Origin of the sequence: Pseudarthrobacter sp. NIBRBAC000502771, from assembly GCF_006517215.1 — a bacterium.
Classification (GTDB): domain Bacteria; phylum Actinomycetota; class Actinomycetes; order Actinomycetales; family Micrococcaceae; genus Arthrobacter; species Arthrobacter niigatensis.
The window spans coordinates 4,258,391-4,316,061 of the sequence record NZ_CP041187.1 but is presented as its reverse complement, the minus strand read 5'-3'; the positions used below and the strand labels follow the sequence as shown (position 1 = coordinate 4,316,061).

Here is a 57,671-nt window from a genome sequence, read left to right as displayed (position 1 = left end):
CCGGGCCCGCGGAAGTTCACACTCCGGAGCCCACAGGGGGTAACCGTTGCCTTCGCGATAAACTGGCCGTATCCCCACCAACCGCGGCCCTGTTCCGCGAGATAAGACGGAGAGATTTGTGAGCTTCACGCAGCATGAGCGCGTATCCATTGACCGTGTACCCATCCGCCGGGCCCTGATCTCGGTTTACGACAAAACCGGTCTGGAGGAGCTCGCCTCGGGCCTGCACGCAGCGGGCGTGAAGCTCGTCTCCACGGGCTCCACGGCCAAGAAGATCGCCGCCGCGGGCATTCCCGTGCAGGAGGTTGAGGAAGTCACCGGTTCGCCCGAGATGCTGGACGGCCGCGTCAAGACCCTGCACCCGCGCGTCCACGGTGGCATCCTGGCGGACCGCCGCGTCCCGGCGCACATGGAAACCCTCGCCAGCATGGACATCGAAGCCTTCGACCTGGTGGTTGTGAACCTCTACCCGTTCGTGGAAACCGTCAAGTCCGGTGCCGCGCAGGACGACGTCGTGGAGCAGATCGATATCGGCGGCCCCGCCATGGTGCGCTCGGCCGCGAAGAACCACGCCGCCGTCGCCATCGTGGTGGACCCGTCCTTCTACGGCCAGGTGGTGGAGGCCGCAGCGGAAGGCGGCTTCGACCTGAAAACCCGACGCCGCCTCGCCGCCAAGGCCTTCGCCCACACCGCCGCCTACGACAATGCAGTGGCCACCTGGACCGCCAGCCAGTTCCTGGACGAGGACGGCGACGGCGTCATCGACTGGCCTGCCTACGCCGGCCTGTCCCTGGAGCGCTCCGAGGTCCTCCGCTACGGCGAGAACCCGCACCAGCAGGCCGCCCTGTATGTGGACAAGGCCGCCCCGGTGGGCATCGCCCAGGCGGACCAGCTGCACGGCAAGGCCATGAGCTACAACAACTTCGTTGACGCCGACGCCGCCCTGCGCGCCGCCTACGACTTCAGTGAGCCCGCCGTCGCCGTCATCAAGCACGCCAACCCGTGCGGCGTCGCCGTCGGCTCCAAGGACGCCGCGGACCCCATCGCCGACGCCCACGCCAAGGCCCACGCCTGCGATCCCGTCTCTGCATTCGGCGGCGTCATCGCAGCGAACCGCACGGTGACCGCCGGCATGGCCAACACCGTCAAGGACATCTTCACCGAGGTGGTCATCGCACCCGGCTTCGAGCCTGAGGCGGTGGAAATCCTCTCCAAGAAGAAGAACATCCGCCTGCTGGCCCTGCCCGAGGGATACGGCCGGTACCCCACGGAGTTCCGCCAGGTCTCCGGCGGCATGCTGGTCCAGGTCAGCGACAAGGTGGACGCCGATGGCGACAACCCCGCCAACTGGACCCTCGCCGCCGGTGAGGCCGCGGATGAGAAGACCCTCGCGGACCTCGCCTTCGCCTGGACTGCGTGCCGGGCCGCGAAGTCGAACGCCATCCTCATTGCCGACAACGGCGCAGCCGTGGGGATCGGCATGGGCCAGGTTAACAGGCTCGATTCCTGCCGCCTCGCGGTGGAGCGGGCCAACACGCTGGGCGTCACGGTGGAGTCCGACGTCGACGGTGCCGGCGGCGCCTCCAACGCGGATGCGAGCGGCGCACCTGAGCGTGCCCGCGGTGCCGTGGCCGCCTCGGACGCGTTCTTCCCGTTCGCCGACGGCCTGCAGATCCTGATCGACGCCGGTGTCCGCGCCGTGGTGCAGCCGGGCGGTTCTGTCCGGGACGAGGAAGTCATCGCAGCAGCGAACGCTGCCGGCATCACCATGTACTTCACGGGAGCCCGCCACTTCTTCCACTAATCCCCACCGCCGGGTTTCAACAGACGACGGCGCCCGTCCCCTGCATAGGGGACGGGCGCCGTCGTTGTGTTTCGGCTTAGTCCTGGCCGGCAGGAGGTTCGGGCTCCGGAAGCTGAATCTCCCGGGGCTTCGCCGCCGCCATTCGCTCGTCTGTCCAGTACTCGAGGACTTCCTCGGGCGACTGGTTCAAGTCCACGTGGCTGACGGGGTCCTGGTCCGGTGCGGGTTCTTTAGGATTTCGCGGCATTGGTGTACGTCGTCTCGATGACGGAGCCCCAGTATGGGCCGTACATCACTGCGGAGCCGTTGTAGCCGTAGCTGTTGATGGAGTTCTGCAGGCCATCGGGACCGTTGCCGATGAACCACGGACCACCGGAGGAACCGCCGGTCATGTCGCAGGGAATGCCCTGGGTGTTGAACTGGGGGTTGTTGGAATCATTTGACGCCGTCCCGGTGCAGCTCTTGAGGGTCTCCCCGTTGAAGGGCGCCGCTGCCGGGTAGCCGTAGGACGTGTAGGTCAGGCCCCGTGCCTGGTTGAAGGCCGTGCCGGAGCCGCCGACGACGTCGGTCAGCTTCCGCCCCTTGGCATCAGGGTTCATCACGGCGAAGCCGGTGTCATACGTCATGTCGCCGTTGGAAGCCCACTGGGTGGGGGCATACAGGGCTTTGGCGGTCCATTTGCCGTAAGGGGCTGCCCCGTTGTCATACGCGGGGACGAAGACGAAGTTGGTGGCGTACGCGCCCGGGCCTTCATTCACGCAGTGGCCGGCCGTTGCCACAGTGCTGCGGTTGGTCGAGGTGACGGCGTTGCCGGAGCACACATAGTTCGTTCCGCCGAGCGTGAAGAAGACCTTGCCGATGTGGGAGACGGGGTTCGCGCTCTGGGCCAGCGTGGGTTTGCCCTTGGTGGCTTTGGTGGAGGACGGCTTGCCTTTCTCCACCAGTGCAGGGTTTGAACGGTTGCCGCGTTCCAGGGCCTTGCCGGCCAGCGTGTCACCAGGGACGGCGCCCTGCATCCGCTCGGGAGTCCAGTAATCGGCTGCAGCCCCCGCGTCGAGCGTGACGCTGGCCACCGACGGCGCTTCGTTACCGTCCGACGGCGCCGGGTCGGCAGAGGCGCCACCGGCAGCAGTGAGGGTGAGCACGGCAGCCGCCGAAAGAGTCAGGAGGCCGGAAGCCAGAGACCTGGTGCGTGTCATTGTTGTCCTGTCTGGAAGGGGGGTGGGCCCTGGGGCGGGAGTGACGTAGCGAACTTATCGTCACCCGGCAAGTTTGTACACAGTAGTGAGGTATCAATAGCTGCCAGTCACCCTTTTCCCCGCCCCACCCGCACCGTATGCAGAACGTTGGCCGCGGCACCCGGCACCCGGGCCCAGCGCCGTCGTCGGCCGTTCTCCATCGCTGTAATCCTGCTCACCGCCGGGGTAACGCTGGGACCCGGGTACGGTTCAAAGCCGGGTCCTCAGGTAAGTTGTACATGGTGAAATAGACCGAATTTTTCACAACCAAGCCGACCCACAGGGAGACGCCCGCGCATGTCCAAGATTATCTACACCCACACCGACGAAGCGCCGATGCTGGCTACCTATTCGTTCCTGCCCATCATCGAGGCGTTCGCTTCGACAGCAGGTGTGGAGGTGGAGACCCGCGACATTTCGCTCGCCGGCCGCATCATCGCCGTCTTCGGCGACTACCTGACCCCGAGCAGCAGATCGGTGACGCCCTTGCTGAACTCGGTGAGCTGGCGAAGACGCCGGAAGCCAACATCATCAAACTGCCCAACATCAGCGCGTCCATCCCGCAGCTGAAGGCCGCCATTGCAGAGCTGCAGGGCCAGGGCTACGCGCTGCCGGATTACCCGGACAATCCCTCCTCGGACGAGGAAACCGCCATCCGCTCGCGCTACGACAAGATCAAGGGCTCCGCCGTGAATCCGGTCCTGCGCGAAGGCAACTCGGACCGCCGCGCTCCGCTGTCCGTCAAGAACTACGCCCGCCAGAACCCGCACTCCATGGGCGCCTGGAGCGCGGACTCCAAGACCAACGTGGCCACCATGGGCCAGGACGACTTCCGCTCCAACGAGAAGTCCGTGGTCATCGAGGCCGACGGCAACATCGCCATCCAGCTGGTCCGCGAGGACGGCTCGGTCAAGGTCCTGAAGAAGGCGTTCCCCGTCCTGGCCGGTGAAGTAATCGACGGAACCGTGATGCGCGCCGCCGCACTGGACGAGTTCCTCAAGGCCCAGGTTGCCCGCGCCAAGGAAGAGGGCGTGCTGTTCTCCGCCCACCTGAAGGCCACCATGATGAAGGTCTCGGACCCCATCATCTTCGGCCACGTGGTGAAGGCATACTTCTCCGAGCTGTTTGAGACCTACGGCAAGCAGCTTTCCGCCGCCGGCATCAGCCCCAACAACGGTCTCGCAGCCATCCTGAGCAGCCTCGAGGACCTGCCGGCGGATGTCCGCGAGGGCGTGCAGAGCCTGATCAAGAAGGGCCTGGAAGACGGACCCGCGCTGGCCATGGTGGACTCCGACAAGGGCATCACCAGCCTGAACGTGCCCTCCGACATCATTGTGGACGCCTCCATGCCGGCCATGATCCGCACCTCCGGCCACATGTGGGGCCCGGACGGCAAGGAAGCCGACACCCTCGCCGTCCTGCCGGACAGCTCCTACGCCGGCATCTACCAGGTGGTCATCGACGACTGCCGCGCCAACGGCGCCTACGACCCCACCACCATGGGCACCGTCCCGAACGTGGGCCTCATGGCGCAGGCCGCTGAGGAATACGGCAGCCACGACAAGACGTTCGAAATCCAGGAAGCCGGCAAGGTGCAGATCGTTGACGGCAACGGCAACGTCCTGCTGGAACACGAAGTTTCCGTCAATGACATCTGGCGTGCCTGCCAGACCAAGGACGCACCCATCCGCGACTGGGTCAAGCTGGCCGTCACCCGCGCCCGCGCCTCGCAGACCCCCGCCGTGTTCTGGCTGGACGAGGAGCGTGCACACGACGCCAACCTCATCGCCAAGGTCAACGAGTACCTGAAGGACCACGACACCGAGGGCCTGGACCTGCAGATCATGTCGCCGGTCAAGGCCACCGCCTTCACCCTCGAGCGCATCCGCAAGGGCGAGGACACCATCTCCGTCACGGGCAACGTGCTCCGCGACTACCTCACGGACCTGTTCCCCATCCTGGAACTGGGCACCAGCGCCAAGATGCTCTCGGTTGTTCCGCTGATGAACGGAGGCGGACTGTTCGAGACCGGCGCCGGCGGATCCGCCCCCAAGCACGTCCAGCAGCTGCTGAAGGAAAATCACCTGCGCTGGGACAGCCTGGGTGAGTTCCTGGCCCTGGCCGTGAGCTTCGAGCACCTGGCCACCACCACCGGCAACGCACGCGCCCAGGTCCTGGCCGACACCCTGGACCGCGCCACCGGCACGTTCCTGCTGGAGAACAAGTCCCCGAGCCGCCGCGCCGGCGAACTGGACAACCGTGGCAGCCACTACTTCCTGGCCCGCTACTGGGCAGAGGAACTGGCCAAGCAGACGGACGACGCCGACCTGGCCGCCGCGTTCAGCACGGTCGCCAACGAGCTTTCCTCCAAGGAGGAAACCATCGTCGGTGAGCTGGCCGAGGTCCAGGGCTCACCCGTGGACATCGGAGGCTACTACCGCCCGGATGATGCCAAGGCTTCGTCCGTGATGCGTCCTTCCGCCACGCTGAACAAGGTCATCGCCAGCCTGGCCTAGCACCTGCCGTTCCGGCACAAAGAAGCGGTGCTCCGGTTTTTCACCGGAGCACCGCTTCTTTTTGCTTTGCTGCCTGCTGGAGGCGGACCTAGTTCTTGCCCTTGCCCTTGTCGCTGTTGTTCTGCCCTGCATCCTTGCCGTTGCCCGACGAGTTTCCTTGCGCCGGTGCCGGCGCGGGGGCTGGCTGCGAGGCGGGGCCAGGCGCGGGTGAAGAAGCCTGTGCTGCCTGGCTGGCGGCGATCCGGGCGTCTTCGGCAGCCTTTGCGGCCGCTGCCTGCGCGCTGATGGCTTCGTTGAGGTCTGCCCGGACAGCCGTCGCCACGGTGGTGATGCTGCGGCGCCTCTCCTCGGAAACCTGGCCCTTGGCCTGGGCCGCGGAAAGGTCCGCCTCCAGGCCCTCGAGTGCCTTCAGCGCGGCTGCGGGATCGTTTTGGGACGACGCCTGGGTTACTTCAAGTACCCGTGCCTGGAGCTGGGTTGCGGCCTCGCGCTGCAGCCCGGCCCCGGGCGCGGCGCAGGCACTGAGCAGGGCCGCCGCCAGCGCAGCCGCGGCGCAGGCCAGCAGCAGCCGGCCCGCCGGGGCCTGCCTCAGGATCACGGCGCCACGCTCTTCTGGAGTTCCTGCAGATGGTCACCCAGGACGCCGGTCACGGTGGGATAAGGGACGACGTCGGCCGGGCGGGCGGAGATGCTCATCAGCACCGCAGCGGCGGCTGCGGCAACCACCAGGACACCCACCACCACGGCCAGCCAGATACGCCGGCTCCGGGTGAGGCGCGGCTTTGCAGCGGACGTGCCAGCCTCTGTTCCGGGGGCAGGGTCTGTAGTCCTGGGTGCCGCCGCGGCCTCCCGCACGTCTTCCACCGATTCTTCTGCGGTAATGGAGGGAGGGTGGAAGGGCATGGCCGGCAGTACACGGGTCGTTTCCGGCGCCAGCTCTCCCGGCGTCGACGCGGGGGAGACCAGCGCCTGGCGCAGCACCGTTTCAATGTCAGCGGCGGCTGGCCGTTCCAGCGGCTCGATAGCCGTCATGGAACGGATCAGGCCGGCCCATTCGGAGGGGACGTCGTCGGGAATTTCCGGGGCCCGGTGGAGCCGGGCAACCGCCGACTCCACGGCACTGCCGGGGTATTCCACGGTGCCTTTGATGCATTCGAGCAGCACCAGTCCCAAAGAGTAAATGTCCGTGGCCGACGACAAGGGTTTGCCCAGGGCCTGCTCCGGGCTGAGGTAGGCGGCGGTGCCCACCATGGTTCCCGTAGCCGTAAGCCGGGTGGAATCCACAATCCTCGCGATGCCGAAATCCGTGAGCTTGGGCCGAATCGGCTCACCGGGCCGGATCTGGACCAGGAGGATGTTGCCCGGTTTGATGTCGCGGTGGATGATGCCCAGCCCGTGCACGTAGGCCAGGGCATCGGCGATGCCGGCGCCGATGACGGCCAGTTCCTCCAACGGAACCGTGCTGTGGCGGATGCGGCTGCGAAGGTCCTGGCCCTCCACCAGTTCCATGGTCAGGAACGGCCGGGGCTCATCCGGAATACGGTCATCGATGCCCGCATCGAAAAGTGTCACCAAGCCCGGGTGGTTGAGCGTTGCCAGGAGCTGGATTTCGGCTTCCTGCCGCTTGAGCTCGTCCGCGTCCGGGGCCTGCGGGGCGAAGAGCTTCAAAGCCACATCGCGGCCCAGGTTTTCGTCCCGCGCACAGTACACCGACGACATTCCGCCACGGCCTACGACCTCACCCAAACGGTAGCGACCGCCGACCACTTCATTCTTGATGGAGCTAGGCGATTCCGCCACCATGACCGTTCCTCCCGGTGCGCTGCGGCACTGTCGTACCTCAAATTATACGGGCGGTGGGGCGGAACCGGCGATTGACCTAGGCTTTCGCCGTCGGGCACGCCGACGGCCCGGCGGCGATTCTCGAACACATTCGCCGCCGGACCATCGGCTACAAGGACATGTGTGCTGATGACATGTTTTATGCAGGTAATGCGTTTCGGGCTTGCTGACCTCCTTCCGCCAGCCCGCTGCGTGCCGCCGCTTCAGGCGCACAGGTGCGGGCACGTATCTTTCTGTGGTTAACCGCTACGAAACCTTGCGCCTGCGGAGCACCAGGATCCCGGCGGCCAGGAGCAGCAGGGCCAGGGGAACCAGCGATCCGTCCCAGCCCGTGTTGGCGAGGGCCGCGTGGGCCCCTGTAGCGGTACCGGCCGCCGGGTTGCCATTGGTGGTGGCAGCCCGTGGCGCCGTCACAGGGGCGATTGCCCCGCTGACTGCGCTGGAACCGGCCGGTGCTGCCGTGAAGCCGTCGACGCCTGTGGTCCCGGATCCGTCGGTGGGGTCATCGCTCGGGGTGCCGTTGCCGGTGCTGTTGTCCGCGCCGGGGTCAGGGGTGCCAGTGTCACCGGTGGTGCCGTCACCCGGGGCGGTGGTACCCGGATCCGAGGTCCCCGGAGTGCCCGTGGTGTTGTCACCGCTGAGCCCGATCCCCAGGTCAATGCTGAGATCGGCGACAGCATCGGGGCCGCCGTTGCCTGCGGTTCCGGCGCCTACACCTGCACCAAGGTCCACGTTGGCGTCGGCGGCGAGGTCCGCCGTGGTTCCGGTGCCGGTGGCGGGGTTGTTGGTGCCGCCAAGCCCGAGACTGAGGTCCGCTGCGGCGGTCAGGTCGGTGGTGCCGTTGGTTGCGGGGTCGGTGGTTGTGACGTTGCCGAGTCCGAGATTGACGTCGGCTGCGGCGGTCAGGTCGGTGGTGCCGTTGGTTGCGGGGTCGGTGGTTGCGACGTTGCCGAGTCCGAGATTGACGTCGGCTGCGGCGGTTAGGTCGGTGGTGCCGTTGGTTGCGGGATCTGTGGCAGCCACAGCCCCCAGCCCCAGGTTGACGTCCGCTGCGGCTGCCAGGTCGGTGGCGCCGGTGGTAGCGGGATCAGTGGCGGCCACAGTCCCCAGCCCCAGGTTGACATCCACTGCGGCGGCGACACCTGTTGATCCGGCCGGCGTTGGGTCACCCAGCAGGCCCAACGACGTCGAGTCAGCGGGTGCCGCCGCCGAGATGAGGGCGGAGGCAGAGAGGTCCGTCCCGCTGGTGGCGTCCGCCGCATTGGCCGTGGCGCAGCCGAAGGCCAGGAGGCCGCCGGCAAAGAGGGTGCTCAGCAGCCCCCTGCGAAGTCTGCAGTTCATGGTGTTTACTCCTGGAATAGTTGAGTGTCCGGGGGCTGGACAGCCGCCCGTAGAGCCGCGTGCTGCCCGTGGGAGGGCAGGGGGCATCAACTAGTCAGGAGAAGAGCCGGGGTCGAATGACACCGGCGAGGGGACGTGCCCAGGGGACCGGTCGGCGCGGACAGCGCCAGCCCCTTCAAAGTCGAAGTAGATGGGGTTGAGCCATGCGGCGGCTGCTGACGTGCCGCCTGATGAACCGCTGCTGCCTGTGCCGGGCGCCGGGGCTGCGGGAGCCTGGGCAGGAACGGGCAACGGGTCGACGGCCAGCGGCTGCTCCGCTATGGAGCCGAGGGTCTCGAACACCCCAGCCTGCGGGAATGCCATGTTGGCCGGGATGCCTGCGTCCGAGGCCGTGGACGGCGCCTCAACCGCCTGGCCGGATTCTGTGGCCGTATCCGTGGCATCCGGAGCTTCTTCCACGGCTGAGGGCAGGTCCCCCGCGGGAGCAGGGGCCAGTACGCCAGGAACGTCCACCTTAACGTCATCCAAGGGCGGGGCGGGCAACGAAACAGCGCCGTTCAGAAGATCTGAAACCGGTTGGAGCACCGGCTCAAGGACCGGAAGAGCCTCGGCTGCAGGGGCTGTAAGTTCCCGGGCCACACCCGCTGCCAAGGTGTCGGCCACCTCAACAAGGGGAGCGGAAACCCCGGAAACAGTTCCGGCCGGAACCACCTGGTCTACCACGGGAACGGCGGCAATCAGGTTGTCCGTCAGGCCGGAAACAGGCGTTATGACAGGCTGCAGCAGCCCAGGGGACGCGGCCGGGCCGTCCGCTGAGCCGGCAGGAATCGGTGAAACCCTGGCCGCAAGATCTTGGCCCACGGAGGACACCGAACTGGTGGGTGCGCCGAGCGGGGAGGAGGAATCAGGACCTGTGTCGGCGGTTGCAGGTGTTGAGGAAAGGGTCAACCATGTGGCGGCTGCCGCACCGGAAAGAAGTACCGGTCGCAGGGCACGCCATGGCGAACTGCTACGAGCCATGCGTACCACCCCCCAGTGACCGGCGCAATCGATGCTGCCTAAATGCTAAGACTGCTTATCTCCCGAAGTCCAGCATTCATTCAGGGGAATTTACAAATGCCCGCAGCGGACGCAGGAACTGTCACTGGAAGAAGCGGGCAGTCACGGGACCTGATCATCGCGCAAAAGCTGCCCGCCGCCGTCGTATGAAGCTGATCCTGCTAACGGCTGTCGTTGGGATAGGTCACTCCGAGTTGCGCGCGAACACCGTCGAAGAGGCGCATGGTGTTCAAGGTGTCTTCGAGGGGCATGACCGGGCTTTCGCTCAGCCCCTGCTGGACGCACCTCATCACCTCGCGGAGCTCGTAGGCGTAGCCCTTTCCCACGACGTCGAAGCTTTCCGTGCGGCGGTCCTCCCACCCCTTGGCGATGACCAGTTCGCGGGGATTGTTGATGGAACCCACGCTCTGCAGGAAGCCGAGGCTGCCGGCCACCGTGGCAGTGCGGGGTCCGTGGGCCAGCAGGGAGGAGGTGAGCTGGACCTGGGCGGCGTGGCCGTAGCCAAGGCTCAGGGCGTTCTGTGCATCGACGCCGTCGTCGTTGACGAAGCCCGTGGCGCTGACGGTCTGCGGGAAGCCAAGCGTGCCCAGCGCCCAGAGCAGCGGGTAGACGGACAGATCCAGCAGTGCACCCCCGCCGTCCTTCCGCGCCCACAACCTGGCCGTGGGGGAGTAGGGTGCCGGGAATCCCAGATCTGCGGTGACCCAGTGGATATCGCCCAGCTCGCCGGACGCCGCAATCTCGAAAGCGCGCTGCATCGACGGCAGGAACCGGCTCCAGACCGCCTCCATCAGGAAAAGCTTCCGGCTGCGCGCAACCTCGATGAGCTCGGCCGCTTCCCGGGCGTTGATCGTGAAGGTCTTCTCGCACAGGACGTGCTTGCCCGCGTTCAGTGCGGCCAGGACCATCCCGTGGTGCTGCGCATGCGGCGTGGCGACGTAGACAACGTCCACCGCGTCATCGGCGAGCAGCCGCTGGTAGCCGGGCACCCCGCCGTCGTCCCCGTAGGCCTTTGCGAAGTCGTACGCCACAGCAAAAGCATCCGCGGTGTCCTGCGCCCTTGAACTGACCGCATAGAGCTCGGCATCTTCAAGCAGTGCCAGATCCTGGGAGACGGCGCGGGCGATGCTGCCCGTTGCGATGATTCCCCAGCGCAGGGGAGTCCCGGTGGCGGTCCGGGGATCCCGGTCAGGCTGCGTGGAAAGCCATGGTGTGGCGATGGGAGCGCTCATAGCAGCCATCCTGTCACAGCGGCACCGCAGGAGTGGAGAACCTGCGGCGGGTGGTAGTTCAAAGAAAAGGGGGCCAAGGGCTGGAGCGCAAGCCCCTGCCCTTGGCCCTCTTCCGTGGGTCAGGCGCTGGCGGCGACGGCGGTCCGTCCCCGGACCGGCTCTTCCGTCAGCTTGCCCTGCTGCAGCCGGAACCGGCGGTCGGTCTTGTTTGCCAGGACCCTGTCGTGGGTGACCACCAGGATGGTGGTGTTGTGATCGCGGCTCAGCGAGCTGAGGAGTTCGATGATGTGGTCACCCGTCTGCTCATCCAGGTTGCCGGTGGGCTCGTCCGCCAGGATCAGCTTCGGCTCGTTGGCCAAGGCGCGGGCAATGGCCACGCGCTGCTGCTCGCCGCCGGAGAGCCTGTTGATCCGCCGGTCGTGCTTGGACGGATCAAGCTGCACCTGTTCCAGCAGTCCTTTGGCCCGCTCCAGCCTGTCGGACTTCCGTTTTCCGGCGAATTCCATGGGCAGCATGACATTGTCTACGGCGGACAGGTTGGGGATCAGGTTGAACTGCTGGAATACGAACCCGCTGTCCCGGCGCCGGTATTCCGTCAGCTTGCTGTCCGGCAGATTGGCCAGGCTAACGCCGTTGACGACGACGTCCCCGCTGGTGGGCTTGTCCAGCGCACCAAGGAGGGACAGCAGGGTGCTTTTGCCGCTTCCGCTCTTGCCCACGATCGAGGCGAGGGTGCCCTGTTCCAGGACGAAGCTGACATCGTTGACCGGCTTGATGGTGCGGTCACCGGAGTTGAAGGTGCGGACCAGGTTCTTGACTTCAATCATGGCTATTCTCCTCGCAGGACTTCGATGGGACGGATGCGCGCGGTAAGCAGCGCGGGGATCAGGGCGCCGATGATGGCGACGCCGAATACGGCAGCGATTCCGCCGGCGATCACCTCCGGGGACGCGCTCGCGGTGACCGAGTTCAGCAGCTGGGAGGCGCCGCCGAAGGGTCCGCCCTGGGTGCCGCGGACGCTTACCCCACCCGCGGCGGCCGGGAAGTTGCGGCCGGCGGTGGCCGTGGAGTTACTGCTGATCAGGGCCGAGGCGATGCCGCCGCTGGCGAAGGATGCGATCGCTGCCCCCACTGCGCTGCCCAGGGCCGCGAGGACCAGCGCTTCGAGGACGAACTGCAGGCCGATGGTGCGGTTGGGTGCGCCAATGGCCTTCAGGACACCGATTTCGCGGCGGCGCTCGCGGACCAGCATCACCATGATGAGCAGGATGATCAGCCCGGCGGTGCCCAGCGCGGCGACAAAGGCGATGAAGGAGATGTTCTTGACGCTGTCAAGGGAGCTGACTGCGGTCTGCAGGTTCTGTCCCTGGGTAACGTCCGCCTTGCCGGTGCCGAGCGCGGCCTGCAGGGCAGCCTTGGCGGTGGCGACGTTATCCATTGAATTGACCGTGACGATCATGCTGGACAGCTCACCGGGCGTCCCCGCGAGTGTTTGGGCCGTGGGGAGTGTGACGTAAACAGCGTTGTTGCCAAAGGCCGTTCCGGCGTCGAACAGTCCGGTCACCGTGTAGGCCTGGTCATTGATGGTGAAGCTGGAGCCGACGGAGAGGCCGTTCTTCTCCGCCAGGGTGGTTCCCAGCAGAGCCCCGGTGGAGGCTGCCGAGTAGTCGCCCAGTCCGGTGCCCTGGGTAATGTTCAGGGCTTTGCCGGTGGTGTCCACCTCGGCGCCGATGCCCGTGGCGGTGATCGGCAGGGAGCGGACGGGCTGCTGGGTGGTGCCGGTGGACCCGGTGGTTCCATTGGCCTGCTGGTTGCGGTTGCCCAGGGTGCCGGCATCCACCGCAGCGGTGAGGCTGGTGGTCAGGGTGGCCGCAGCCTGGCCACCGGGGCCGCCCTGTCCGGTCTGGCCACCCGGCCCGGCCTGGCCGGTCCCGCCTGCGGCCGCCTGTGCCGCGGCTGCGTCCGCGTTCCTCAGCCTGAGGGAGGAGGTCCCGACGACGGCGCTGACGTTCGGCACGCCGGCGGCGGTGGCTGCCTGGTCGGCTGTGAGGGGTTCACCGCCGCCTTCGAAGCCTTGCCCGCCGGCGGGGTTGACGGTCAGGACGGTGCCGACGGAGGCGTTGAGCTCCTGCACCTTCGCTCCGACCGCCTGGTTCGCCACCAGCATGGCCAGGGCCAGGCCAATGGCGACGGCCAGCACCGCTACGACTGCTGCGGTGCGGACCTTGTTTCTGAAGGCATTGCCTACGCTTCGGGCAAGGACGCTCACGTTACTCCTAGGACTCAGGTGCCGGCGCGTGGGGCCGGCTTCGCATCAACCCTCGCCGGGCATCCTGTGCGGGAATCCGGCCACACCTGTGCCTGGCCTGTGAAGGGTGTTGCTGCTGGGGCAGGACGCAGGAAAGCCCGGTCCTTTTGAAGGACCGGGCTTTCCGTTCGCCGGCGGGAGCCGGCTTTGCCTGTCGGTATTACTTGGTGATCGGGCCGAGTACGGGATCGTCCGTGTAGGCGGTCTTGACGTTGGCGGAGGTCACGATGACCGGCTCCAGCAGGTAGGCGGGAACCACCTTGTTGCCGTTGTTGTAGGACTTGTCGTCGTTGACCTCGGGCTTCTTGCCGGCCTGCAGGTCCTTGACCATGGTGATGGCGTGCTCAACCAGCTTGCGGGTGTCCTTGTTGATGGTGGAGTACTGCTCGCCTGCCATGATCGACTTGACCGACTCAACCTCGGAGTCCTGGCCGGTGACAACCGGGATCGGCTTGCCGGCAGCCTTGACCGAGGTCAGGATCGCGCGGGCCAGGGTGTCGTTCGGGGAGAGGACGCCGTCCACGTTGGCGGTGGTGTAGCTGCCGCTGAGCAGCGTGTCCATGCGGCGCTGGGCGTTTTCAGCCTTCCAGCCCTGGGTCACGGCCTGCTCGAAGCTGTTCTGCCCGGAGACGACCTTCAGGGTGCCGTCGTCGATCTTGGGCTTCAGGACGCTCATGGCACCGTTGAAGAACACCTTGGCGTTGGCGTCATCGGGGGAACCGGCGAACAGTTCGATGTTGTACGGACCAGCCGGCTTCTTGGCCTTGAGTCCGTCCAGCAGGGCCTGGCCCTGGAGAACGCCGACCTTGAAGTTGTCGTAGGCCACGTAGTAGTCCACGTTGGCGGTGTTCAGCAGGAGGCGGTCGTAGGCGATGATGGTGGCGCCTGCGTCTTTGGCCTGCTTGAGCTGGGTACCCAGCTGGGAACCGTCGATGGCGCCTACGATGATGACCTTGGCGCCCTTGGTAACCATGGCGCTGATCTGGTTCTGCTGCTCCGAAACGCCGCCGTTGGCGAACTGGACGTCAGCCTTGAACCCTGCGCCGTTCAGGCCGTCGTTGAACAGCTTCTCGGCCAGGACCCAGTTCTCACTGGTCTTCTGCGGAAGCGCGACGCCGATGGAGGAGTTCTGGTCGAATCCCGCGGCACCGCTGCTGGAACCACCGGAGGGTTCCGAGCGTCCACAGCCCGTCAGCGCCAGTGCTGCGATGGCAGCAACCGCTGCGGCCTTCCCTGCTTTACCAAACATTCGCATTGTTGGTTCTCTTTCTTTGTGTGATGGAACAGTATTCAGGCTGCAAACTTCAGGCTTCCCTGGCGATCGCTTCCTTGGTGGAGGTGGTTTCGTCAGGCTGGATGGGGCCGCTGGGGCCGGCGGTGTTGCGGTTCATGTTCCGGGTCAACATGCCGATAATGGACCGCTTGCCCTGCGACTTGTTGTAGACGTCGAAGGCGACAGCGATCAGGAGGACCAGCCCCTTGATGATCTGGGTGAGGTCGGCGCCGACGCCCAGGAGCTGCAGGCCGTTGTTGAGCACTGCCATGACCAGGCCACCAATGATGGAGCCGACCACGGTACCCACGCCGCCGGTCACTGCCGCGCCGCCGATGAAGACTGCAGCGATGGCGTCCAGCTCCCAACCCACGCCGTCAAAGGGGCCGGACGCGGTGGAGCGGCCCACGAAGATCATGCCGGCCAGGCCGGCCAGGATGGACATGTTCATCATGACCAGGAAGTTGACCTTCTTGGACTGGACACCGGAAAGCTCTGCTGCGTGGCGGTTGCCACCGACAGCGTAGACGTGGCGGCCAACGACCGTGCGCGAGGAGATGAAGCCGTAGATCAGGACCAGCACGGCCAGGATCAGGCCGGGGATGGGGAACGAGGTCCCGGGTCGGCCAGTTGCGAACAGGTACGTGGCGTAAAGGATGGCGGCGCAGATCAGCACCAGTTTCACCACGGTCACCCACATTTCGGGGACGCCTGCGCCGAGCGCCTTGGCGCGTGCCCTGGCGCGGAGTTCGCCCACGACGACGAAAACAGCAACGGCGATGCCCATCAGGAGTGTCAGGTTGTTGAACCCGGTGTCCGGTCCTACCTCAGGAAGGTACCCGGAGCCGAGGTACTGGAAGTCTTCCGGGACGGGAATGGTGTTGGACTTGCCCACGAACTGGTTGAAGCCGCGGAACAGGAGCATGCCGGCCAAGGTGACGATGAAGGCTGGGATGCCGACGTACGCGGTCCACAGGCCTTGCCAGGCTCCGATCAGGGCTCCGAGCAGCAGGCCCAGGAGTACGCCCGCATACCAGGGGATTCCCCAGTCGCGGATGGCCAGGGCGACGCTGACCCCGACAAACGCCGCGACCGAACCGACGGAGAGGTCGATGTGGCCGGCGATGATCACCAGGACCATGCCGATGGCCAGGATCAGGATGTAGGAGTTGCCGTTGAAGAGGTTGATGACGTTGCCCGGAGTGAGGGTGCGGCCGTCGGTGAAGATTTGGAAGAAAATGATCAGCGCAACCAAGGCGAAGATCATGCCGAATTGGCGGGTGTTGCCGCCAAACAGCTTTTTGAGGGCGTTCATGGTGTCAGTCCTTGTGTCCGGAAGGTTCTGGGGTTTGCCAGAAGGTCAGGCGGCTTTTCGGGTAGCGGAGGTCATCAGTTTCATCAGGCTTTCCTGGCTGGCCTCGTCTTTGTTCAGGACACCGGTGATGGCGCCTTCGAAGATGGTGTAGATGCGGTCGGACAGGCCCAGGAGCTCGGGTAGCTCCGAGGAGATAACGATGACGCCCTTGCCCTGGTTGGCCAGCTGCTGGATGATCCCGTAGATCTCATACTTGGCGCCGACATCGATGCCGCGGGTGGGCTCATCCAGGATCAGCAGGTCCGGGTCCGTGAACATCCACTTGGCCAGGACCACCTTCTGCTGGTTGCCGCCGGAGAGCTTGGCGACGCCTTCCTCGACGGAGGGCGTCTTGGTGCGCAGCGACTTGCGGTACTGCTCCGCAACCGTGAATTCCTGGTTGGCGTCCACCACGAAGTTGTGGCTGATCTTACGAAGGTTTGCCGCCACGGTGGTGGTCTTGATGTCGTCAAGGAGGTTCAGGCCCAGTGATTTGCGGTCCTCGGTGACGTAGCCCAGGCCGGCGTCAATGGCATGCCTGACGCTCTTGAGGACCACTTCCTTGCCGTCCTTGTAGATGTGGCCGTCGATGAAGCGGCCGTAGGACCGGCCGAAGACCGAGCGGGCCAGTTCCGTGCGTCCGGCACCCATGAGCCCGGCGAACCCGACGATTTCGCCACGGCGGACGAAGAAGTTCGAGCCCTTGCAGACCAGGCGGTCCTGGATGGCCGGGTGGCCAACGGTCCAGTCCTTGACCTCGAAGAACACCTCGCCGATCTTGGGGGTGTGGTCCGGGAACCGGGATTCCAGCGTCCGGCCCACCATGCCCTTGATGATGCGGTCCTCGTCCACGCCGTCCTTCTTGACGTCCAGCGTCTCGATTGACTTGCCGTCGCGGATGATGGTGATCGAATCGGCCACCTGCTCAATCTCGTTGAGCTTGTGCGAAATGATGATCGAGGTGATGCCCTTGGCCTTCAGGCCCAGCATCAGGTCCAGCAGGTGCTGTGAGTCCGATTCGTTCAGCGCCGCGGTGGGCTCGTCCAGGATGAGGATCTTCACGGACTTGTTCAGTGCCTTGGCGATTTCCACCAGCTGCTGCTTGCCGACGCCGATTTCCTTGATGGGGGTGTCGGGATCGTCGCGCAGGCCGACGCGGGCCAGGAGGTCCAGGGACCGGAGGCGGGCCTCGGCCCAGTCGATGATGCCGCGCTTGGTGGGCTCGTTGCCCAGGAAGATGTTCTCCATGATGGACAGTTCGGGGATCAGCGCCAGTTCCTGGTGGATGATCACGATGCCGGCGTGCTCGCTGGCCCGGATGTCCCGGAACTGCTGGACCTGCCCCTGGTAGACGATATCGCCGTCGTAGCTGCCATACGGGTACACGCCGGACAGGACCTTCATGAGCGTGGACTTGCCGGCCCCGTTTTCGCCGCAGATGGCGTGGATCTCGCCTGCCTTCACCCGGAGGCTAACATTCGACAAGGCTTTAACGCCGGGGAATTCCTTGGTGATGGACCGCATCTCAAGGATGACCGGGTCCGCGTGCGTGGTCTGGGACGTCATGAGCCCTAACCCTCCAATGCAATGACTTCTTTGTCCGGCCGGCAAAGCGCAGGGCCGTCTGAACCAAAAGTAAACTGGATCACAGCTGTTGTCGTCAAGTCTTTAACGCAATTGCTGGATAACGAAATGGTCTAGGGCTTGCGGATACCGGCATGCTGGAACACCAGGGCGGCGGCGCCAAGGGCCTCCGCACGGTCGCCGAGCGAGGACATGGCGAGGGTGGTGGTCTCACCGATGACCGGTACCGCATGACGGACCAGGCCCCGCCGGATGGGGTCCAGCAGGATGTCTCCCAGGCCTGCCAGCGGGCCTCCCACCACGATGACCTCAGGGTTGATCAGGTTGGCCACATTGCCCAGGGCGCGCCCCACTGCGAGCCCCGCATCATCCACGACGCGCAGCGTTGCCGAGTCCCTGTTCAGTGCCTTGCGGACAATGTCCGCCGGTGTCATGGGCCGGTCCTCACCGCGGCTGAGGAGCTCGATCATGGTGGTGGTGGAGGCGATGGTTTCCAGGCAGCCGCGGTTGCCGCAGCGGCATACCAGCCCCTGTTCGTGGATGGTGGCGTGGCCTATCTCGCCGGTGATTCCCACGTTGCCGTAGTAGGGGGCGCCATTGAGGATCAGGCCGGCGCCGATGCCCGATCCGATCTTCAGGAACATAAGGTTGCTGACCCCCGAGTGCTGCCCCCAGGTCACTTCGGACCACGCGCCCAGATTGGCGTCATTGTCAACAAAGACGGGGATTCTCAAGGTTTCCTCAAGATGCTGCAGGATGTTGATGCCCACCCACTCGGGGAGGATTGCGCCCTGCGCCACCGTTCCCGTCCGGCGGTCTATGGGGCCCGGAATGCCGACGCCGGCCCCCACCACGGACGTGCGCTCCACGCCGCTTTCGCGCAGCAGTTTCTCCAGCAGGGACACCGCTGCCTGGATGCCGTCGTCCGCCTGGTGGCCCAGCGGGAGCATGACCGATTCTTCGGCTATCACGTGGTAGCTAAGGGAGGCCAGGACCACGCGCAGGTGCCGTCGGCCGAAATCGATCCCCACAGCCACGGCGCCGTTGCTGTTCAGCCGCACGTTCAACGCCCGCCGCCCGGAACTGGTAATCGGTTCGGTGGATGCCAGCCCCGAATCCAGCATGATCCTGACGATATTGGAAACAGTTGCCGTGGACAGCCCGGTCTGCCGGGCCAGCTCCGCCTGGGTGGACGGGCCGCCCATCAGGGTCTCAATGATCCGCTGCTGGTTCTGCTGCCGCAGGGCGGACTGCGATCCGGGGTTCTTAGGTTTGCTCCTCGTTGAGCGCGTAGTTGCGGACATGCTAAGAAGATTGCCCTACCGCTCCGCTTGTAGTCAAGAAGTTAACGCAAGGGTGGGTCGGGGAGCGGTGGAAGAAGTGGGGAGCGCCGCCGTGCATTCCGTCCCGGCGTCCAGCGCGGCGGGTCCAAACGACCCGCCAGCCACTGCTTGCGGCTGGCTAGGCTGGAAGACGGAAACAACCCCTGCCCCTCCACCTCCGCGTGGACAGGCACAACGAAGGTGGTAACGATGCTGCTGTCCGTCCTGCAGGCCAACGCCGTGGTCCTGGACATCGAGGCCAATCTCCGGACCGTGGACCAGGCTGCCCGCCAGGCCGCGCAGGCCGGCGCCCACCTGCTGCTCACGCCGGAGCTCTTTCCCGTGGGCTACGCTCCGCTGCGGCTGCGCCGCGACCTTGATCCGGCGGCGATCCCCGCGGTCCGCGAACGGCTGGCCGGGATCGCCCGCAGTACCGGGGTCGCGCTCGTGTACAGCCTGCCGGCACCGGCAGGTGGTGAAACGGAGTCCGCCGGTGGCACTGGATGGCACATTTCAGCCACCCTGGTGGATGCCGGAGGCAGGGAAATCCTCACCTACGCCAAGGTGCACCTCTTCGGCGATGAGGAACGCAGGGCATTCGTCCCGGCCTCGCAACCTCCGGCCGTGGTGGATTTCCACGGCATCCGCACCTCTCTGCTGATTTGCTATGACATCGAGTTCCCCGAGGCCGCGCTGGAGGCTGCTGCCCGGGGCGCCGAACTGGTCCTGGTGCCCACCGCGTTGTCTGCGGGCTTCGAGGCGGTACCGCAGGTGCTCATCCGCGCCCGGGCGCTGGAAAGCCAGCTCCACGTGGCCTATGCAAACCACTGCGGAAGCGAGGACGCCTACATCTTCGGCGGTGGAAGCGTGGTGGCGGGACCTGACGGTGCGCTTCTTGCCGAGGCGGCGGACGGCCAGGCGCTGTTGTTTGCCGAGGTGGGGGCGGAGGCGGTCCGCGCCGCGCGGGAGGTGGTGCCGTACCTGCGGGAACGCCGGCCCGGGGTATACCGGGAGTGGGAGGCGGACCGGCCGCAGGAACGGGGCCTGCCCGGGAATGGCCGGCCCTAGGCTGCGGTCAGTCCGCCCCGGCCACGCCGTCTGCGTATTGCAGCGCGATCCACAGTTCTGCGCGCACCTGTGCCTGGTTAAGGTCCATCTGCAGCAGTTCGCCCAGGACGCCGATCTGCCGGCGCACACTGTTCCGGTGCAGTCCCAGCAGTTTGGCGGAGGCATCCCAGCTGCCGTTCTCGCTGAGCCAGCCCCGGAGGACGGCCAGCAGTGGGTGGCGCCGGTCAGGTTCCAGTGCCAGGACCGGCTGGAGGAGGCGTTCGGCCAGCAACGTGCCGGCCTCACGGCCCAGCAGCCCGGTCACGGACCAGGACACCTCATCGGCCCGGACGCTCCGGCCGCTGCGCTGGACCTGGCTGCGCAGGGAGGTGGCGCGCTGGTACGCGGCAGACAATCCGGTGAGCTCGGTCGGTTCGCCGATCACCAGGCGCCACCCCAGCCTCTCCACATCTGCGAGCAGGGCATCGTCCACCCTGAGCCGGGTCACGGCGGCGAACCCGTAGTCGGTGACCTCCACGAGCTTTGTGTCAAGCATCCGGCGCCACTGCAGCAGCTCCCGGACCGGGCCGTCACCCGCAGGCCACTGGGGCGCCTCGACATTGATGCCCTGCACGACGCGCATGGGCGCGGACCGGGTGGAGGAAAGGCTCTGTGCCAGCAGGTCCTTGAGGCCGTTGAGGTGCCGGGTGCTGCCCGCAGCGAGGCTTTCGGGGTGCAGGAGGACGGCGGTGGCCAGCTGGCTCGGCGCCAGCGACCCGCTGGTGCGCTGCCGCACCAGCAGCTCGAGCAGTCCGACGGCGGACTGGACCACATTGTTCTGCGCAGGCGTCAACGGAGCGTCGGAGCCGAGAATCAGGGCGCCGAGGTTGGCGTCCTTGGTACTGCGCAGGGGATGGCCCACCACCAATGCAGATCCCGGCTGGTCAAAGCCGTCCATCTCCACCCTCGGCCCCCGGCCGGACAGCAACCGATCGAGCATGGGTTCCAGGAGGGAGAGGTCGACGGCGGTGCTGCCGCCGTCACTGGTGCCCCGGGCCCGGACCCGGCCGTCCGCGCCTACCAGGACCGCCCACACGGGGACGCGCTGGACCAGCGCGGCCAGGAGTTCATGCTCAGGCCGGGGGGAGAGGACGGCACGCATGAGTTGCCGGTTGGTCTCCGCGAGTTGCCGGAAAACCCGGGCATTGTCGGTTTCCAGGAGTTGTGAGAACTGGAGGCCGATCGCGGCAAAAGGAAGGGATTCCGGCACCTCGAACAACGTGAGGTTGTGCCGGCGGCAGGCCTCCACCACCACGTCGGGAACGGCATCGAAATAGGGCCGGATCCCGAATCCCAGCGCCGCCACCTTGGCCTGGACCAGCCGCCGGACATACGCATCCACCCGTGCCGGCGTGCCGCCCCCGCCAAGGAAGGGAAGTCCGGCGGTGAGCAGGAACTCACCCTCCGGAAGGTAGGGAGTGGGGTCCTCCAGCTCGCTGGGCTCCACCCAGCGCAGGAGACGGCCGCCACTGCCGCCGTCGTGAAGGAGTTTCAATAACGGCGGCAGCTGGTCAAGGAACTGCTGCAGCGTGACAAAACTCAGCGGTCCGGACTCCCCTGGCTCAACCGTCATGGGTGCCTCCGGCGCGGGCCGGATCCCGGCAGCCGCGGCCTCCGGCGGCCGCAGGTGCCGGATTGCGGGATCCGCCGCGCTTGTGCATAAAGTCTCACGGTGGATCACTATAAGTCATTTTGCACCAGGTTGAGAGTTGGCTCACATGCGAGTGTTGGTGAGGGGAAACCGACAACTACTCTGAAGGGACGTCAACGGTGACTGTGCCTGTGACTACCGAAAAGCCCACTGCGCCAAGCCCGGTACGGCCCGGCCTCCAGGCCCAGCTGCTGCGGCGTAAACCGATAGGACAAATGGTCAGCGAAGCCGAAGGCGGCGAAGGCGCCCCAAGGCTGCTCCGCAGCTTTGGCGTCCTGCACCTGACCATGATCAGCGTGGGGGCCACCCTGGGGACCGGCATCCTGGTGATCCTCGGCGAATCGGTGCCCCTTGCCGGACCCGCCATCTGGATCTCCTTTGTCATTGCCGGCCTTGCCGCCCTGCTCTCCGCCGTCTCCTATGCCGAGATGGCGGGCCTGGTCCCGGTGGCGGGCTCCAGCTATTCCTACTCGTACGCCACCCTGGGCGAAGGCATGGCGTGGATCTGCGGTTGGTGCCTCGTCCTGGAATACGCGGTGTCTGTGGCCGCGGTGGCGGTGGGCGCCGGCCAGTATGTCAACGAGACGCTGGCGGCGTTCGGGCAGGTGCTGCCCGACGCAGTAGCCCAGCCGCCCGGCGATGGGGGACTGGTCAACGTTCCGGCGGTGGCCATCGTGGTGCTGGCCATGGTCCTGCTGGTCCGCGGAGCCCGTGAGAGCGCCCGGATCAACACGGCCATTGTCATCGTCAAAGTGGGCATCCTGCTGTTCTTCTGCGCCGTTGCCTTCACCGCCTTCAATGCCGGCAACTTCCAGCCGCTCCTGCCCATGGGCGCGGCCGGTGTCTCCGCCGCGGCCTCCAGGGTGTTCTTCTCCTACATCGGCTTCGATGCCGCCTCCACTGCCGGCGAGGAAGCCCGGGACCCCAAGCGCGACCTTCCCCGCGCCATCCTGCTGTCCATGGTGATCGTCACCGGCATCTACGTCCTGGTGGCGGTTGCTGCCATCGGTGCCCGCCCCTGGGGCTGGTTCGACGGCACCGAGGCCGCCCTGGTCCAGATCCTGGAGGAGACCACCCACCAGCCGTGGATCGCCCTGGTCTTCTCCGTCGGCGCTGTCCTCGCGATCGCCAGCATCGTGCTCACGGTCCTTTACGGGCAAACCCGGATCCTGCTGTCCATGTCGCGGGACGGGCTGGTCCCCAAGGTCTTCGGCCGCGTCTCCTCCCGGACCGGCACCCCGGCCGCCGGAACGCTCATTGTGGGTACCGCCGTCGCGCTCACCGCAGGCCTGGTGCCGCTTGGAGCCCTGGCCGACGCCACCAGCATCGGAACCTTGTTCGCGTTCGCACTGGTGAACATCGCCGTCATCCACCTGCGCCGCAACCGCCCGGACCTGAAGCGGAGCTTCCGGGTGCCGCTGTACCCCATCACTCCCGTGCTGGGCACGCTCATGTGTGCCTACCTGATGGCGAACCTGGGAGCCGATACCTGGGTCGTCTTCGGGGCCTGGATGCTGGTGGGCATCGCCATCTACTTCGGCTATGGACGCCGGAACTCCAAGGTAGCGGCGCTGAGTGAGCTCGACTACCGTGAACTGACCGCCAAGGCCCCGAGCCAGGAACCTGTGAAAGCAGAACAACCATGACCATCGCCACCGAACTGCCTGCCTTCGACCCCTCCAGCACCTCCACGCCGCCGGCGGACGCGGCCGGACGCGGCGCAGGCGGGCAGGCAGCGCCCATCACCATGCTGAACCCCGATTTCCCGTTCAGCTACGACCACTACCTGGCCCACCCGGACGGCCTGGGCACCGTCCCGCCGGAGCTGTACGGCGCGGAGGTGGCCGTCATCGGCGCCGGTCTCTCCGGCCTGGTGACCGCCTATGAACTCATGAAACTCGGGCTCCGGCCGGTGGTCTACGAGGCGGACCAGATCGGCGGGCGGCTCCGAACAGCTGCCTTCCCCGCAGCGCCGGGCGTGGTGGCGGACCTGGGCGGAATGCGGTTCCCGGTCTCTGGGAAGGCGTTCTACCACTACGTGGACCTGCTCGGGCTGGAAACGCAGGACTTCCCCAACCCCCTCGCCGAGGCAACGTCCAGCACCGTAATCGAGCTGGCCGGCAAGAAACACTATGCCGAAAAGCCGAGCGACCTGCCGCCGTTCTTCCGCGAAGTGGCCGAAGCCTGGAAGGCAGCAGTCAATGACGGCGCCAAGTTCGTGCAGATGCAGGACGCCATCAAGGCGCGGGACATGCCCAGGATCAAGGAACTCTGGAACGAACTGCTCCCGCTCATGGATGAACAGACCTTCTACGGTTTCATCGCCGCCAGCGATTCCTTCAAGAAGGCAGGGTTCGCCCACCGAGAGGCCTTCGGCCAGGTGGGGTTCGGCACCGGCGGCTGGGACACCGACTTCCCCAACTCCATCCTGGAAATCCTCCGCGTGGTCTACACCGACGCGGACGACCAGCACCGGCTGATCCGCGGCGGAGCGCAACGCCTGCCCGAGGCACTCTGGCAGCACGCGCCGTCGGACCTGGTGCACTGGCCTGCGGGCACCTCCCTGGCCTCGCTGCACTCGGGCTCGCCGCGCGGCGCCGTGGGGAAGATCAGCAGGGACCCTGACGGCAACCTGCGGGCCCGGGAGCGCTGGGGCCGCGAGGCCAGCTACCCGGCCGTGGTGACCACCTGCCAGTCGTGGCTGCTGTCCACCCGGATCCACACGGAGGAGGCCCTGTTCCCGGCCGAGCTCTGGACCGCCATGGAGAAATCGCACTACATGCAGTCCTCGAAGACGTTCGTGATGGTGGACCGGCCGTTCTGGAAGGACGTCGACCCGGAAACGGGCAACGAGGTCCTGTCCATGACCCTGACGGACAGGCTGAACCGGGCCACCTACCTGCTGGACAACGGCCCGGACCAGCCCGCCGTCATCCTGCTCTCCTACACCTGGAACGACGACGCGCTGAAGTGGCTGGCCCTGGACGCCGACGAACGCGTGGAACTGATGCTGCACTCGCTTGAACAGATCTACCCCGGCGTGGACATCGCCGGGCACATCGTGGGCCAGCCCATCACCGTGTCCTGGGAGGCGGACCCCAACTTCATGGGCGCGTTCAAGGCCAACCTCCCCGGCCACTACCGCTACCAGCAGCGGCTGTTCACCCACTTCAAGCAGGACAAGCTGCCGGAGTCCCAGCGCGGCATCTTCCTGGCCGGCGACGACGTCTCCTTCACCGCCGGCTGGGCGGAAGGCGCGGTCACCACGGGGCTGAACGCGGTGTGGGGCGTGGTGAAGCACCTGGGCGGGTCCTCGGCGCCGGGAAATCCCGGCCCGGGCGACCTGCTGGATGAGTTCGGGCCGATCAGCCTGGACTGATCCAGGCCGGACTTGGTCAGGCGTGGAGCTCGCGGTGTTTCGCCGCGAGCTCCACGTAGCGCGCCGCATTGGCGCGCACGCCGTCGAACTCTTCATCCGAGAGCCCGCGGCGCACCTTGGCGGGAACCCCGGCCACCAGCGAGCGGGGCGGAACCACCGTCCCTTCCAGGACCACAGCGCCTGCGGCCACCAGCGAGCCGGCGCCGATCACTGCCCCGTTGAGGACGGTGGCGCCCATGCCGATCAGGCAGTCGTCCTCCACGGTGCAGCCGTGCACGACGGCGGCGTGGCCCACGCTGACCCGCTGGCCCACCGTGCAGGGGAAGCCGGGGTCGGCGTGCAGCACCACATTGTCCTGCAGGTTGCTTCCGGCGCCCACGGTGATGGCCGCGGTATCAGCCCGGACCGAGACACCATAGAACGCGCTGGCGTCCGCGCCCAGGGTGGCATTGCCGATGATCGAGGCCGACGGGGCCACGAACGCTGATTCATGGACAGCCGGGGAATTGCCGGCGAAAGGGTAAAGAGGAGCCATGGCTTCACCCTAAGCCACCCCTCCACCGAACTGGGTAGCTCAGGTGTCGTTTGGCAGCCCCAAAACGGCACCTTCTGCTACCTAGTTGAAGACCACCGTGCGGTTGCCGTCCAGCAGCACCCGGTGCTCGGCATGCCACTGCACGGCCTGCACCAGGGTGCGGCCCTCCACGTCCCGGCCCATCTGGACGAACTGTTCGGGCGTTCGCGCATGGTCCACGCGGATGACTTCCTGTTCGATGATCGGCCCCTCGTCCAGGGCGGCGGTCACATAGTGCGCGGTGGCCCCGATCAGCTTCACACCGCGTGCGTGCGCTTGGTGGTACGGCTTGGCACCCTTGAAGGACGGCAGGAACGAATGGTGGATGTTGATGGCCTTGCCGGTCAGGTCGGTGCAGAGCTCATCGGAGAGGATCTGCATGTAGCGGGCCAGGACGGTGAGCTGGATGTCGTGCTCGGCGATGAGGGCGCGCAGCTTGTCCTCGGCCTGCTCCTTGGTGTCCCGGATCACAGGGATGTAGTGGAACGGGATGCCGTAGAACTCGGCGAGGCCTGCCAGGTCCTGGTGGTTGGAAACGATGGCGGGGATTTCGATGGGAAGGGTACCGGAGCGCTGCTGGAAGAGCAGGTCATTGAGGCAGTGGGCCGAGGTGCTGGCCATGACCAGCGTGCGCACCTTGTCACCGACGGTGTCGAGGTTCCACTGCATGGAAAATGCTTCCGCCACCGGTTCCAGCGCGGCGCGCAGCTCGGACTTCGGAGCCGCCGTGGTCACTTCCACGCGCATGAAGAAGTTGCCGGTGGAAGGGCTGCCGTACTGCTGCGAGTCCATGATGTTGCACCCTGCCACGAGCAGGGCTCCGGCCACGGCGTGGACGATTCCGGGGCGGTCCGGGCAGGACAGAGTGACGACGTACGCTTGGTTCAGCTGCTCATGATTCACGCGTAACAGCCTACCCGCGCCGCGGGTGCCGGTTTTGGTACGCTGGAAGGGTCGCAACTGGCGTTGGGTGGCTAACCACCAGGGAGCGGCAATCACGAAGACCACGGATCGTACGCCTGGGCCGAGGGTCATGTTTTGCCGGAATTGGGGCTGCTCCTGCGTCAGTACAGCAGCACCATGCCGGGCTTTCACGCCCTGTCATCAACGCGGTGCGGAAGCGCGCCAGCCGGTAGCCTGACCTATAGCAGTGCCCGTATCCCCAGCCAGGAGTACTTCGTGACTACTACAGCCACCTCAACCACCGCCGTCAGCAACCAGCCGCTGGCTGAGCTTGACCCCGAAATCGCAGCAGTCCTTGAGCAGGAGCTTGGCCGCCAGCGCGGCACCCTGGAGATGATTGCTTCCGAGAACTTCGCGCCCCGCGCCGTGATGGAAGCCCAGGGCTCGGTCCTCACCAACAAGTATGCCGAGGGCTACCCGGGCCGCCGCTACTACGGCGGCTGCGAATACGTCGACGTTGCAGAACAGCTGGCCATTGACCGGGTCAAGGCCCTGTTCGGCGCCGAGTTCGCCAACGTCCAGCCGCACTCTGGCGCGCAGGCCAACGCCGCCGCGCTGTCCGCCATGATCACACCCGGCGACAAGATCCTGGGCCTGTCCCTGGCCCACGGCGGCCACCTGACCCACGGCATGAAGCTGAACTTCTCCGGCAAGCTTTACAACGTGGCTGCCTACCAGGTGGAGGAAGACACCTTCCGCATCGACATGGACAAACTGCGCGAGCAGGCCATCGCCGAGAAGCCCCAGGTCATCATCGCCGGCTGGTCCGCCTACCCCCGCCACCTGGACTTCGCCGCGTTCCGCTCCATCGCCGATGAAGTGGGCGCGCTCCTTTGGACCGACATGGCACACTTCGCCGGCCTGGTGGCAGCCGGACTGCACCCCAGCCCCGTCCCGCACTCCGATGTCGTCACCTCCACCGTGCACAAGACCCTGGCCGGTCCCCGCTCGGGCGTGATCCTTGCCAAGGAGCAGTGGGCCAAGAAGCTGAACTCCAGCGTCTTCCCGGGCCAGCAGGGCGGCCCGCTGATGCACGTCATCGCTGCCAAGGCCGTGGCCTTCAAAATCGCTGGCACCCAGGAATTCAAGGAGCGCCAGGAGCGCGTCCTGGAAGGCGCCAGGATCATCGCTGACCGCCTGAACCAGGCCGACGTCGCCGAAGCCGGCGTCTCGGTCCTCACCGGCGGCACCGACGTGCACCTGGTACTGGTTGACCTCCGCAACTCGCAGCTGGACGGCCAGCAGGCGGAGGACCTCCTGCACTCCGTGGGCATCACCGTGAACCGCAACGCCGTGCCGTTCGACCCGCGCCCGCCGATGGTCACCTCCGGCCTGCGCATTGGCACCCCGGCCCTGGCTACCCGCGGCTTTGGTGCCAACGAGTTCACCGAGGTGGCAGAGATCATCGCCACCGCGCTCAAGGCAGGCGCCAGCGCCGACGTCGAGGCCCTCCAGTCCCGCGTGGACAAGCTGGCTGCCGACTTCCCGCTGTACCCCCAGCACGAGCAGTGGTAACCCATGGCTGAAACCACTACCGCACAGATCCTTGACGGCAAGGCCACCGCTGCTGCCATCAAGGCCGAGCTGACCGAACGCGTGGCCGCACTCAAGGCCAAGAGCGTCACCCCCGGCATCGCCACTGTGCTGGTGGGCGCTGACCCCGCCTCGCAGCTGTACGTCTCCATGAAGCACAAGCAGTCCGTGCAGATCGGGATGAACTCCATCCAGCGCGAGCTTCCGGCGGACGCCACCCAGGAACAGGTGGAGGCCCTCATTGACGAACTCAATGCAGACCGCTCCTGCCACGGCTACATCGTTCAGCTGCCGCTGCCCAAGCACCTGGACACGGACGCAATCCTGGAGCGGATCGACCCCGCCAAGGATGCGGACGGGCTGCACCCCACCAACCTGGGCCGGCTGGTGCTCAACGTCAACAACAAGATCACCACGCCGCTGCCGTGCACGCCCCGCGGCGTCATCGAGCTGCTCGAGCGCAACGGATACAGCCTGGCCGGCAAGCACGTTGTGGTGGTGGGCCGCGGCGTCACCATCGGCCGCTCGATCGGCCTGCTGCTCACGCGGCGGGAGGTCAATGCCACCGTGACTTTGACCCACACGGGTACCACCAACCTGTCCGAACTGCTGCGGCAGGCGGACGTCATCGTGGGTGCCGCAGGCGTCAAGCACATCGTGAAGGCCGCTGATGTGAAGCCGGGCGCTGCCCTGCTGGACGTCGGCGTCACACGGGAGACCGATCCGGAGACCGGCAAGAGCCGTGTCTACGGCGACATCGATCCCGCCGCCGCGGAGGTGGCGGGCTGGATTTCGCCAAACCCCGGCGGAGTGGGCCCCATGACGGTGGCGCTGCTGATGACCAACGTGGTGGAGGCCGCGGAACGCGCAGCAGGCGTCGGAGAGTAGCACCGGCCCCGAACGCTCGACGGCGGCACGGCACCTTCCGTATGGAGGGCGCCGTGCCGCCGTCGGCCATTTAAGCGCAGCGCGGGGTAAGCCCGGCGCGGCCGTGCTTGTACTCCCGGGGGAGTACAAGCGGTACGCCGCCCACCTGACGACTTTCACCGTGCGCGGGAATAGGCTCGGACCATGCAGCGCCGTTTCCGGGGACCACCCACCGCCGTCATCGTGGTGGTGGTCGCCGTGATCCAGGTGGCGGGATCGGCGTTCGCCTCCCTGCGGCAGCCCGGACACGCGCCCCTGGACCCCCTGGCGCTCGCGTTGCTGCTGCTGGGGCCGGCCGCACTGGCTTTCCGCCGGCGCGCGCCGCTGGTGATGCTGCCCGTTGCCGCCGGGGCCACCGCAGCCTACCTTGCCCTGGGCTACGCCTGGGGCCCGGTGGTCCTCTCCTTCGCGATGGCCCTGATCCTGACGGCGGCGGCCGGGAAGCGCGCTGTGGCATGGTCGGGAGCCGCCGCGGGAATCCTCGCATTGTTTCTTGCCGCTGCGCGCAGCGGCGATGAAGCGGCGTTCGTCCGCGCCTTCGCCGGGTCCTCATGGCTGGCCATCCTGGTCCTGGTCGGGGAAGGGGTGCGGTTCCGCGGCGAACGGGTTGCCGAACGGCACCGCCAGGCGGCCGCGGCGGAACAGGCTGCCCGCGATGAATACCGGCTTGCCCTTGCGCGGGACATCCATGACGGGGTGGCCCATTCGCTGTCCCTGATAAACGTCCGGGCCTCGGTGGCGCTGCACCTGGGCGAGAAGGATCCGGCGCAGTTCCGCCCTGCCCTGGAGACCATCAAGGCAGCGAGCAGGGAATCACTGGCTGAAGTCCGCCAGCTGCTGGGCGTGCTCCGGGAAGATGCGCCGTTGAGCCCCACCAGCCGGCCCAGCCTGGCCCGGGTTCCGGAAATCGTAGAGAACGCGCGGCGGGCCGGGCTCGATGTCCGGCTCCTGGCCGGCCCCGGCAGTGACCACGTTCCCACTGCAGCCCAGGAAGCGGCGTACCGGATTGTGCAGGAGGCCTTGACAAACGTGGGCCGGCATTCCGGCGCGCGTTCGGCCCAGGTGTCCATCCACGCGGCGAAAGGGGAGTTACTGGTGACCATAGACGACGACGGCGCCGGGGCCGGCACAGCGCCCGAAGGTAACGGCATTACCGGCATGCGGGAACGGGTGGCAGCTTTGGGCGGCAGCCTTGAGCTGGGGCCGGCCCACTCCGGTACGGGCTGGCGGGTCCGTGCGGTCCTCCCGCTGGCCGCCCGTGCAGGGCAGGAACCGGGATGATCAGGATCCTGCTGGCCGATGACCAGAACCTGATCCGGGCGGGCTTCCGGGCGTTGCTGGACGCCGAAGCGGACATGAAGGTCGTGGCCGAGTGCGGGACCGGGCGCGACGCGGTCCGGCTTGCCCGGCAGTGGCAACCCGACGTGGTCCTGATGGATATCCGCATGCCGGACGGTGATGGCCTGGAGGCAACGCGGCAGATCCTCTCCGACCCTGCGCTGCCAGGTACCCGGGTGGTCATGCTCACCACCTTCGAGCTGGACGAATACATCGCCGAGGCCGTGCGGGCCGGCGCCGCCGGTTTCCTGGTCAAGGACACTGAACCGGCCGAGCTCCTGCGCGCCGTCCCCATTGTGCACGACGGCGATGCGCTGCTGTCGCCCTCGGTGACCCGGCGGATCATGGCCCAGTTGGCGCGGCACTCCCGCGCCGCCGAACGGCCGGTGGCACTGGACCGCATCACCGACCGGGAGCGGGAAGTCCTCCAGCTTGTGGGGGAGGGTTTGAACAACGCGGAAATCGCCGGGCGCCTGTTCATCACCCCGCTCACGGCAAAGACGCATGTCTCGCGGATCATGGCGAAGCTGATGGTCAGGGACAGGGCGCAGCTGGTGGTGCTGGCCTACGAATCCGGACTGGTCCGGCCGGGCTGGGCAGGCTGAGGCCCGTACCAGGTGCAGCCGCAGGCCTCCCGGGGGAGTACGTGGCCCGGTGAAGGTGACTCCCGCCGCCGGACGCGCCGGCCGGCTGCGGCAACGACACTCGATACAAGGCCGGATCCCCGGCCGGTCGAGAGAGTCTGGAGAACGAAAATGTTGCCATCACTGACCACCGCGCTGTCTACTGCGGGCGTGTCCACCGCAGCCCTGACCGCCGCTACGCAGGTGCCGGCCGATACGGTCGTCTACGGCCCCTGGCACGGTGCCTTTTCCCCCTGGTTCCTGTTGTTCCCGCTCTTCTGGATCCTGGTGATCGCGCTGTTCATCTTCGTGGCCCGAAGGACCTGGCGCCGGAACCAGCACTGGGCAGCCGGCCAGGGGGCCGAAGGCGTGCTGCGCGAACGCTACGCCCGGGGGGAGGTGGACGAGACCGAGTACCGGCAACGGCTGGAGGTCCTCCGCAGCGGGGACCGACGGCAGACGTGACCGGACCCGCCGGAGCTGAACGCCGGAGCTGTTCGCCGGGGGTGGAAGGCGGCCGAAGCACAGGCCGGTGTTTGAGACAATAGCTGCATGCGAACTTTGGGCAGCTCCTCGTCATCCGCCAAACCCGCCAGGGCCGGTTTCTCGATGTTCCGGATCAGCGGGCCGGGCCTGATGGTCCTGGTGACGGCGTTCGTTGTTGCCGTCATCTTCGCCGCCAACCAGAACGACGTCGTGGGCTGGGTTGTTGCCGTCATCGCCGCCTTCTGGCTGGCACTGGCCCTGTTCGTGGTCTTCAGCATCCAGCGGGCCGCCAAGAAGGCCGGCGCCAAGCTGTCCGAGGCTCAAAGCGCCTTCCACACCGCAACCGGCCGGGCCCCGGTGCAGGCATCAGCGGACCATGGGGGCACCCGGGTGGTCTACGAACGGACCGAGGCCGACGAAGTGCGCGACCTGAAACTGGACCACTCGTTCAAAATCGTCCAGGTGCAGATCCGCGTAGTGGAAGAGGAACGGGCCAAGGGCGCCGCGGCCAACCAGGACACCATCAACCGCGCCCTCGAGACGATTGAGATCACGGCCACCAACGCCCGGGACATGATCAAGTCCTCCGGCGGCAGCGGCGAGCCGGTGACCGGAACCATCATCGACTAGAGTGGAGCGGGTGAGCTCGGCATTGAACAAGGACCACCTTCGCATCGCATCAGTCAACGTCAACGGCCTCCGGGCTGCCTACAAAAACGGCATGGCGGCGTGGCTGGAGCCGCGCGAAGTGGACATCCTCTGCCTGCAGGAAGTGCGCGCCCCCGACGCGATCGTCCGGGAGTTGCTCGGGGAAGGATGGCACATCCTGCACGCCGAGGCGGAAGCAAAAGGCCGTGCCGGCGTCGCCATCGCCTCCCGCCAGGAGCCGCTCGAAACCAGGAACGGCATTGGGGACGACTACTTCGCCACGGCCGGGCGCTGGGTGGAGGCTGATTTCCGCGTTCCGGACGCCGCCGGGAACCCCGTCCAGCTCACCGTTGCCAGCGCCTACGTGCACTCCGGTGAGGCAGGGACACCCAAGCAGGACGACAAGTACCGCTTCCTTGACGTCATGAGCACCCGGCTTCCGGAGCTGACCAAGCACAGCGACCACGCGCTGGTGGTGGGGGACCTGAATGTCGCCCACACGCCCCGGGACATTCGGAACTCCAAGGGCAACCTCAAGAAAGCCGGCCACCTGCCGGAGGAACGCGCCTACTTTGACCGTTTCTTTGGTGAGGAAATCGGCTGGCATGACGTCCACCGGAACCTTGCCGGCGACGTCGACGGGCCGTACACGTGGTGGTCCTGGCGCGGCAAGGCGTTCGATAACGACACCGGGTGGCGCATCGACTACCACATGGCCACCCCCGGACTGGCAGCGTCCGCCATTTCGGCCGTTGTTGACCGTGCAGCCTCCTGGGATACCCGCTTCTCCGATCACGCCCCGCTGGTAGTGGACTACCAGCTCTGAGCCCGAAAGTTTTTCCATGACCACCCAGACTTCCTCCACTGCCAAGAAGCGCATCCTTTCCGGCGCCAAGCCCACCGCGGATTCCCTGCACCTGGGCAATTACATCGGCGCTGTGCGCAACTGGGTGGACATGCAGGCGGAATACGACGCCGTCTTCTTTATCCCGGACCTGCACGCCATCACGGTGGATTTCGACCCCGCCGAGCTGGCCAGGCGCACCCGCATCGTGGCGGCGCAGTACATTGCCGCCGGCATCGACCCGGACAAGAGCATCTTCTTTGTCCAGTCCCATGTCCCGGAGCACGCGCAGCTTGCCTGGGCGCTGAACTGCATCACCGGCTTCGGTGAGGCGTCCCGTATGACGCAGTTCAAGGACAAGACCCAGAAGTCTGGCGCTGACGCCGCAACGCTGGGCCTTTTCGCCTACCCCACGCTGATGGCCGCCGATATCCTCCTCTACCAGAGCGACCTGGTTCCGGTGGGCGAGGACCAGCGGCAGCACCTGGAGCTGACCCGGAACCTCGCGCAGCGTTTCAACACCCGGTTTGGCCACACGTTCACGGTTCCAGAGGCCACGATCGTGAAGGAAAGCGCCAAGATCTACGACCTCCAGAATCCCAGCGCCAAGATGTCGAAGACGGGGGAGTCCCCCAACGGTGCCATCCAACTGCTGGAGGATCCCAAGATCGCCGCAAAGCGCATCAAGTCGGCAGTGACCGACGCCGGCACGGACATCCGCTTCGACGCCGAGGAGAAGCCCGGGGTTTCCAACCTGCTCACCATTTACTCGTCCCTCACCGGAAAGTCCGTGGCGGACCTTGAAGCCGAGTACCAGGGGAAGATGTACGGGCACCTCAAGGTGGACCTCGCGGAGGTGGTGGTGGACTTCATCACCCCGCTCCGCAACCGGACCAACGAGCTCATGGCCGATCCCGCCGAGCTTGACCGGCTGCTGGCCCTCGGCGCGGACCGGGCCCGGGAGATCGCCTCGGCCACCCTGGGCCAGGTGTACCAGCGCATGGGTTTCCTGCCGTCCCTCAGCCTCGCAGGGGTCCGCTAGCGCCATGTCTTCGAGAAACGTCACCGCCAGGGGAGGTGCCTGCTCTGCCGGCCAGGTGGAGCGGACCCTGGCCGACCGCTTCGAAGACGAGTCCGGCCACGCTGCGGCTGCTGACCATGAGCCGGCCCGCAGCGATGAGATCAGTGTGGGCGTCATCCTGGGCTTTCCAGACGAGATTGCCGGGGAACTGCAGCGCTGGCGGGCGTCCTTCGGGGATCCCTTGGCCGAAGTGGTGCCCGCGCACATCACGCTGGTGACCACCACCCCCACCCAGGACTGGGAGGCCACCCGCCGGCATGTCCGCGAGGTGGCCCGCTGCCAGAGCCCCTTCATGGTCACCATCGCCGGGACCGGAACCTTCAGGCCCGTTTCGCCCGTGGTCTTCATCCGGGTGGAGGACGGGTTCGAGCACTGCGTGGACTTACACCGCAAGCTGCAGCAGGGACCCCTCCACCGTGAACTGCCCTTCCCTTATCATCCACACGTGACCATCGCCCACGATGTCGCCCCCGAAAGCCTGGATGAGGCCGAAACGGTGCTCAAGAACTATAAAGCCACCTTCCCGGTGGTTAGCATGGGACTCTATGAGCATGATGCCGAGGGCATCTGGCAGCTACGGGAAGAGCTGGATTTTGGGACCGAAACTGACAACCACGACGGCACCCGATTCACGGACGCTGCCGCGGACACCACAACCGAAGGCGCCTGACCAGCAGCCGCTGCCCACTGAGCATGCCCAGCTTAAGCTGGCCGCCATCCAGAAAAGGATGGCCTGGGGCAAAGCCAGGAGATCCGGCGTCGGGCTGTTACCACGCCTGATGGCCATGATCCTGTGGCTGCAGGCCAAGCTCAACACCCTGCGCCCGATGCGCGCGTTCCAGCATTACAACCTCCAGCACGGCCCCTTGCTGAGCGCCGGCATTGGCTTCCGGATGTTCTTCTCCATCACCGGGCTCCTGACCACCGGCTTCTCGGTTGCGGGACTTGTCCTGAGGGGCCAGCCGGCCCTGCTTGACACCATCATCAGCAGCGTGGCAACAAGCGCCCCCGGACTTTTGAAGGTCAACGGCGGGGAGGGACTGGTGGATCCCAAGGACCTGCTCGATCCCAACGGACTTGGCTGGACTGCGCTGATCAGTGCCGTGGTCACGGTCGTCACGTCCCTGGGATGGATCAACGGGCTCCGGGACGGCCTCCGCGGCGTCCTGCAGCTGCCGCCGCTGATGGTCAACCCCATCCTGATGAAGCTGCGCGATTCCGGCACCCTGCTGCTGCTGGGCACCGCCCTGGTCATCAGTGCCGGCGCCTCCCTGGTCTTCGGCACCGCTGCCGGATGGGTCTCGGACTTCCTGCACCTCAGCGATGCCCTCGCCGGCCCCCTCACCACGTCCGTGAAGATCGTCGTGCCGCTGGTCCTGAACTGGGTCACGGCACTGGTCATGTTCCGGCTGGCCGCGGGGCTGAAGCTGTCCCGCCAGGCGCTGCTGGAAGGGACCATCCTGGCCGCCGTCGGCACCACCGTCCTGCAGATCTTCAGCACCGAGCTGCTTGGCGGCGCCAGCCGCAATCCCATCCTGGCGCCGTTCGCCATCATCATCGGCCTGCTCATCTGGTTCAACCTGGTCAGCCAGGTCTACCTTGTCTCCGCGGGGTGGTCCGCCGTCCGCGAGGCCGACCTGGAGTCCGGCTCAGCCCCGCGGAAGGCAATCCTCGGGGCCCGGCGGGCAACGCCCCAGACCTGACCCGCAGCCATTCTGAGGCGGGGGGCGCTTGGGTCAGGCGGAGGCCGCATCAAGGTACTGGTCGGCCCAGGCTGCGATGATCCTCGCTGCACGGGCAGCCTGGCCCTTCCCGGTCAGGAGGTGGTCGCTTCCCTCCAGGGAGACGAAATTCCGGGGGTGCCGGGCGGTCTGGAAGATGGTGCTCGCATTCTCGATCCCCACGGTGTTATCGGTGGGGGAGTGCAGGACCATCAGCGGCTTATGCAGTTGCCGGATGCAGTCAGTCAGGTCAGCGTTCTCCAGGTCCTCCACGAAGTGCCGGCGGATCTCCACCCGCTTGCCGCCCAGGTCCACCTCGGCGCTGCCCTCATTCAGGATCCTGTCCAGGGCGGCATCGAACACGTGGGCCACGTGCTTGGGCGAGAACGGAGCCCCCACCGTGGCCACGGCATCGAGTTCGGGAATGTCCCTGGCAGCGGCAAGGACGGCCGCGCCGCCGAATGAATGGCCCACCAGCAGCGAGATTTCCTTGCCCTCACCGCGCATGAACTCCGCAGCCTTCACCGTGTCAGCCACCTTGTGGCTGAACGATCCCGCGGACCATTCCCCGGCGGACCCGCCGAGGCCCAGGTTGTCGAAGCGCAGCATGCCGATTCCGCTGTCCGCCAGCGCCTTGCACATCCTGGAGGCGGAGGGGCTGTCCTTGCCCAGCGTAAAGCCGTGCGAAAACACCCCCCCAGCCCTTGACGGGCCCTTCGGGAAGGTCAATGATGCCGGACAGCATTTCGCCGGTGGAGCCGGCGAAGGACACTTTTTCGGTGCGGGACATGGGGCCCTTTCTGCGGGCGGACAGCTTGCTGATAGAGCATCCGGGGTGAATAGGTGTTGAAAACGAACGACGGCGCCCTCCACCACGTGTGGTGAGGGACGCCGTCGGCCGTCTACCTGGAGTTGAAGGTGCTAGATCTTGCGGGCCAGGATGGCCTGCTTGACCTCCGCGATGGCCTGCGTGACCTGGATGCCGCGGGGGCATGCCTCGGAGCAGTTGAAGGTGGTGCGGCAGCGCCACACGCCTTCCTTGTCATTGAGGATTTCCAGGCGCATGTCGCCGGCGTCATCACGGGAGTCGAAGATGAAGCGGTGTGCGTTCACGATTGCGGCGGGGCCGAAGTACTGCCCGTCCGTCCAGAACACGGGGCAGGATGACGTGCACGCGGCGCAAAGGATGCACTTGGTGGTGTCATCAAAGCGCTCACGGTCCTCTGCGGACTGCAGGCGCTCCCGGGTGGGCTCGTGGCCCTTGTTGATGAGGAAGGGCATGACTTCGCGGTACGACTGGAAGAAGGGCTCCATGTCCACGATCAGGTCCTTCTCCACCGGGAGGCCCTTGATGGGTTCCACCGTGATGGGCTTGGACGTGTCCAGGTCCTTCAGCAGGGTCTTGCAGGCCAGGCGGTTGCGGCCGTTGATGCGCATGGCATCCGAGCCGCACACGCCGTGTGCGCAGGAGCGGCGGAAGGACAGGGTGCCGTCCGTTTCCCACTTCACCTTGTGCAGGGCGTCAAGGACACGGTCCGTGCCGTACATGGTCAGGTGGAAGTCGTCCCAGGTTGCTTCCTCCGAAACCTCCGGGTTGTAGCGGCGGACGCGCAGGTGGACGTCGAACGAGGGGATTTCCCCGGCCCCGCCAACGCCGGCAGGAAGTTCAACCTTTGAGGCTGGCTCAGCGATTTCAGCGGTCATCTTAGTACTTCCTCACCATCGGCTCGTAGCGGGTAAAGACAACCGGCTTGGTGGCCAGGCGGATACCGGCGATTGATTCCGCCGATCCGTCAGCCGGCGCATGGTCATCCTTGTACGCCATGGAGTGCTTCATGAATTTCTCGTCGTCACGCTCGGGGAAGTCCTCGCGGAAGTGTCCGCCGCGGGATTCCTCGCGGTGCAGGGCGGCCACGGTCATCACCTTGGCCAGTTCCAGCAGGAAGCCGAGTTCAACGGCCTCGAGCAGGTCCAGGTTGAAGCGCTTGCCCTTGTCCTGGACGTTGATGCGCTTGTAGCGCTCCTCGAAGGATGCGATGTCGCGCAGCACCTGGTTCAGGGTGTCCGCCGTCCGGAACACCTGCATGTTGGCGTCCATGGTGTCCTGCAGTTCCTTGCGGATCTGGGCCACCTTTTCGTCGCCGGTGCCGTTGCGGGCAATGTCCAGCAGTTCGGTGGTGTAGCCCAGCGGGTTCTCCGGCAGTTCCACGAACTCGGCGGTCTTGGCGTACTCCGCGGCGGCGATGCCCGCACGCTTGCCGAAGACGTTGATGTCCAGCAGCGAGTTGGTGCCCAGGCGGTTGGAGCCGTGGACGGACACGCAGGCCACTTCACCGGCGGCGTAGAGGCCCGGGACCACGGTGTCGTTGTCCTGCAGGACCTCGGCGCTGATGTTGGTGGGAATGCCACCCATGGCGTAGTGCGCGGTGGGGAACACCGGCACGGGCTCCGTGTACGGTTCCACACCCAGGTAGGTGCGGGCAAACTCGGTGATGTCCGGGAGCTTGGCGTCGATGTGGGCCGGCTCCAGGTGGGTCAGGTCCAGCAGGACGTAGTCCTTGTTCGGGCCGCAGCCGCGGCCTTCGCGGACCTCGTTGGCCATGGAGCGGGCCACGATGTCGCGCGGCGCCAGGTCCTTGATGGTGGGGGCGTAACGTTCCATGAAGCGTTCACCCTCGGAGTTGCGGAGGATTGCGCCTTCACCGCGGGCGGCCTCGGAGAGCAGGATGCCCAGTCCGGCAAGGCCTGTCGGGTGGAACTGGAAGAATTCCATGTCTTCCAGGGGGATGCCGCGGCGGAACGCGATGCCCATGCCGTCGCCGGTCAGGGTGTGGGCGTTGGACGTGGTCTTGAAGACCTTGCCGGCGCCACCGGAGGCGAACACCACGGACTTGGCCTGGAAAACGTGCAGTTCACCGGAGGCGAGGTCGTAGGAGACGACGCCGGCTACGCGCTTTTGCTTGTAAGGGGTGCCGTCTTCGCGGACAGCGTCCTCTTCAACCGTCAGCAGGTCCAGCACGTAGTACTCGTTGTAGAACTCGACGTTGTGCTTGACGCAGTTCTGGTACAGGGTCTGCAGGATCATGTGGCCGGTGCGGTCGGCGGCGTAGCATGCGCGGCGGACCGGAGCCTTGCCGTGGTCGCGGGTGTGGCCGCCGAACCGGCGCTGGTCGATGCGGCCTTCGGGCGTGCGGTTGAAGGGCAGGCCCATCTTTTCCAGGTCCAGCACGGCGTCGATGGCTTCCTTCGCCATGACCTCGGCAGCGTCCTGGTCAACCAGGTAGTCGCCGCCCTTGACGGTGTCGAACGTGTGCCATTCCCAGTTGTCTTCCTCGACATTGGCAAGGGCTGCACACATGCCACCCTGCGCCGCACCCGTGTGCGAGCGGGTGGGGTAGAGCTTGGTCAGTACTGCTGTGCGCGCGCGCTGACCGGATTCGATCGCGGCGCGCATGCCAGCGCCACCGGCACCGACGATGACGACGTCGTACTTATGGACCTGCATACCAGACGCTCTTTCTCTCAAAATTCGCTATAAAACAACGGGGCGGCTTTGCCTGCTCCGCAAAACAGGGCCCGCGGATAAGCCCGCGGGCCCGGGGATGTGCCAGTGCTAGGCAGGGCAGAAACCACCCGGAAGGGCGACGCCGTTCACCACGGGGCACGGGTTGAAGGTGAAGATCACCAGGGTGCCCAGGAGGATGATGACCACTGCGGCCGCGTAAAGAACGGTCTTCAGCCAGCGCCGGGTGGATGTCTTCTCGGCGTAGTCGTTGATGATGGTCCGGACGCCGTTGCTGCCGTGCAGCATGGCCAGCCAGAGCATGGCCAGGTCCCAGAACTGCCAGAACGGATCCGCCCACTTGCCGGCCACGAAGCCGAAGTCGATGGCGTGGATGCCCTCGCCGAGCATGAGGTTCACGAACAGGTGGCCGAAGATCAGCACCACGAGCACCACGCCGGAAAGGCGCATGAACAGCCAGGCGATCATCTCGAAGTTGCCCTTGGAACCGCCGCTGCGGCGGTACTGGGGAGCGACCCGGCCGCTGCGGGGGCTCTCGATCGTTGCAGTCATGGCTTAGTGACCTCCGAGGGCGAGGGACAGGTGGCGGATGGAGAAGGCAAGCATGGTCACAACCCAAAGGGCCAGGACTGCCCACAGCATCTGCCGCTGGTACTTGGCGCCCTTCTTCCAGAAGTCGACCGCGATGATCCGCAGGCCGTTGAAGGCGTGGAAGACGATGGCGGCGACAAGGCCGGTCTCACCCAGCGCCATCAGCGGATTCTTGTAGGCGCCGATCACGGCGGTGTAGGCCTCCGGTGACACACGCACCAAGGAGGTGTCCAGGACGTGGACCAACAAGAAGAAAAAGATCACTACACCGGTAATACGGTGTCCTACCCAGGACCACATGCCTTCACGGCCGCGGTACAAGGTGCCAGCTGGTTTTGTCGGCACTGATAAACCTCCCTGCAACACAGCGGCGCTGGCATGAGATCCATGCGGGGGGAACGCCTGCTGCGAGAGCACTCGTAGCTCAGGCCTAAATCTAGGCTTCGCTAACAGCTTATTCAATTTAGTCGTTTGTTGGTGCCCAGTACTGGAGCGGATTTTGCAGGGAAATGAGACGAACGCCACATCATTGCAGGCGTCAGGGCACGTGGGCAGCCCAAAGCAGCGCCCATCCGCCGCCACAGGAGCGGCCGGCGGCCCTTCGGCTAAAGTAGCCGTGATGAGTACAGACAAAGTGACAAGCCCGGCTTCACCCATTGACCGCTTCATTGCGGTGATTCCGGCAGGCGGAGTGGGGACCCGCCTCTGGCCTCTGTCACGAGCAGCAGCTCCCAAGTTCCTTCACGATCTCACGGGATCGGGCAGCACCTTGCTGCGCGCCACCTACGACCGGTTGCACCCCCTCGCGGGCGACCGGATGCTGGTGGTGACAGGGCAGGCCCACCGCGCAGCAGTGTGCCGCCAGCTCCCTGAGGTCCGCGACTCGGACCTGGTCCTGGAATCGGAACCCAAGGACTCGGGTGCGGCGATCGGCCTCGCGGCCGCAATCCTGCACGAACGCGATCCCGACACCATCATGGGGTCCTTCGCCGCCGACCAGGTGATCAGCCCGGATGACCTGTTCCAGCAGGCAGTCCGGGAAGCGATCCACACCGCTGCTGCCGGCAAGATCGTGACCATCGGCATCAAGCCCACCCACCCGTCCACCGGCTTCGGCTACATCCGTTCCGGCAAGGCCCTGCACATCGACGGCGCGCCCAGCGCCCACGACGTTGTGGAGTTCGTGGAAAAGCCGGACGAGACTGTGGCGCAGCAGTACGTGGACAGCGGAGACTATGTCTGGAATGCCGGCATGTTCGTGGCGCCCGTGTCGCTGATGCTCAAGCACCTCGAAGCCAACCAGCCCGAACTCTTCCAGGGCCTCCAGGAAATCGCCCGGGCCTGGGATACACCCCAGCGCGACGAGGTAACGGCCCGGATTTGGCCCACCCTGCCCAAGATCGCCATCGACTACGCCGTGGCCGAGCCCGCCGCCGAAGCCGGGGACGTCGCCGTCGTGCCCGGTACTTTCCGCTGGGACGACGTTGGCGACTTCGCCTCGGTTGGGCGCCTCAACAGCGCCAAGGAAGTGGATGACGTCACTGTCCTTGGCGAAGGTGCCCGCGTGTTCACCGAGAACTCCAGCGGCGTTGTTGTCACCGACACCAAGCGCGTCATCGCGCTGATCGGCATCCAGGATGTTGTCATCGTGGACACGCCGGACGCCCTCCTGGTGACCACCATGGCCAATTCCCAGCGCGTGAAGGCTGCCGTGGATGCGCTCAAGGCGAGCGGGGACACGGACGTTCTCTGACCGGAATCCTGCGGGCGCCATGGTGCCGGCAGGACCGGAATGTAATGCGCCGTCAGGGATGGGCGCTAAACCCGCCACCCTCGCTAGAGTGAAACAGTGCGCAATTACACTACTGAAGCCGAGCCCACCGCCCTGGTGGCCCCCTGGCTCGAACCGCTCCTGCCGGACCTGATCGAATTCCGCCGGGACCTGCATGCGCACCCGGAACTGTCCTTCAAGGAGTTCCGCACCACCGACAAGCTCGCCGAACGGCTCGAAGCCGCAGGGCTGAGCCCCCGCCGCCTGGAGGGCACCGGCCTGACGGTGGACGTGGGCGAGGGACCCATCGCCACAGCACTTCGCGGCGACATCGATGCCCTGCCCATCATCGAGGAGACGGGCCTGCCCTTCGCTTCGAAGAACCATGGTGTCACGCACGCCTGCGGCCACGACGTGCACACCACCACCATGCTGGGCATTGCCCTGGTTTTGCAGCGCATGCACCAGGAATCGCCCCTTGGCGCCACCGTCCGGATCATCTTCCAGCCCGCCGAGGAAACCATGCCCGGCGGCGCGCACGCGTGCATTGAGCAGGGCGTGCTGGACGGCGTCCCCCGGATCCTCGCGCTGCACTGCGACCCCCGCATCGAAGTGGGAAAGGTTGGTACCCGGATCGGGGCCATCACGTCCGCGTCGGACACCATCCGGATCGAGCTGTCCGGGCGCGGCGGCCACACGTCCCGGCCGCACCTCACCGAGGACCTGGTGTTCGCGCTGGCGCAGATCGCCGTCAACGTTCCGGCCGTCCTGTCCCGCCGGGTGGACGTCCGCAGCGGGGTATCCGTGGTGTGGGGCCAGATCACCGCCGGATCGGCGCCCAACGCCATTCCCGGCTCGGGCTACATGGCCGGAACCATGCGCTGCCTGGACCGGGACGCCTGGCATGCCGCCGGTGAACTGCTGGACGAAGTGGTGCACCAGGTGGCCGCGCCCTACGGCGTGGACGTCCACCTGGAACACACCAGGGGAGTGCCGCCCGTGGTCAACTCCGAACACGAGACAGCCATCATCGAAGCGGCCGCCCGCGCTGAAATCGGCGAGAGCGCCGTGGTCCTGACACCCCAGTCCATGGGCGGCGAGGACTTTGCCTGGTTCCTCGCCGAACTTCCCGGTGCCATGATGCGCCTTGGCACCAAAACGCCCGGCGGCGAGGATTACGACCTCCACCGCGGCGACTACATCCTGGACGAGCGCTCTTTGGGCCTCGGCATCAGGGTGCTCACCGCGGCAGCCCTGCGCACCATCCGCGACCTGGAGCCGGCACCGCTTTCCTAGCGCGAAAGACGGGCCGGCGCGGCGGTGCCGGACCGCCGCCGGTAAGTACGACGACGATGCTTGCCTTAAGTGCCGCCACCATTGATAAGTTGTGCACAACTTAGTTGTGCGCTATTGTAGTTCCATGACCGAAGCACCCCGCCTGGACCGGCAAGTATGTTTTGCGCTCTATTCGGCATCCCGGGCCGCCACCGCCGTTTACCGGCCGGTGCTGGACGAGCTGGGCCTCACCTATCCGCAGTATCTGGTCATGCTGGTGCTGTGGGAGAGCGAGCCGCGGGGCGTCAAGGAACTTGGTGGGGAGCTCGGCCTTGATTCGGGCACGCTGTCGCCCCTCCTCAAGCGCCTGGAGTCACTCGGGTTCGTGGAACGCCGGCGGTCCGGCGAGGACGAACGCCGGGTCGCGATCCACCTCACGCCGGCCGGGCGGAGCCTCAGCGAACCTGCCCGGGCCATCCCGCAGCGGTTGGCAGACGCTGCCGGGCTCTCCCTGGACGAACTGGAACAGCTCCGCTCCACCCTGGGCAAGCTCACCTCCGCGCTGCATGAATCCCTCTGACCGCTGAACCAGGCACCATTCCATCTACAGGACGGACTATTTTCGTGAAGACCCTTTATACCGCCGAGGCGCTGGCTTCAGGCGAAGGCCGTGACGGCACCGCACGCAGCAATGACGGCAAACTGGCCGTGGACCTTGCCAGCCCCGCCGAACTCGGCGGCAGCGGACAGGGCACCAACCCCGAACAGCTCTTTGCCGCCGGCTATGCCGCCTGCTTCCATTCCGCACTGCGGCTGGTTGGCCGCAAGGCGGGCGCAGACCTCACCGACTCGGCCGTAGCGGCGAAAATCCACCTTGGGCAACTGGACGGCGGCGCCGGCTTTGGGCTGGCAGCCGAGCTGGAAATCGCCCTCCCCGCCCTGGACTTGGCCACCGCGGAAGACCTGGTGGCCAAGGCGCACCAGGTCTGCCCCTATTCGAATGCCACCCGCGGCAACATCAATGTCGACCTCAAGATTCTGGAGTACGCAGCATGAGCACAGCCCTCGCAACCACTACCCGGGAAATCCGGCTCGCGTCCCGCCCCGTGGGGCGCCCTTCCGGTGACAACTTCGAACTCGCAGAGTCGCCGCTGCCCGCGCTCGAAGACGGCCAGATCCTGGTGCGCAACCTCTTCATGTCCGTGGACCCCTACATGCGGGGCCGCATGAACGACGTCAAGTCATACTCCGCGCCCTTCGCCGTGGGCAAAGCGCTCGACGGCGGCGCAGTAGGTGAGGTGATCGCATCCCGTTCGTCGGCACACCGGGAGGGCGACGTCGTCGTCCATGCCCTGGGCTGGCGGGAGTACGCGGTGGTGGATGGCAGCGCCGCAACCCCGGCCCGCACCGACCTGGCCCCGGCTTCCGCCTTCCTTGGTGCCCTGGGCATGACCGGGCTGACCGCCTATTCCGGCCTCTTGAAGGTCGCCGACTTCAAGCCGGGGGACGCGGTGTTCGTCTCCGGTGCCGCCGGCGCGGTGGGTTCCCTGGTGGGCCAGATCGCCAAGGCGATGGGCGCTTCACGGGTCATCGGCTCGGCCGGTTCGCCTGCCAAGGTGGCGCGCCTCCTGGAGCTCGGCTTCGACGCCGCGTTCGACTATCACGAAGGTCCGGTCGTGGAGCAGCTGGCGAAGGCGGCGGGCCCGGCCGGCATCGACGTCTACTTCGACAACGTTGGCGGGGAACACCTGGAGGCCGCCCTGTCAGTCCTCAACGTTGGCGGCCGGGTGGCGATGTGCGGCGCAATCGCGCAGTACAACTCCACCGAACCGACTCCGGCGCCCCACAACCTGATGCAGGCCATCGGCAAGCAACTGACGCTCCGCGGCTTCCTGGTAGGCGGTCAGCGGCAGCACGCGGCGGAGTTCGCGGAAAAGATGGCAGGCTGGCTCGCGGACGGGACCGTGCGGTACGACGAGACAATCGTGGACGGCCTGGAGAACGCGCCGCAGGCCTTTATGGACCTCCTGGACGGGGCAAACACCGGCAAGATGCTGGTCCGGTTGTAGCCTGGCGATCATAACCACAGAACAAACAGCAGTAGGGGCGCCTCCTTTGGGGGCGCCCCTACTGCTTGGTAACAACTTGTAAACAATCTCCGGGGCCAGCTCCCGCCGTGCTATTGGGACGTGGCGCAGGCCACTAAAGTAAGTGCCATCAGTGCGCTCCGGCGCAGTGCTGCGTGCCTTCAGTGAAAACAGAATTTCAGCGCCGAAACGGACACTCATTGAATTCCAGCCCGTAGTGCCACTCGCATCACCCCTGGAGGAAAATTGAAGAAATCACTGCGTGCCGGCTTCAAGCGCGGTTCAATGGCCGGTGTGGCCACCCTCGGTGCGTCCGCCTTGCTGCTGACCGGCTGCGGGGCCGCCCCGTCCGCGTCCGGCCCCTCGGGTTCAGCCACCGCCTCGGACTACACCGCCTGCATGGTGTCCGACTCCGGCGGATTCGACGACAAGTCGTTCAACCAGTCCGGCTACGAGGGACTGCAGGGCGCCGTCAAGGACCTCGGCATCCAGGAGAAGCACGTCCAGTCCAAGGCTGACACCGACTACGACCCCAACCTCCGCTCCATGGTCCAGCAGGGCTGCAAGCTGACTGTGACCGTCGGCTTCCTGCTCGGCGACGCCACCAAGTCCATCGCAACGGCCAACCCGAACAGCCACTTCGCGATCATCGACTACAACGACCCCGCATTCCCCAAGAACGTCAAGCCGATCGTCTACGACACGGCCCAGGCCGCGTTCCTGGCCGGTTACCTGGCAGCGGGCACCTCCAAGACCGGTAAGGTCGCAACCTTCGGCGGCATCAACATCCCCACCGTCACCATCTTCATGGACGGTTTTGCCGACGGCGTGAAGTACTACAACGAGAAGAAGGGCAAGAGCGTCCAGCTCATCGGCTGGGACAAGGACAAGCAGGACGGCACGTTCGTCGGCGACTTCAAGCAGGTGGACAAGGGCAAGGTCCTGACCCAGGGCTTCCTTGACCAGGGCGCAGACATCGTCCTTCCCGTGGCCGGACCCGTCGGCGGCGGCGCGGGCAGCGCGATCCTCGACGCCAAGTCCAAGGGCAAGGACGCCAAGCTCATCTGGGTTGACTCCGACGGTTACCTGACGGCCCCGGACTACAAGTCAGTGATCCTTTCCTCCGTCCAGAAGACCATGTCCACCGCTGTGGAGACTGTCATCAAGGACGACAAAGACGGCAAGTTCGACGCCTCGCCGTACATTGGAACCCTTGCGAACGGCGGCGTGGCCCTGGCTCCGTTCCATGATCTCGATTCCGCCGTACCGGCAGACCTGAAGAGCGAACTGGACAAGCTCAAGAATGACATCATCTCCGGAACCGTTAAGGTCGAGTCGAAGTCCAGCCCCACCAAGTAAGGACTGAACTGCGGGGCGCGCTGCCCTTCCGCCGCTACCCGGCCGGAGGGCAGCGCGTTCTGTTTTGCTGGCAACGCACGGCCGCCAGCGCCATGCCGGCGGTCTTTTTTGCCGCCTGCGCGCCCTGCCCAGGAACCACCCGTGACACTAGGCTGGGACTACCCGCTGCCCTGCCGCCGACAGCGCGCCGGAGCAGATCCATACACACACAGATTGGTTGGGGTTTTGAAACTCGAACTGAAGGGGATCACGAAGCGATTCGGGTCCCTGGTAGCCAATGACCACATCGATTTGGTCGTCGAACCGGGGCAGGTGCACTGCCTCCTGGGAGAGAACGGCGCAGGGAAATCCACCCTGATGAACGTGCTTTACGGCCTGTACGATCCGACCGAAGGCGAAATCCTGGTCGATGGCAAGCCCGTCGTCTTCAAAGACCCCGGCGAGGCCATGGCGGCCGGCATTGGAATGGTCCATCAGCACTTCATGCTCATCCCGGTCTTCAGCGTGGCCGAGAACGTGGCGCTGGGCAATGAGACCACAAAAGCTGCCGGCCTCCTCAATCTTGAAGCCACGCGCGAGAAGATCCGCCGCATCTCGGACCAGTACGGGTTCGACGTCGACCCCGACGCCATGGTGGAGGACCTGCCCGTCGGGGTCCAGCAGCGGGTCGAGATCATCAAGGCACTGGTTCGCGATGCCGAGGTGCTCATCCTCGACGAACCAACCGCCGTGTTGACGCCGCAGGAGACCGATGAACTCCTGGACATCATCCGGCAGCTGAAGCGCGACGGTAAGTCGATTGTCTTCATCTCCCACAAACTGCGTGAAGTCAAAGCCATCTCGGACACCATCACGGTCATCCGCCGCGGCAAGGTAGTGGGTCAGGCGGATCCCACCGCTTCCCCCACCGAACTGGCGTCCGCCATGGTGGGCCGCACCGTGAGCCTGACACTCGACAAGGCACCGGCGAAGACCGGTGAGGTGACCTTCAAGGTCCGCAACCTGACCGTGACGGACCACAACGGCCAGCACGTGGTCGATGACCTGTCATTCGACATCGCCAAGGGCGAAGTGCTCGCCATCGCGGGTGTGCAGGGCAACGGCCAAACGGAGCTGACCGAGGCGATCCTTGGCGTGCAGCCGCACGTGGCCGGGTCCATCACGCTCGACGGCGAGGAGCTGCTGGGCAAGAGTGTCAAGCATGTCCTGGGTGCGGGCGTGGGCTTCGTCCCCGAGGACCGTACCCTTGACGGGCTGGTGGGAACATTCACCATCTCCGAGAACATGGTCCTGGACCTCTACGACAAGGCACCCTTCGCGCGCGGGGTCGGGATGAAACCGGGCGTCATCGCGGAGAACGCCGCCAGGAAGGTCGAGGAATTCGACGTCCGCACACCTTCCGTATCCGCCGCGGTGGGCACCCTCTCCGGCGGCAACCAGCAGAAGGTTGTCCTGGCCCGTGAGCTCTCCCGGCCGCTCCGCCTGTTTATCGCCTCCCAGCCCACGCGTGGGCTGGACGTCGGCTCGATCGAATTCGTCCATAAGCGCGTCATCGCCGAACGCGACCACGGAACGCCGGTCATGATCGTGTCCACGGAACTTGACGAAGTGCTTCAGCTGGCAGACCGGATCGCGGTGCTCTACCGCGGCCGGCTGGTGGGGATCGTACCCGCCACGACGTCCCGCGACGTCCTGGGCCTGATGATGGCCGGTGTCCCGGCCGCAGAAGCCGAAGTCAACGCCTCCGCCCATGCTTCCGGCGCAACGGCCGGAGCGACGGTATCGGAGCCTGCCGGCCACGAAGGAGAAACCCATGTCTGAGAAGACAACCCCGGAACCGCAGGCCATAGGCCACAACGGGGCCCCGGAGCCCGCCCCGACCCAGGTGCCCGGTGGCACCACCTCCGAGGCCATCGCTTCCGACGTCGTGCTGGACACCGCCGGCGGCCAGATGCCGCCGTCCGCCGTTCCGGCGGCCACCCAGCTGCGCGGCCGGGACCATGACCTGGACGGCGGCGGATCCGTCCTGCACCAGGTCTTCACCGGCAACGCCATGGTCTCCTTCCTCTCCGTGCTGCTGGCCATCGTGCTCGGCGGCATCCTGATGGCGGTGACCAATCCGAAGGTCGCCGTCACGGCCGGCTACTTCTTTGCCCAGCCCGGAGACCTCCTGACCGAGGTCATCCGCCCCTACACCGCCCTGGTGCAGGGGTCCATCTTCAACTGGGCCGGCGCCGACCTGGCCGCCCAGCTGTACCCGATCACCGAGACCCTCACGGTCGCAACTCCGCTGATCTGTGCCGGGCTCGGCGTCGCGCTGGCGTTCCGTGCCGGCCTGTTCAACATCGGCGCCCAGGGGCAGATCATCTTCGGCGCGCTCTTCGGCGCCTACGTCGGCTTCGCCTGGCACCTGCCCATCGGCCTGCACCTGCTGGTCGTGATCCTCGCCGGCCTGGTTGGCGGGGCGGTATGGGGCGGCGTCGTGGGCCTGCTGAAGGCGCGGACCGGCGCACACGAGGTGATCGTGACCATCATGCTTAACTACATCGCCAACTTCCTGCTGCTGTTCCTGCTCACCACCCCGGCTTTCCAGCGCAAGGGTTCCACCAACCCGATCTCCCCGTTCCTTGACTCCACGGCATTGTTCCCCGAGCTGCTCGGACCGCAGTTCCGCCTGCACGCCGGCTTCCTGGTCGCGATAGCGGCCACCGCCTTCGTCTGGTGGCTGCTGAACCGTTCCACGATCGGTTTTGAGTTCCGCGCCGTTGGGGCAAACCCGAGCGCGGCCCGCACCGCCGGCATCAACGTTGCCCGCAGCACCATCCTGGTGATGGCGATCGCGGGTGCGCTGGCCGGCCTGGCCGGCGTCGCGCAGGTGTCCGGCACGGAAAAGTACCTTTCCGGCGGTGTCGCCGCCTCCATCGGTTTTGACGCCATCACCGTCGCACTGCTGGGACGCTCCACGCCGTGGGGAACCTTCTTCGCGGGCCTGCTGTTCGGCGCCTTCCGCGCCGGCGGTGTGGCAATGCAGGCACAGACCCAAACCCCCATCGACATTGTGCTCGTCATCCAGTCCCTCATCGTGCTGTTCATCGCAGCACCGCCGCTGGTCCGTGCGATATTTGGACTCAACCCCCGTAAGAAGAAGACCACCACAAGTGGGACCGCAGGTTCGCGTACCGGCGGCGTCAAGAGCGGAGCGGCAGCATGAGCGCCACCACACAATCCCCCGCCAGCAAACAGCCGGGCGCCGGAAAGGCACCCCGGGCCAACAGCGCCGGAGGCCGGGCCGGGACAACGGAACTGGTGAGCTGGAAGGCCGGCGTTGGACTGGGCCTGCTCGCCATCCTGGGCACCGTGCTGTTCGGCTTCCTGGCCAACACAAAAGCAGCCGGTTTCCGGATCGCCGAAGCCCGGGACCCGAACGCCTCCTCCACCGCAGCATGGATCACCCTGGCCGTGGCGTTGGCGGCCGCCGCCTACCTCGGCTACCGCTGGATCAACCAGCGCCGCGGGGGCGGGGGAGTGGACCGCTGGATTCCCGCCACCACCATCGCTGCCGTCGTCGTCCTGGGCCTCGCCGCCCTCGGCGTTGCCCACGTGGAGAAGATCACCGTGCCCTCGATGGTCTTCGGCTGGATCTGCGCGGTCCTGCTGCTCGCCATGGCAGCGTACGCCATCCTGCTGACCGTGCAGCGGCGCCGCACCCCCGGCTGGCTGGGCGGACTCTTCGCCGTCGTCTTCCTGGCCGGGTTCATGATCTGGATCGTCGCCGGCGGCCGTGACTCCGAACCGTCCATTTCCCTGGGCGGGTTGATGGCAGGTGCGGTGACGCTGGCCGTACCGCTGGTGTTCGGCTCGCTGTCCGGCGTGCTGTGCGAACGGGCCGGTGTGGTCAACATCGCCATCGAAGGCCAGCTCCTGCTCGGCGCATTCTCCGCCGCCGTCGTCGCCACCGTAACCGGCAACGTCTACGTGGGACTCATCTCGGCGGCGGTGGCCGGTGCACTCGTGTCCCTGGTCCTGGCCGTGGTGAGCATCAAGTACCTCGTCAACCAGATCATCGTCGGCGTGGTCCTCAATGTCCTGATCAGCGGCCTCACCAGCTTCCTGTTCTCCACCCTGCTCACGGCGGACCCGGAACACCTGAACAAGCCCGGCCGGCTCCAGGCGGTGGATATCCCGTTCCTCGCCGACATCCCGATCATCGGACCCATCCTGTTCCGCCAGTCCCTGGTGGGCTACCTCATGTACGTGGCCGTGATCGTGGTCTACATCGGCCTGTTCCACACCAAATGGGGCCTGCGGGTGCGCGCCGTCGGCGAACACCCCCAGGCGGCGGACACCGTGGGCATCAACGTCAACCGCACCCGCTTCATCAACGTCCTGATGGGCGGCGCGATCGCCGGAATCGGCGGTTCCTTCTTCACCCTGGTGTCAGTGGACGCTTTCAGCAAGGACATGTCCGGCGGCCGCGGCTACATCGCCCTTGCCGCCATGATCTTCGGGCGCTGGAATCCCATCGGGGCCTTCCTCGCCGCCCTGCTCTTCGGATTCGCCGACAACCTGCAGAGCATCATCACCATCATTGGCTCGCCCGTGCCCAGCCAGTTCATGGCGATGCTTCCTTACGCCCTGACCGTCATCGCCGTGGCAGGCCTCGTGGGGCGGTCCCGTCCGCCCGCGGCCGACGGCATCCCGTACGTCAAGGGGTGACCAAGGTGACAGAAACCGGAGTCCCCGGCAACCAAGGCAGGCCCGGCCGCGGTACCGGCGTCGATTGGGCGGCCCTCGAGGCTGCCGCCGTGGCCGCCATGAAAAATGCCTATGCGCCGTATTCCAACTTCGCGGTGGGGGCAGCCGCCCTCACCACGGACGGCCGGATCGTCAGCGGCTGCAACGTCGAAAACGCCAGCTACGGCCTCACCCTCTGCGCCGAATGTGCACTGGTAGGCAACCTTCACATGACCGGCGGCGGCCAATTGCGCGCCTTCTACTGCGTCGACGCCGCCGGCACGGTCCTGATGCCGTGCGGCCGCTGCCGGCAGCTGCTCTACGAATTCCGCGCCCCGGAGATGGAAGTCATGACTACCCAAGGCATCAGGACGATGGACCAGGTGCTGCCCGACGCATTTGGCCCCCAACATCTGGAGGAGACCCGGTGACCCAAACCACCAGCAACGCCGAAGCATTCGACGCCGTCGACATCATCCGCACCAAGCGGGACAAGGGGAAGCTCAGCCCGGAACAGATCGACTGGACCATCGATGCGTACACCCGCGGCGCCATCGCGGACGAGCAAATGGCAGCCCTGAACATGGCCATCCTGCTCAATGGGATGGACCGCGCCGAAATCGCCCGCTGGACGGCTGCCATGATCGCCTCCGGTGAGCGGATGGACTTCTCCAGCCTCCGGCGTCCCGACGGCGGCCTGAAGTACACCACGGACAAGCACTCCACCGGTGGCGTGGGGGACAAGATCACGCTCCCGCTGGCCCCGCTGGTGGCGGTGTTCGGCGTCGCCGTCCCGCAGCTTTCCGGCCGGGGGCTGGGGCACACGGGCGGCACCCTGGACAAACTGGAGTCCATCCCGGGCTGGCGCGCGGACCTCAGCAACGAGGACATGCTCGCCCAACTGCAGGAAGTCGGTGCAGTCATCTGCGCCGCCGGTGCAGGCTTGGCCCCGGCAGACAAGAAGCTCTACGCGCTGCGGGACGTCACCGGAACGGTAGAGGCCATCCCGCTGATCGCCTCCTCGATCATGAGTAAAAAGATCGCGGAGGGCACCGGATCGCTGGTGCTGGACGTCAAGGTAGGCAGCGGCGCCTTTATGAAGGACGAGGCCCGTGCCCGCGAACTCGCCGAAACCATGGTGGCGCTCGGCAAGGATGCAGGGGTCAACACCGTTGCGTTGCTGACCAACATGAACACGCCCCTGGGCCTGACTGCCGGCAACGCGATCGAGGTTGAGGAGTCCTTGGAGGTCCTGGCCGGCGGCGGCCCGGAGGACGTTGTTGAACTCACCGTCCGGCTCGCCGAGGAGATGCTCGCCTGTGCAGGGGTGCACGACGCCGACCCCGCAGCGGCACTCAAGGACGGCCGGGCCATGGACGTGTGGAACCGGATGATCACCGCCCAGGGCGGTGACCCCCGCGCCGCCCTGCCGGCGGCCAGGGAATCGGACGTCGTCTACGCTCCCGCCGACGGGGTGCTGGTGGAACTGGACGCGCTCGCCGTCGGCGTGGCCGCCTGGCGGCTTGGTGCGGGGCGCGCCCGCAAGGAGGACACCGTCCAGGCCGGGGCGGGTGTGCGCATGCACGCCAAGCCCGGGGCCACCGTGCGGGCCGGGGAACCCCTGATGACACTGCTTACCGACACCCCGGAACGGTTTGCCCGCGCCCGGGAAGCCCTGGAACACGCCGTGGTCATCGCTCCGGAAGGGTCGCGGCCCGCCCAGCAGCTCATCATCGACCGCATAGCGTAGGGACCCATGCAGGCCATCAATGACTTCATCCTCGCCGCGGCGGGCCAGCCGTGGGTGCTGGTCCTGGTGCTGGCCTGCTGCATCATTGACGGATTCTTTCCGCCCGTTCCCAGCGAATCCGTGGTGGTGGGCCTCGCCGCCGTAGCCGCCACCGCGGATGTTCCCCATCCGCTGCTGCTGATACTGGTCGCCGCGGCGGGAGCCTTCCTCGGCGACAACATCGCCTACCTCCTGGGCCGCCGGGTGGGCACCCGCCGCTGGGCGTGGATGCGCGGGCCCCGCATGCAAAGCGCGTTCCGCTGGGCCGGCCAGGAGCTGCGCAAGCGGCCGGCGTCGCTGATCCTGGTGGCCCGGTTCATACCCATCGGCAGGGTGGCGGTCAACCTGACCGCCGGCGTCACCCACTACCCGCACCTGCGGTTCGTGGGCCTCACCGTCCTTTCGGCCAGCCTGTGGGCCGGCTATTCGGTGGCGATCGGGCTTTTCTTTGGGCAGTGGTTTGAGGACAACCACGTCCTGGGGGCGGCAATTGCCATTGTCTGCGCTGTAGCGCTGGGCATCCTGGTGGACCTGCTGATCAACAAATTCCGCGGCAAACCCAACGTGGTGGAGCGCATCCGGGAACCCGGGACATAACCTGCGCGTTTAGGGAGGTAATTCCGGGCACTGGGGCGTAGCGGACAGGGCCCGGCGCGTGGGACACTTAGGAACGATTTCCGCTTTGGCTGCGGCACTTTGGCTGTGTCATTTTTATACAGGAGCAACACCGCGTGGAGTTTATTAATGAGGCCGTGCTCCATGCAGCGGGCCAGTGGTGGATCTACCCGGCACTGCTGGTGTTCTTCTTCGTGGACGGCTTCGCCATGGTGGTCCCCAGCGAGACCCTCATCGTTGCCCTTGCGGCCTTCTCGCGGCACAGCGGCGAACCCAACCTCTGGATCCTCGGCCTCACTGCGCTGGTCGGGGCCATCTGCGGCGACAACATGGCCTATCTGCTGGGCCGCAAGATCGGCCTGGACCGATGGGGGTGGATGCGCCGGCCCAAAGTCCGGAAAGTCTTTGCCTGGGCCCGCTACGAACTCGAAAAGCGCGGCGCTGTGCTCATCTTTACCGCCCGCTACATCCCCTGGGGCCGCGTGGCCGTCAACTACGTGGCCGGAAGCACCGGATTCTCGCACCGCAGGTTCTTCGTCTTCGACGCCTTTGCCTGCGTGACCTGGGTGGGCTACTCCCTTGGCATCGGTTTGCTGGCCAGCTCGTTCCCGTGGCTGCACCACAATCCGCTGCTGAGCGCCGGCATCGCCGTCGTGTTCGCCATTGTCCTGGGCGTCGCCATCGACCACCTGCTCCGCTGGTGGCACAAGCGGCTGGGCCGCCACGATGAACCGGAGACGGACGAACCGACCGACGAATCCTCCGCTTCAGCAAAGGACGGCAGGCCCGGCACGCAGGCCCTCGTGGTGCCCTCGGCAAAGGCCGGTCCCGCCGCCAAGTAACGGCCGGCTTCCAACGGCTGGCTTTGGACTGCGGCCCACCCTAAGGTGGGAACGTGACTGAGCCTATTGTTGACGCCGCCCCTGCCATCGATTTCGACCTGAAGAGCCTGCCCAAGGTCTCCCTCCACGACCACCTGGACGGCGGACTCCGGCCGGCCACCATCATCGAACTGGCGCAGGCCGTTGGCCACACGCTCCCCTCAACGGACCCCGTCGCCCTGGGACAGTGGTTCCGCGAATCTGCCGACTCCGGATCCCTGGTCCGCTACCTGGAGACGTTCGACCACACGGTGGCCGTCATGCAGACCTACGACGGCCTGTTCCGGGTGGCCAAGGAATTCGTCGAAGACCTCGCGGACGACGGCGTGGTGTACGGCGAAGTTCGCTGGGCGCCGGAACAGCACCTCCAGAAGGGGCTCAGCCTCGACGAAGCCGTGGAGGCGGTCCAGGACGGACTGGAGGCCGGCGTCGAGGCCGTCTCCGCGACCGGGCGCGAGATCCAGGTGGGACAGCTGATCACCGCCATGCGCCACGCCGACCGCGGCCAGGAGATCGCCGAACTCGCAGTGCGCCACCGCAACCAGGGCGCCGTGGGCTTCGACATCGCCGGCGCCGAGGACGGGTTCCTGCCCAGCCGGTTCAGGGACGCCTTCACCTACCTCGCCCAGCACAATTTCCCCGCCACCGTGCACGCAGGCGAAGCAGCCGGGCTGGAGAGCATCCAGTCGGCGCTGGTGGACGGCCGCGCCCTCCGCCTGGGCCACGGTGTCCGCATCGCCGAGGACATCATGGTGGAATTCGACGACGACGAGGAAGCCGGCGACACCGTTGGCCTGGTCACCTTGGGCGACCTCTCCAGTTGGGTCCGCGACCGTGGCATCGCACTGGAAATCTGCCCCTCCTCCAACCTGCAGACCGGTGCAATTGCGGAGTTTGGTGAAGGTATTGAAAGCCACCCGCTGGACATGCTCTACCAGTTGGGCTTCAACGTCACCATCAACACCGACAACCGCCTGATGAGCGGCGTCACCCTGACCGACGAGTTCAACCTGCTCGTGGAAACCTTCGACTACGACCTTGACGACCTGTTGGAGCTGACCCTTAACGCCGCCGAGGCATCCTTCCTGCCCTTGGAGGAAAAGGAAGCGCTGGTGGAGTACATCAACGACGCCTACGCCAACCTTGGCTGATCCGGATTTCCGGCCCGGCAGTCCTGCAACCGAAGAACTGCTGGGCCAAATTGCCCAACTGCGCGAACACTGCCCCTGGATGGGCGCCCTGACGCACGCTTCGCTGGTGGAGTACCTCCTCGAGGAGGCCTACGAAGTGGCCGAGACCATCGAGGAAGGCCACCCCGACGCCGAACTGCAGGGCGAGCTGGGCGACGTGCTGCTCCAAGTGGTATTGCACGCCCGCCTTGCGGAGGAGCGCGGAGCCTTCACGTTCGACGACGTGGCGCGCGGCCTGGGAGCCAAGATGGTCCGCCGGAATCCCCACGTCTTCCGGGCCGACGGATCCCTGCAGGATACCTTCCCGGCAACCGTGGCGGAGATCGAGCAGAAGTGGGATGCCGTCAAGCGGGCAGAAAAGCCGGAACGGCAGGACCCCTTCGAAGGCATCCCGCAGGCACTCCCGGCGCTGGCCAGGGCGCAGAAGTCACTGGACCGTGCAGCACGCGCCGGGCTGGAGCTCCCCGAGGGGGCTCCCGTGCCTGGAAGCGAGGAGGAGCTCGGAGACCTGCTGCTCGCCGTCGTCCGTTCTGCCCGGGACAGCGGGATGGACGCTGAGCGCGCCCTGCGGGACGCTGTCCGCCGCTACCGGCGTGGCCAGTGGGGCGAAAGTGACCCCGCGCCATCATGACGTCCCGGCCTTGACCGGTTTGAGTAACCCGGAGCACTCTCGACTAGGCTGGACCCTGACGAGTACGTCGAGTTTTCTGCCTGATTCCCCCCGTTAATCGCCCATAAGGAGCAAATTCATGGCGCTTATCGATGCCATCCACGCCCGCGAGATCCTCGATTCCCGCGGCAACCCCACCGTCGAAGTTGAAGTCCTGCTGTCCGACGGCCAGATCGGCCGCGCCGCGGTTCCATCCGGCGCCTCCACCGGTGAGCACGAGGCCGTCGAACTGCGCGACGGCGACAAGGGCCGCTACCTCGGCAAGGGCGTGCAGAAGGCCGTCGACGCCGTCATCGACCAGATCGCCCCGGCACTGACCGGCTTCGACGCCACTGACCAGCGCAGCATCGACCAGGCCATGCTGGACCTGGACGGCACCCCCAACAAGGGCAAGCTCGGCGCCAACGCCATCCTCGGCGTCTCCCTGGCCGTCGCCAACGCAGCCGCAGCCTCGGCCGACCTGCCCCTGTACAAGTACCTGGGCGGCCCCAACGCCCACGTCCTGCCCGTGCCACTGATGAACATCCTCAACGGTGGCTCCCACGCCGACTCCGACGTCGACATCCAGGAATTCATGATCGCCCCCATCGGTGCCGAGACCTTCTCCGAGGGCCTGCGCTGGGGCGTCGAGGTCTACCACAACCTCAAGTCGGTGCTGCAGCAGAAGGGCCTGTCCACCGGCCTGGGTGACGAGGGCGGCTTTGCGCCCAACCTGCCGTCCAACCGCGCAGCCCTGGACCTCATCACCGAAGCCATCAAGAACGCCGGCTACACCCCGGGCAAGGACATCGCCCTGGCCCTGGACGTTGCCTCCTCCGAGTTCTACAAGGACGGCGCCTACCAGTTCGAAGGCAAGTCCCTGTCCGCCAGCGACATGAGCGCCTACTACGGCGAACTTGTTGCCGACTACCCGCTGGTGTCCATCGAGGACCCGCTGGACGAGAACGACTGGGAAGGCTGGAAGACCCTCACCGACGCCATCGGCGACAAGGTCCAGCTGGTGGGCGACGACCTCTTCGTCACCAACCCGTCCATCCTGCAGCGCGGCATCGACACCAAAACCGCCAACTCCCTGCTGGTCAAGGTCAACCAGATCGGTTCCCTGACCGAGACCCTGGACGCCGTCAGCCTCGCCCAGCGCGCCGGGTACACCACCATCACCTCGCACCGCTCCGGCGAAACCGAGGACACCACCATCGCCGACATTGCTGTGGCCACCAACGCAGGCCAGATCAAGACCGGCGCACCTGCCCGCTCCGAGCGCGTCGCCAAGTACAACCAGCTGCTGCGCATCGAAGAGGAACTGGACGACGCCGCGCGCTACGCCGGCCGCAGCGCGTTCCCGCGTTTCAAGGGCTAGTAACCGGCTAATCCCTTCAGCGGTGGCTATGGTTGAAAGACCATAGCCACCGCTGTTGTTTACAGCAGCATCTGTTCC

At 66.2% G+C, this 57,671-nt stretch carries 50 protein-coding genes and 2 pseudogenes; 31 read left to right on the top strand and 21 right to left on the bottom strand.

The features are described 5' to 3' along the window. The first annotated feature begins 118 nt into the window (after positions 1-118). Positions 119-1,804 (top strand): bifunctional phosphoribosylaminoimidazolecarboxamide formyltransferase/IMP cyclohydrolase, encoded by a 1,686-nt coding sequence (purH, locus tag NIBR502771_RS19980; RefSeq protein WP_141161242.1) that lies wholly within the window; start codon positions 119-121, stop codon positions 1,802-1,804. A gap of 76 nt (positions 1,805-1,880) precedes the next feature. Here the strand turns inward: purH and NIBR502771_RS20795 are convergent, their stop codons facing one another. Both NIBR502771_RS20795 and NIBR502771_RS19975 read right to left on the bottom strand, forming a co-directional pair. After that, positions 1,881-2,051, bottom strand: coding sequence for a hypothetical protein (locus tag NIBR502771_RS20795; RefSeq protein WP_168225762.1), 171 nt, complete (start codon positions 2,049-2,051; stop codon positions 1,881-1,883). Beyond that, complete coding sequence (locus tag NIBR502771_RS19975; protein WP_141161241.1) at positions 2,035-3,003, bottom strand: serine protease; 969 nt, start codon at positions 3,001-3,003, stop codon at positions 2,035-2,037. Before NIBR502771_RS19975 ends, NIBR502771_RS20795 begins: the two co-directional genes overlap by 17 nt. A 336-nt stretch (positions 3,004-3,339) precedes the next feature. Between NIBR502771_RS19975 and NIBR502771_RS19970 the strand changes: the two are divergent. Beyond that, positions 3,340-5,558, top strand: a pseudogene (locus NIBR502771_RS19970) (NADP-dependent isocitrate dehydrogenase). A gap of 88 nt (positions 5,559-5,646) precedes the next feature. Here the strand turns inward: NIBR502771_RS19970 and NIBR502771_RS19965 are convergent. The 11 genes from NIBR502771_RS19965 to NIBR502771_RS19915 form a co-directional block, all read right to left on the bottom strand. After that, positions 5,647-6,156 carry a hypothetical protein gene (locus NIBR502771_RS19965; protein WP_141161240.1) on the bottom strand — a complete coding sequence of 170 codons (510 nt, stop codon included), beginning with the start codon at positions 6,154-6,156 and terminating at the stop codon, positions 5,647-5,649. Continuing rightward, complete coding sequence (locus NIBR502771_RS19960) at positions 6,153-7,361, bottom strand: serine/threonine-protein kinase (protein ID WP_141161239.1); 1,209 nt, start codon at positions 7,359-7,361, stop codon at positions 6,153-6,155. The genes NIBR502771_RS19965 and NIBR502771_RS19960 overlap by 4 nt, the downstream gene beginning before the upstream one ends. A gap of 285 nt (positions 7,362-7,646) precedes the next feature. Beyond that, positions 7,647-8,741, bottom strand: coding sequence for a hypothetical protein (locus NIBR502771_RS19955; protein ID WP_141161238.1), 1,095 nt, complete (start codon positions 8,739-8,741; stop codon positions 7,647-7,649). A 90-nt stretch (positions 8,742-8,831) separates the two neighbouring features. After that, on the bottom strand, positions 8,832-9,602 hold the full coding sequence (locus tag NIBR502771_RS19950) for a hypothetical protein (RefSeq protein ID WP_246839745.1): 771 nt from the start codon (positions 9,600-9,602) through the stop codon (positions 8,832-8,834). A 359-nt stretch (positions 9,603-9,961) separates the two neighbouring features. Continuing rightward, complete coding sequence (locus tag NIBR502771_RS19945) at positions 9,962-11,032, bottom strand: Gfo/Idh/MocA family protein (protein WP_141161236.1); 1,071 nt, start codon at positions 11,030-11,032, stop codon at positions 9,962-9,964. Between the two features lie 119 nt (positions 11,033-11,151). Then, positions 11,152-11,859: an ABC transporter ATP-binding protein gene (locus tag NIBR502771_RS19940; protein WP_141161235.1), complete on the bottom strand. Its 708-nt coding sequence runs from the start codon at positions 11,857-11,859 to the stop codon at positions 11,152-11,154. A 2-nt stretch (positions 11,860-11,861) separates the two neighbouring features. Continuing rightward, the gene (locus NIBR502771_RS19935) at positions 11,862-13,301 is read right to left on the bottom strand and encodes an ABC transporter permease (RefSeq protein WP_141161234.1); all 1,440 of its coding nucleotides are present in this window, start codon (positions 13,299-13,301) and stop codon (positions 11,862-11,864) included. A gap of 199 nt (positions 13,302-13,500) precedes the next feature. Continuing rightward, positions 13,501-14,595 carry a sugar-binding protein gene (locus tag NIBR502771_RS19930; RefSeq protein WP_141161233.1) on the bottom strand — a complete coding sequence of 365 codons (1,095 nt, stop codon included), beginning with the start codon at positions 14,593-14,595 and terminating at the stop codon, positions 13,501-13,503. Positions 14,596-14,644: 49 nt separating this feature from the next. Beyond that, positions 14,645-15,928, bottom strand: a complete 1,284-nt coding sequence (gene mmsB, locus NIBR502771_RS19925) for a multiple monosaccharide ABC transporter permease (protein WP_018761952.1) — start codon at positions 15,926-15,928, stop codon at positions 14,645-14,647. Between the two features lie 45 nt (positions 15,929-15,973). Further along, positions 15,974-17,533, bottom strand: a complete 1,560-nt coding sequence (gene mmsA, locus NIBR502771_RS19920; RefSeq protein WP_141161232.1) for a multiple monosaccharide ABC transporter ATP-binding protein — start codon at positions 17,531-17,533, stop codon at positions 15,974-15,976. Between the two features lie 131 nt (positions 17,534-17,664). Then, a complete protein-coding gene (locus tag NIBR502771_RS19915) occupies positions 17,665-18,855 on the bottom strand; it encodes an ROK family transcriptional regulator (RefSeq protein WP_141161231.1) in 1,191 nt (396 codons plus the stop codon). Between the two features lie 228 nt (positions 18,856-19,083). Here NIBR502771_RS19915 and NIBR502771_RS19910 point away from each other — a divergent pair, with 228 nt between their 5' ends. Continuing rightward, positions 19,084-19,941 carry a nitrilase-related carbon-nitrogen hydrolase gene (locus NIBR502771_RS19910; protein WP_141161230.1) on the top strand — a complete coding sequence of 286 codons (858 nt, stop codon included), beginning with the start codon at positions 19,084-19,086 and terminating at the stop codon, positions 19,939-19,941. 7 nt (positions 19,942-19,948) lie between these two features. On the opposite strand, the gene NIBR502771_RS19905 is transcribed toward NIBR502771_RS19910, so the two are convergent. Beyond that, the gene (locus tag NIBR502771_RS19905; RefSeq protein WP_141161229.1) at positions 19,949-21,553 is read right to left on the bottom strand and encodes a PucR family transcriptional regulator; all 1,605 of its coding nucleotides are present in this window, start codon (positions 21,551-21,553) and stop codon (positions 19,949-19,951) included. 293 nt (positions 21,554-21,846) lie between these two features. On the opposite strand from NIBR502771_RS19905, the gene NIBR502771_RS19900 reads away from it, so the two are divergent. Continuing rightward, positions 21,847-23,277, top strand: coding sequence for an amino acid permease (locus tag NIBR502771_RS19900; protein ID WP_371416511.1), 1,431 nt, complete (start codon positions 21,847-21,849; stop codon positions 23,275-23,277). Beyond that, complete coding sequence (locus tag NIBR502771_RS19895) at positions 23,274-25,010, top strand: NAD(P)/FAD-dependent oxidoreductase (RefSeq protein WP_210411272.1); 1,737 nt, start codon at positions 23,274-23,276, stop codon at positions 25,008-25,010. The genes NIBR502771_RS19900 and NIBR502771_RS19895 overlap by 4 nt, the downstream gene beginning before the upstream one ends. A 16-nt stretch (positions 25,011-25,026) precedes the next feature. Here NIBR502771_RS19895 and NIBR502771_RS19890 read toward each other — a convergent pair whose 3' ends face one another. Together NIBR502771_RS19890 and purU are read right to left on the bottom strand one after the other, a co-directional pair. Further along, positions 25,027-25,545 carry a gamma carbonic anhydrase family protein gene (locus NIBR502771_RS19890; protein WP_141161227.1) on the bottom strand — a complete coding sequence of 173 codons (519 nt, stop codon included), beginning with the start codon at positions 25,543-25,545 and terminating at the stop codon, positions 25,027-25,029. Between the two features lie 81 nt (positions 25,546-25,626). Next, the gene (gene purU / locus NIBR502771_RS19885) at positions 25,627-26,487 is read right to left on the bottom strand and encodes a formyltetrahydrofolate deformylase (RefSeq protein ID WP_141161226.1); all 861 of its coding nucleotides are present in this window, start codon (positions 26,485-26,487) and stop codon (positions 25,627-25,629) included. Positions 26,488-26,763: 276 nt separating this feature from the next. Between purU and glyA the strand changes: the two genes are divergently transcribed. The 10 genes from glyA (at position 26,764) to NIBR502771_RS19835 (ending at position 35,730) form a co-directional block, all read left to right on the top strand. Continuing rightward, positions 26,764-28,062: a serine hydroxymethyltransferase gene (glyA, locus tag NIBR502771_RS19880; RefSeq protein ID WP_141161225.1), complete on the top strand. Its 1,299-nt coding sequence runs from the start codon at positions 26,764-26,766 to the stop codon at positions 28,060-28,062. 3 nt (positions 28,063-28,065) lie between these two features. Beyond that, the gene (locus tag NIBR502771_RS19875) at positions 28,066-28,968 is read left to right on the top strand and encodes a bifunctional methylenetetrahydrofolate dehydrogenase/methenyltetrahydrofolate cyclohydrolase (protein ID WP_141161224.1); all 903 of its coding nucleotides are present in this window, start codon (positions 28,066-28,068) and stop codon (positions 28,966-28,968) included. 183 nt (positions 28,969-29,151) lie between these two features. Beyond that, positions 29,152-30,288, top strand: coding sequence for a sensor histidine kinase (locus NIBR502771_RS19870; protein WP_141161223.1), 1,137 nt, complete (start codon positions 29,152-29,154; stop codon positions 30,286-30,288). Next, the gene (locus tag NIBR502771_RS19865) at positions 30,285-30,950 is read left to right on the top strand and encodes a response regulator transcription factor (RefSeq protein WP_141161222.1); all 666 of its coding nucleotides are present in this window, start codon (positions 30,285-30,287) and stop codon (positions 30,948-30,950) included. Before NIBR502771_RS19870 ends, NIBR502771_RS19865 begins: the two co-directional genes overlap by 4 nt. Positions 30,951-31,100: 150 nt before the next feature. Beyond that, the gene (locus NIBR502771_RS19860) at positions 31,101-31,433 is read left to right on the top strand and encodes an SHOCT domain-containing protein (protein WP_141161221.1); all 333 of its coding nucleotides are present in this window, start codon (positions 31,101-31,103) and stop codon (positions 31,431-31,433) included. A gap of 87 nt (positions 31,434-31,520) precedes the next feature. Continuing rightward, positions 31,521-32,084, top strand: coding sequence for a hypothetical protein (locus NIBR502771_RS19855; protein ID WP_141161220.1), 564 nt, complete (start codon positions 31,521-31,523; stop codon positions 32,082-32,084). A gap of 10 nt (positions 32,085-32,094) precedes the next feature. Further along, the gene (locus NIBR502771_RS19850; protein ID WP_141161219.1) at positions 32,095-32,928 is read left to right on the top strand and encodes an exodeoxyribonuclease III; all 834 of its coding nucleotides are present in this window, start codon (positions 32,095-32,097) and stop codon (positions 32,926-32,928) included. Positions 32,929-32,944: 16 nt separating this feature from the next. Next, on the top strand, positions 32,945-33,988 hold the full coding sequence (gene trpS / locus NIBR502771_RS19845) for a tryptophan--tRNA ligase (protein ID WP_141161218.1): 1,044 nt from the start codon (positions 32,945-32,947) through the stop codon (positions 33,986-33,988). Between the two features lie 4 nt (positions 33,989-33,992). Further along, on the top strand, positions 33,993-34,697 hold the full coding sequence (locus NIBR502771_RS19840) for a 2'-5' RNA ligase family protein (RefSeq protein WP_141161217.1): 705 nt from the start codon (positions 33,993-33,995) through the stop codon (positions 34,695-34,697). A 109-nt stretch (positions 34,698-34,806) separates the two neighbouring features. Next, positions 34,807-35,730, top strand: a complete 924-nt coding sequence (locus tag NIBR502771_RS19835; protein ID WP_141161216.1) for a YihY/virulence factor BrkB family protein — start codon at positions 34,807-34,809, stop codon at positions 35,728-35,730. A gap of 33 nt (positions 35,731-35,763) precedes the next feature. On the opposite strand, the pseudogene NIBR502771_RS19830 reads toward NIBR502771_RS19835, so the two are convergent. The 5 genes and pseudogenes from NIBR502771_RS19830 to sdhC form a co-directional block, all read right to left on the bottom strand. Then, positions 35,764-36,538 (bottom strand): annotated as a pseudogene (locus NIBR502771_RS19830) (alpha/beta hydrolase family protein). A 131-nt stretch (positions 36,539-36,669) separates the two neighbouring features. Beyond that, positions 36,670-37,452 carry a succinate dehydrogenase iron-sulfur subunit gene (locus NIBR502771_RS19825; RefSeq protein ID WP_141161215.1) on the bottom strand — a complete coding sequence of 261 codons (783 nt, stop codon included), beginning with the start codon at positions 37,450-37,452 and terminating at the stop codon, positions 36,670-36,672. 1 nt (position 37,453) lies between these two features. Then, a complete protein-coding gene (gene sdhA / locus NIBR502771_RS19820; RefSeq protein ID WP_141161214.1) occupies positions 37,454-39,253 on the bottom strand; it encodes a succinate dehydrogenase flavoprotein subunit in 1,800 nt (599 codons plus the stop codon). 108 nt (positions 39,254-39,361) lie between these two features. After that, positions 39,362-39,823 (bottom strand): succinate dehydrogenase hydrophobic membrane anchor subunit, encoded by a 462-nt coding sequence (locus NIBR502771_RS19815; protein ID WP_141161213.1) that lies wholly within the window; start codon positions 39,821-39,823, stop codon positions 39,362-39,364. Between the two features lie 3 nt (positions 39,824-39,826). Next, positions 39,827-40,162 (bottom strand): succinate dehydrogenase, cytochrome b556 subunit, encoded by a 336-nt coding sequence (sdhC, locus tag NIBR502771_RS19810; RefSeq protein WP_246839926.1) that lies wholly within the window; start codon positions 40,160-40,162, stop codon positions 39,827-39,829. Between the two features lie 319 nt (positions 40,163-40,481). On the opposite strand from sdhC, the gene NIBR502771_RS19805 reads away from it, so the two are divergent. The 16 genes from NIBR502771_RS19805 to eno all read left to right on the top strand — a co-directional run bounded on the left by NIBR502771_RS19805 (position 40,482) and on the right by eno (position 57,593). Continuing rightward, the gene (locus tag NIBR502771_RS19805) at positions 40,482-41,615 is read left to right on the top strand and encodes a mannose-1-phosphate guanylyltransferase (protein WP_141161211.1); all 1,134 of its coding nucleotides are present in this window, start codon (positions 40,482-40,484) and stop codon (positions 41,613-41,615) included. 96 nt (positions 41,616-41,711) lie between these two features. Beyond that, entirely contained in the window at positions 41,712-42,929 is a 1,218-nt protein-coding gene (locus NIBR502771_RS19800) for an amidohydrolase (protein WP_141161210.1), read from the top strand. 124 nt (positions 42,930-43,053) lie between these two features. Continuing rightward, positions 43,054-43,488 carry a MarR family winged helix-turn-helix transcriptional regulator gene (locus NIBR502771_RS19795; protein WP_141161209.1) on the top strand — a complete coding sequence of 145 codons (435 nt, stop codon included), beginning with the start codon at positions 43,054-43,056 and terminating at the stop codon, positions 43,486-43,488. Positions 43,489-43,532: 44 nt separating this feature from the next. After that, on the top strand, positions 43,533-43,964 hold the full coding sequence (locus tag NIBR502771_RS19790; protein ID WP_141161208.1) for an organic hydroperoxide resistance protein: 432 nt from the start codon (positions 43,533-43,535) through the stop codon (positions 43,962-43,964). Then, positions 43,961-44,977: an NADP-dependent oxidoreductase gene (locus tag NIBR502771_RS19785; RefSeq protein WP_141161207.1), complete on the top strand. Its 1,017-nt coding sequence runs from the start codon at positions 43,961-43,963 to the stop codon at positions 44,975-44,977. The genes NIBR502771_RS19790 and NIBR502771_RS19785 overlap by 4 nt, the downstream gene beginning before the upstream one ends. Positions 44,978-45,241: 264 nt before the next feature. Next, entirely contained in the window at positions 45,242-46,354 is a 1,113-nt protein-coding gene (locus NIBR502771_RS19780) for a BMP family protein (RefSeq protein WP_141161206.1), read from the top strand. Positions 46,355-46,579: 225 nt separating this feature from the next. Continuing rightward, positions 46,580-48,175, top strand: coding sequence for an ABC transporter ATP-binding protein (locus NIBR502771_RS19775; RefSeq protein ID WP_141161205.1), 1,596 nt, complete (start codon positions 46,580-46,582; stop codon positions 48,173-48,175). Further along, positions 48,168-49,565 carry an ABC transporter permease gene (locus tag NIBR502771_RS19770; RefSeq protein WP_141161204.1) on the top strand — a complete coding sequence of 466 codons (1,398 nt, stop codon included), beginning with the start codon at positions 48,168-48,170 and terminating at the stop codon, positions 49,563-49,565. Before NIBR502771_RS19775 ends, NIBR502771_RS19770 begins: the two co-directional genes overlap by 8 nt. Then, positions 49,562-51,070, top strand: a complete 1,509-nt coding sequence (locus NIBR502771_RS19765; RefSeq protein ID WP_141161203.1) for an ABC transporter permease — start codon at positions 49,562-49,564, stop codon at positions 51,068-51,070. Before NIBR502771_RS19770 ends, NIBR502771_RS19765 begins: the two co-directional genes overlap by 4 nt. Positions 51,071-51,168: 98 nt before the next feature. Next, positions 51,169-51,519, top strand: a complete 351-nt coding sequence (locus NIBR502771_RS19760; RefSeq protein WP_246839925.1) for a cytidine deaminase — start codon at positions 51,169-51,171, stop codon at positions 51,517-51,519. Then, complete coding sequence (locus NIBR502771_RS19755) at positions 51,516-52,838, top strand: thymidine phosphorylase (protein ID WP_141161201.1); 1,323 nt, start codon at positions 51,516-51,518, stop codon at positions 52,836-52,838. Before NIBR502771_RS19760 ends, NIBR502771_RS19755 begins: the two co-directional genes overlap by 4 nt. 6 nt (positions 52,839-52,844) lie before the next feature. Then, complete coding sequence (locus NIBR502771_RS19750; protein WP_141161200.1) at positions 52,845-53,474, top strand: DedA family protein; 630 nt, start codon at positions 52,845-52,847, stop codon at positions 53,472-53,474. A 134-nt stretch (positions 53,475-53,608) separates the two neighbouring features. Next, positions 53,609-54,334 (top strand): DedA family protein, encoded by a 726-nt coding sequence (locus tag NIBR502771_RS19745; protein ID WP_141161199.1) that lies wholly within the window; start codon positions 53,609-53,611, stop codon positions 54,332-54,334. A 53-nt stretch (positions 54,335-54,387) separates the two neighbouring features. Further along, the gene (locus NIBR502771_RS19740) at positions 54,388-55,524 is read left to right on the top strand and encodes an adenosine deaminase (protein WP_141161198.1); all 1,137 of its coding nucleotides are present in this window, start codon (positions 54,388-54,390) and stop codon (positions 55,522-55,524) included. A gap of 79 nt (positions 55,525-55,603) precedes the next feature. After that, a complete protein-coding gene (locus NIBR502771_RS19735) occupies positions 55,604-56,194 on the top strand; it encodes a MazG nucleotide pyrophosphohydrolase domain-containing protein (protein WP_141161652.1) in 591 nt (196 codons plus the stop codon). Positions 56,195-56,312: 118 nt separating this feature from the next. Continuing rightward, positions 56,313-57,593 (top strand): phosphopyruvate hydratase, encoded by a 1,281-nt coding sequence (gene eno, locus NIBR502771_RS19730; protein WP_141161197.1) that lies wholly within the window; start codon positions 56,313-56,315, stop codon positions 57,591-57,593. The last annotated feature ends 78 nt before the right edge of the window (positions 57,594-57,671 follow it).

Bases quoted from the DNA above. Each gene is read 5' to 3' on its own strand.
- NIBR502771_RS19750 (WP_141161200.1), top strand. From the start codon at position 52,845: ATGCAGGCCATCAATGACTTCATCCTCGCCGCGGCGGGCCAGCCGTGG.
- NIBR502771_RS19905 (WP_141161229.1), bottom strand. From the start codon at position 21,553: ATGACGGTTGAGCCAGGGGAGTCCGGACCGCTGAGTTTTGTCACGCTG.
- NIBR502771_RS19805 (WP_141161211.1), top strand. From the start codon at position 40,482: ATGAGTACAGACAAAGTGACAAGCCCGGCTTCACCCATTGACCGCTTC.
- NIBR502771_RS19835 (WP_141161216.1), top strand. From the start codon at position 34,807: ATGGCCATGATCCTGTGGCTGCAGGCCAAGCTCAACACCCTGCGCCCG.
- NIBR502771_RS19910 (WP_141161230.1), top strand. From the start codon at position 19,084: ATGCTGCTGTCCGTCCTGCAGGCCAACGCCGTGGTCCTGGACATCGAG.
- NIBR502771_RS19930 (WP_141161233.1), bottom strand. From the start codon at position 14,595: ATGCGAATGTTTGGTAAAGCAGGGAAGGCCGCAGCGGTTGCTGCCATC.
- sdhA (WP_141161214.1), bottom strand. From the start codon at position 39,253: ATGCAGGTCCATAAGTACGACGTCGTCATCGTCGGTGCCGGTGGCGCT.
- trpS (WP_141161218.1), top strand. From the start codon at position 32,945: ATGACCACCCAGACTTCCTCCACTGCCAAGAAGCGCATCCTTTCCGGC.
- NIBR502771_RS19915 (WP_141161231.1), bottom strand. From the start codon at position 18,855: ATGTCCGCAACTACGCGCTCAACGAGGAGCAAACCTAAGAACCCCGGA.
- NIBR502771_RS19940 (WP_141161235.1), bottom strand. From the start codon at position 11,859: ATGATTGAAGTCAAGAACCTGGTCCGCACCTTCAACTCCGGTGACCGC.
- NIBR502771_RS19840 (WP_141161217.1), top strand. From the start codon at position 33,993: ATGTCTTCGAGAAACGTCACCGCCAGGGGAGGTGCCTGCTCTGCCGGC.
- NIBR502771_RS19865 (WP_141161222.1), top strand. From the start codon at position 30,285: ATGATCAGGATCCTGCTGGCCGATGACCAGAACCTGATCCGGGCGGGC.
- NIBR502771_RS19900 (WP_371416511.1), top strand. From the start codon at position 21,847: ATGGTCAGCGAAGCCGAAGGCGGCGAAGGCGCCCCAAGGCTGCTCCGC.
- NIBR502771_RS19960 (WP_141161239.1), bottom strand. From the start codon at position 7,361: ATGGTGGCGGAATCGCCTAGCTCCATCAAGAATGAAGTGGTCGGCGGT.
- mmsB (WP_018761952.1), bottom strand. From the start codon at position 15,928: ATGAACGCCCTCAAAAAGCTGTTTGGCGGCAACACCCGCCAATTCGGC.
- NIBR502771_RS19870 (WP_141161223.1), top strand. From the start codon at position 29,152: ATGCAGCGCCGTTTCCGGGGACCACCCACCGCCGTCATCGTGGTGGTG.
- NIBR502771_RS19945 (WP_141161236.1), bottom strand. From the start codon at position 11,032: ATGAGCGCTCCCATCGCCACACCATGGCTTTCCACGCAGCCTGACCGG.
- mmsA (WP_141161232.1), bottom strand. From the start codon at position 17,533: ATGACGTCCCAGACCACGCACGCGGACCCGGTCATCCTTGAGATGCGG.
- NIBR502771_RS19760 (WP_246839925.1), top strand. From the start codon at position 51,169: ATGAAAAATGCCTATGCGCCGTATTCCAACTTCGCGGTGGGGGCAGCC.
- NIBR502771_RS20795 (WP_168225762.1), bottom strand. From the start codon at position 2,051: ATGCCGCGAAATCCTAAAGAACCCGCACCGGACCAGGACCCCGTCAGC.
- NIBR502771_RS19770 (WP_141161204.1), top strand. From the start codon at position 48,168: ATGTCTGAGAAGACAACCCCGGAACCGCAGGCCATAGGCCACAACGGG.
- NIBR502771_RS19855 (WP_141161220.1), top strand. From the start codon at position 31,521: ATGCGAACTTTGGGCAGCTCCTCGTCATCCGCCAAACCCGCCAGGGCC.
- NIBR502771_RS19895 (WP_210411272.1), top strand. From the start codon at position 23,274: ATGACCATCGCCACCGAACTGCCTGCCTTCGACCCCTCCAGCACCTCC.
- NIBR502771_RS19815 (WP_141161213.1), bottom strand. From the start codon at position 39,823: ATGACTGCAACGATCGAGAGCCCCCGCAGCGGCCGGGTCGCTCCCCAG.
- NIBR502771_RS19735 (WP_141161652.1), top strand. From the start codon at position 55,604: ATGGGCGCCCTGACGCACGCTTCGCTGGTGGAGTACCTCCTCGAGGAG.
- eno (WP_141161197.1), top strand. From the start codon at position 56,313: ATGGCGCTTATCGATGCCATCCACGCCCGCGAGATCCTCGATTCCCGC.
- NIBR502771_RS19795 (WP_141161209.1), top strand. From the start codon at position 43,054: ATGACCGAAGCACCCCGCCTGGACCGGCAAGTATGTTTTGCGCTCTAT.
- NIBR502771_RS19975 (WP_141161241.1), bottom strand. From the start codon at position 3,003: ATGACACGCACCAGGTCTCTGGCTTCCGGCCTCCTGACTCTTTCGGCG.
- NIBR502771_RS19955 (WP_141161238.1), bottom strand. From the start codon at position 8,741: ATGAACTGCAGACTTCGCAGGGGGCTGCTGAGCACCCTCTTTGCCGGC.
- NIBR502771_RS19875 (WP_141161224.1), top strand. From the start codon at position 28,066: ATGGCTGAAACCACTACCGCACAGATCCTTGACGGCAAGGCCACCGCT.
- sdhC (WP_246839926.1), bottom strand. From the start codon at position 40,162: ATGTGGTCCTGGGTAGGACACCGTATTACCGGTGTAGTGATCTTTTTC.
- NIBR502771_RS19825 (WP_141161215.1), bottom strand. From the start codon at position 37,452: ATGACCGCTGAAATCGCTGAGCCAGCCTCAAAGGTTGAACTTCCTGCC.
- NIBR502771_RS19860 (WP_141161221.1), top strand. From the start codon at position 31,101: ATGTTGCCATCACTGACCACCGCGCTGTCTACTGCGGGCGTGTCCACC.
- NIBR502771_RS19890 (WP_141161227.1), bottom strand. From the start codon at position 25,545: ATGGCTCCTCTTTACCCTTTCGCCGGCAATTCCCCGGCTGTCCATGAA.
- NIBR502771_RS19785 (WP_141161207.1), top strand. From the start codon at position 43,961: ATGAGCACAGCCCTCGCAACCACTACCCGGGAAATCCGGCTCGCGTCC.
- NIBR502771_RS19765 (WP_141161203.1), top strand. From the start codon at position 49,562: ATGAGCGCCACCACACAATCCCCCGCCAGCAAACAGCCGGGCGCCGGA.